The organism is Thermogemmatispora tikiterensis, assembly GCF_003268475.1.
GTDB lineage: Bacteria > Chloroflexota > Ktedonobacteria > Ktedonobacterales > Ktedonobacteraceae > Thermogemmatispora > Thermogemmatispora tikiterensis.
The window spans coordinates 3,179,971-3,235,638 of sequence record NZ_MCIF01000002.1 but is presented as its reverse complement, the minus strand read 5'-3'; the positions used below and the strand labels follow the sequence as shown (position 1 = coordinate 3,235,638).

Here is a 55,668-nt window from a genome sequence, read left to right as displayed (position 1 = left end):
GGGCCGTGTGGGCGCTTCGATGCTGCCTCGCAGACTCTCTTCGTCAAAAGCGCTACCGTACTCAACGCGACGCAGCAAGGCTCGAATCCGCGCCAGCAGCTCCCGACGCCCGAAGGGCTTGGTCACGTAGTCGTCCGCTCCCACTTCCAGGCCGACGACTTTGTCGATCTCGTCTCCTTTAGCGGTGAGCATAATGATGGGGATGGTAGCGGTCTCTGCCTCACGCCGCAGCTGCCGGCAGACTTCCAATCCATCGAGGCCTGGCAGCATGATGTCGAGCAGAATGACGTCAGGGCGCTCGCTACGAGCCGCTTCCAGGGCGCTGTAACCATCTGCCGCTGTGATCACCTGGTAACCGGCCTGCTCCAGGTTGTAGGCGATGGTTTCAACCAGAACCTCCTCATCATCTACGACGAGAATCTTGCGCGCCACGGTTCTTCTCCATCCTCGTCTCTCTGGCTGGCTAAGGTAGGAAGGCATCACTCTGAATCACTTCATTTCATTATACTATACCGTTCATCTCTGACTGCCAGCCAACGCTTGCTATCCCCAGTGTTGTGCGGCTGCTTTGAAAGATGGTAGCATGAGAGAAAGAAAGGAGCGGACAGGACTGACTGCCTAAGCCTGCCTGGCACGACCAACGACCGGAACGATCAGGCTGATCAGTTGTCAGCCTGATCCATTCATGGTCAGTTGCTCGCCTGGCTCCAGCATCCTTCTGCTTGTGGCTCAGCGTCGACTCCTGAGCCTGTTCCTTGAGAAAAGAGCAAAGGAGACCCTGCTTATGACTCATCTCTATCTGATCCGGCATGCCGAGGCTCTCAACGCTGTTCAGCACCGCTTCGGCGACCTGGACCTCACTCCTCGGGGCATCAGGCAGGCCGAACGTCTGCGTGATCGTCTGGCTACGGGCGAGATCGCCGCCGATGTGCTGATCTCCAGTACCTTGCGCCGCGCCTATCAGACCGCTGAGATTATTGCACCAGCTCTGGGCCTCCCTATTATCCCTGATGACGAGGTACAGGAGATGCGCGAGGGACAGGCCGCCGGATTGAGCGAGGAGGAGTTTGTTGCACGTTTTGGATCCCCCAATTTTGAGCAAAATTTGTTCCAGCCAGTCGCACCAGAGGGCGAAAGCTGGCCAGAGTTCATGCTGCGCGTCGGGCGTGCTCTGCAGCGCATCACTCACGAATACGCCGGTAAAACTATCGTGGTGGTCTGCCACGGCGGCGTGATCGATGGCTCGTTTATCTACTTCTTTGGCCTCAGCTCTTTTTCTATCCCTTCTGTGCTCTTCCGTACAGAGAATACCTCTATTACTCATTGGTACTATGGTACGTCATTCTCCAGAAAACATGCCTGCTGGCACCTGCTCTCTTATAACGATACCTATCACCTCCGTGGCATGGAATAAGGCTTGTGCGGGTGGCTGTCTTCACCCCGCCCAGCAGAGGAGTGCATTGTCTACCTGCTGTCTGGCTGGCCCGGTTGATCCTGGCCTGCTATGGGGCTGGAGCTGGGGCCGCTGCTGGCTCAGAAGCGGGCATGATTGGGCGGTTGGCCTGTGTTGTAATGTAATGGAAGAAAGGGAAAAAGGATGCAGCAAACCAAATCAGTCAGGTAGGCGTCCTGCGCCTGCGGGCGGGCCAGTCGAAGCGGTGCTGTGGCTCCCCAGCGCCCTCCTCCAGCGGATTCGAGGGAACAGGCACGGGGAGCAGGCGTAGCGCGTAGCCTCGTTTGTTAACCAGCCTTAAAGCTGACTTAACAAAGCCATAACATTGACGCGCTACGATTCTGCTAGAACTGGTTTGAGTCACGAACATGTCCCTGAAGCAAGGAGACACAACACATATGGTTGATGGCGGAGAGCCATCCCGGATTGTCGCCGTGGACAGTGCTATTGAAGCGCGTAAATCTGTCTTACATGCCCTTGACAACAGTAGCCTGTCGGGCTTCCACTGGAAAGCGATGATCACCTCAGGCATGGGCTTCTTCACAGACGCCTATGACCTGTTTATTATTGGTGTTGTCCTCGCGATCCTGACGCCCCTCTGGCACCTCGGCAATTTTGAGATTTCCCTCGTTGGCAGCACCTCGCTGATCGCCGCGGCCCTCGGCTCAATGATCTTCGGACGCCTTGCTGACTTCGTGGGACGGCGCTCGATCTACGGTTTCACCCTGCTGGTACTGGCGGCAGGGGCCCTGGCTTCAGCGCTGGCGCCCAACGTGGTCTGGCTGATCATCTTTCGCTTCATCCTGGGCCTGGGGATCGGTGGCGATTATCCCCTCAGCGCCACGCTCATGAGCGAGTATGCCAACCGGCGCGATCGCGGTAAGCTGGTGACGATGGTCTTTGCGATGCAGGGGGTCGGTCTGATCCTGGGTCCCCTGGTAGCTATTGCCCTATTGCTGGCCGGGCTGGACCACGACCTGAGCTGGCGCATTATGCTGGCTCTGGGCGCTGTGCCCGCGCTGGCTACCTTCTATCTGCGCCGCCAGATCGCTGAGACGCCCCGCTTTGCGTTGATGATGCAGGGCGATCTGGAGGCCGCTGCGGCAACGATCGGTCAGGTGACGGGCCAGAATGGCCATACACACAACGGCGCTCGCTCCTCATCCTGGACTCAGCCGCAGGCTCGGACCACTCAGCCTGAGCCGGTCAAGAGCACGAAGCGCTCCTGGCTTCCCCTGCTCTGGCGTGCTCCTTACCTGCGCTGGCTGATCGGTACCGCCGGCGCCTGGTTGTTGCTCGATATCGCCTACTATGGCACGACTATCTCCAGCCCGCTGGTCTTGAAGGCCCTCGATGCCCACTCAAGCCTGCTGCTCAACATGGTCTATACGCTGCTGGTCTTCCTGGTGGCCGCTTTCCCCGGCTATATTGTGGCGGCGCTGACCATTGATCACCTGGGTCGCAGGTGGATTCAGTGTGTTGGCTTTGCCATGATGGCCCTGGCCTATGGGCTGCTGGCGGTTTTCCCGGCCTTGACCCAGTTCACGGTGCCGTTCCTGCTCGTCTACGGTGTGAGCTACTTCTTCACCGAGTTCGGCCCCAATGTGACCACCTTCGTCTATCCCGCTGAGATCTTCCCGGTGATGGTCCGCTCCACCGCGCATGGCATTGCGGCTGCTCTGGGTAAGGTAGGCGCCTTCATCGGTGCCTTGATTTTCCCCTTCCTGCTCAGTAGCTTCCATCTGCCGGGCGTGATGACCTTCACGGCCATTATCTCGGTGGCTGGTCTGGTCCTGACCCTGCTCACGCTTCCTGAACCCAGCGGTCGCTCGCTCGAAGAGATCTCTGGAGAGTATAAGCTGGTCGAGAATGAGACGCTTGCCGCCTCCTCCTCTTCTCCTCTGCTGACCGAAAAGGTGGCTGTCGGTGAGCTGCTTTCGCGCTAGGTTCGCCGACCCAACAAGGCGCATGACCGACCAGACGGGCAGCAAGAAAGAGCAGCGCGACCGCGATCAGGCCATCTGGCTCCCTGCCGCGGGATGGCTTCCCGCGGCAGCGAGAGATGTTAGCCAGCAACATGGTAGAGTGTAACGACGGCGTGTACAATAGCTCCTGAAAGCGCGCCGTCTTTTCTTTGCTCGCTGCGGACCTGTCCGGGGAGGCGAGCACAAGGCCAGAAAGCTAGCCGGCGCTGAGGTTGGCTTGACTCGACCTGGGGTCTTCGGCAGCCAGCAGCCCAGCCCGCGATGTCGCGGAGAACCAGGCCGGGTGAGGACAGAAAGGGGAAACCTCTTGCCATGAATATTATCGATTTCTTCCGACGAGAGCAGCGTCGCTTGCACGAATGGATGCGCGCGAGTGTGAGCGATCTCAGCGTAGAGGAGTGGCACTATCAGGGGCCAGGGCGAGTCAATACGATTGCCTTTCTGATCTGGCACTGTGTGCGCACGGAAGATAATATTTTGCGCTTTATTTTGCAGGGCCGGCAACCGCTCTGGAACGAGGAAGAGTGGCATGCGCGTCTGGGCCTGCCGCCGCGTGTGCAGGGTACTGGCATGAGTACTGAGGAAGCGCGGCAGTTTCGGATCGCTGACCCGGCTTTGTTTCTGCAATACGCGGACCGTGTTTGGCAGGAGTTTGAAGACTATCTGGCGTCTGTCGAGGACGGCGGAGCTGAGCTATCTGCGCGCATCGTCAAGGTCAAACCCCTGGGCGAAATGCCGGCCATCCAGGCGATTGGCCAGATCTGCCTGACGCATTGCTTTACCCACCTCGGCGAGATCGCCCACATTCGTGGCGAGCTGGGCAAGCAAGGGATGCCCATCTGAGTTGAGAGAGCAGCCGGCGCGGCCTGGTGGCGAGCGTGGCGCTCGTCTGGCCTTGCTATTCGACGCCGAGGTCCCACGCCTGTTGTAGATCGGCCCGCGAGTAGCATTGAAAGGCCATCAGGGTGTGGGTGCGGCTAATCGTCGGAATGGCTGTCATCTTCCCCGTCACCACTTCGGCCAGATCCTCGTAGCGAGGCAGGCGCAGCAGCGCCACCAGGTCGTAATCGCCGGTAACTGAGTAGACCTCGGCTACGCCAGAAATCTCCAGTAAGCGCTGCGCTGTCTCGTTGATGTGTCCTCGTTCGACGTTCATCAACACCAGGGCCGTGATCATCTCTTTCCCTCCTTCTCCTTGGGGTGAGCCTGCTTGCTCATCATTAGTAGCATACTCCTCAGATTCGAGCGACTCAGACCGTTCAGTGACTCAGGGCAAATTGAGACCGACCCGACAGGTCGATTGCCACCGCCTGCGCAGGCTGAAAGCCAGAAAAGCGCGTGGGGCGGGCGAGACAGACTATTGGCGCTGTCCAGTCTCAGCCCTGTTGCTCACTTGCTGGCTTGATCAGCCTGCGCAAGGCGCTGCCCCATCTCTGACTTAGAGGTAGGGGATCAATTGGGCCTGCTCTTGCTGCTTCCCTATGCCTGAAAGACGGGCGGCGGTGGCACGCTGGGTAGCTCCATGCTCAGCCCAATGCCCTTGAGCTTCTTACGGAGCGACTCAATAGCGTAGCGCGGGGTCTGCCAGGGATCGACGCGGGCCGCCAGGTACTGCGGGATCTCCCGCTCTGGGGGAGTGAGACCGGCCAGAGCGGTTGGCAAATACTTCTGAACGGCAGCGTAGACAATCTGAGCGCGCTCGTGGTCCTGCTGGATCATGTCGCGCAGAAACTTGACGCCGAAGAGCACATGGCGCGACTCGTCGCGGGCCACCGCCGTAAAGCCGGCGCGGAAAGCGGGGAAGAGATTGAATTGCCGGTAGGTCTCCAGAATAGAGCGCTGGCCAGCCAGGGCCATGGTGCCCTCGACGATGATGTGGTAGAGCGTCACCCCTTCGATCAGGTGGGCAAGCTGGCCCGGCTCCTGGCGGATACGCTCGGCGATCTCCGCCAGCGCCTCGATCAGAATGGTGCGCAGATGCTCATTCATATATCCGACGGCCACCTGCAAAGCACCATCGAGGCTCTCCTGTTCGACGCCCAGCACCTCGCGGAAGAAGCGGTCAAAGAAGACCGTATGACGGGCCTCGTCGACGAGCTGGGTCGTCAAGAAGAGCCGCATCTCCTCGTCGGGCATGGCCACCACATAGGGGGCTAGAGTGTTGGTAACGCACTCTTCCCCCTTGAAGAAGGCCGAGAGGCCGTACATGCGTGCCTGCCGCTCCTCGGCGGGCATAGACTGCCACTGCTGCTGGTCATAGCTGAAATCCAGCTCCTGTGCCTGCCACTGCTGGCGCTCCCAGCGATAATACAGCTCGCGGTAGCTGGGCAGGTGCACCAGTCCCTGGTCGATGATGTTGAGCACCGCATCGATCGGCGTCCCCTGCAGCTGGGCGAGGGGGGCAGTCTCTAAGGGGTTGCTATTGCTATGAGGGCTGTTGGACATAACGCCTCCTCAGCTCCTTCTTATCGATCTTGCCCACCAGGTTACGCGGCAGCGAGTCCACAAACTCGATCTCGCTCGGGGTCTTGTAATTGGCCAGGTATTCGCGGCAGAAGGCTTTGAGAGCCTCGGCGTCAACCGGCTCGCGCGTGACCACAAAAGCCTTAACCTCCTCGCCCATACGTTCAGAAGGAATGCCGACCACGGCGGACTCGATGACCGCGGGATGGCGGTTGAGAACCTCCTCGACATCACGCGGGTAGATGTTAAAGCCGCCGCGGATAATCAGATCCTTCTTGCGCTCCACCACGTAGATGTAGCCATCCTCGTCCATGCGTCCCATGTCGCCGGTATGGAGCCAGCCATTGCGCATGGCCGCTGCGGTCTCCTCGGGCAGATTATAGTACTGTTGCATGACATTAGGGCCACGGGCGATAATCTCGCCTACCTCGCCCACTGGCACATCCTGGTCGTTCTCATCGACGATGCGGATCTCGACACCTGGCAGTGGCTTGCCGACCGAGCCTGGCTTGCGCGGCATCTCGCGATTGTGGCCTGTGAGAGCGGCGGTGGCTTCCGAGAGGCCGTAGCCTTCGAGGATGCGGCAACCGAATTTCTGTTCGAAGGCTTCCAGCACGGCCACCGGCAAAGGCGCCGAGCCGCTGACACAGTACTGCAGGCTGCTGGTGTCGTACCTGTCGGCATCGGGACTGTGGAGCAGGGCCACAAACATGGCGGGAACGCCGGCGAAGCCGGAGACGCGGTAGCGTTCAATGGCTGAGAAAACGGCGGTGGTGTCGAAGCGCGGCAGCATGACGATGCGCGCGCCATTCAGGTAAGCCACATTGGAAGCCACCAGACCAAAGGCATGGGCCAGAGGAAGGATGGCCAGATGCGTTTCACCCTGGCTCTCGGCGGCGCTTGGGTCCTCATCGCCTCCAACGCCACGTCCGCTGACGGCATTGGCGACAAGATTGCGGTGGGAGAGCATGACGCCCTTGGGGCGGCCCGTGGTGCCGGAGGTATAGAGGATGACGGCGGTGTCATCGGGGGTCAGGTTGATACCGGGCAGGTCGCTCAGGTAGTAGTCGGCGTACTCTGCACCGCGGGCGAGGACATCCTGGTAAGTGTGGACTTGCGGCCTCCCCTCTGGGAGAGATCCCAGCGGCCCGGCGGTTGCCAGATCACCGACGCAGACGATCTGTTCCAGCGCAGGTACCTGGGCCAGGGTGGTCCCGTGGAGCGGGAGCAGGAGCGGGCTGGTGATCAGCAGGCGGGCTCCCGAGTTTTGGGCAATGTACTGCACCTCGGGTGGCTTAAGGAGAGGGAGAACAGGGATGACGATGGCGCCGGCGCGCGCGATGGCCTGGTAGGAGATAATGACCTCCGGGCAGTTCGGGATCATCACCATCACACGGTCGCCGGTCTCTATGCCGAGCGCGCGCAGGCCGGCGGCCAGTTGCACGGCCTCGCGGGCGATTTCCACGTTGGTATAGCGGCGGGGCTCAGCCAGCTGGGGGTCCTCATAGACCAGGGCCTCATAGGTGCCAAAGCGCTGGCAGTTATAGATCGCCAGGTCGTACTGAAGCCGCAGGTCAGCGATGTCCCTGATGTTCCTGGCTTCGACCATGCGCAAACCTCCTTGTTAGTCGACCGATGCACACTCACTCTCTCAGGCGGATGGCAGAGAGACGACGGCTTCTCCGCTCGTCACTCGCTCGCCGCGCTGGTTCTCGGCCCAACACTCGATGGTGATCCGCTCATGCCCATCAGGCTCGCGGCTGCGCGCTGTGACGCGACCGCGACAGGTCAAGACATCGCCCGGACGCACCATGCTGGCGAAGCGAACCTTCAGGTGGGCGAGCAGGGCCTCGGGATAGGCGGCGATCTGCTGCTCGATAAATTGGCCGAGGAAGGCCATGCTGAGCATCCCATGAGCGATGACCCCATCAAGCCCAACACGGCGGGCGGCCTCGTCGTCCAGGTGAATCGGGTTGTAATCGCCGGAAGCCTCAGCATAGCGGCGGAGCTGTTCACGAGTAACCGGCGGCTTCACCAGTGGGGGAAGTTCTGTGCCGATAGCTGCCTCGACAATGCTACTAGTCATAGCCTGCCTTTCGTTGCTGTGGGGAGCGTGGACTCTCTCCGTCCCACCAGGGTGATCCACTGCGATCGCCCCGGTACTGACTGGGGAGTACTCACTCGTGTACTGACTGATGCGCTTGCGCAAGGATGCACTCTCACGCTCGCAGTTTGACATCACTGAAATGCGGCAGCGGCAGCAACCGCTCTCGATAAAAACTGTAACATGATCAGGCCGCTTAGACAAGGGGCTGCGACAGCGCGCCAGTGAACCTGTCTTTCATAACACCGGAGCGAGCGGCGCAGACAAAGTAAGGCGGGCGTTTGTTGCCAGACTGACTGGTTGGCCGAAAGCTGGCCAGGAGCGCGGCAGGTTTGGTCTGACTCACCAGGGGACGAGCTGGTTGCGCCACTCGCTCGGCGGCTCCTCGATAACCGCCGGCTGCCAGCCTGGCTCGCCGTATAGAATGTCTTCCTTCCAGTTGGGATTCTTACGACAGAAATGATAGCGGATGCGCCAGCGCTGATTGATCCGTTGCTTCTCGTGGTAGGCTGTCTCTACTCCTAGATAAAAGCTGAGTAGGCGGGCATAGTAGGGCTGCAGGCGATACTCCAGCTCGTCGGTGTCGAGGTCATGCTCGGTGAAAGTCAGCTCCAGCGTGAAAACATAAGGATAATTGAGGACTTCTGGTGCTCGATCTTCTTCTTCAAGATAATGAAGTATGACCAGCATGCCTAGCATTTCAAATTGGTAATAGAGCGCGTCGCGGGTCCGCTGCCGCTTGAAAGGAGGCAAGGAAAGGTGCGTGCCTATCTCGCTGGCCAGTTGATGCAGGGATTTCTCTGTTTTGATGAAGACCTGGAAAGACATACAGATACTCCTTACAGGGGCGGAGATCCGAGGACAGTCGCGCCATCTGGGTGACAACAGGTCTGATAGTGCTGTATGCCTCATCTTACTGCTCATGAGAGGGCCTGTCAATGTTTATCAAGCCACTTCTATCTTTGCCTTGACAGCTACGTGAGGCATCGAGTAGAGTTGAAGCAGACTAACAAGCAAGCAAAGCTGAGCCAGACGATCGAGTTGCAGCCAGGGCAGGGAAGGCAGGAGAAGAAGAGGCAACTCAGCCTTGGATTGTCTTTCCTGTGTCAGGCTGGTCCTGCCAGGCGATCTATCCGCATCTCGGGCCTTCTTCTTCCGTTGCCGAGCGCGGCTCGGTGACTTTCTCGTAGCGCCTTGCTTCCAGCCAGAAGGAGGTGACCATGATTAAGCCTGAACCCAGCCCGCAGGACCTGCAGTATCTTGTTGCCCAGGCCGGGCTGGATGCGGACCAGTTATGTCGGGCCTATCGGCAGCTCTGCCTGATTCGCTCCTTCGAAAACCTCATCGCCGACCGCTACTATATCGGCAAAACGCCCGAATTCAACATGGCGGCGGGGCCGATCCGGGGTGAGATGCACCTGGCTGTTGGCCAGGAGGCGGTAGCTGTTGGGGTCTGCTCCCTGCTCGGGGACGGCGACGCTGTCGTCAGTACCCATCGGCCTCACCATCACGCCCTGGCCAAGGGAGTCGAGCCAAAGAAGCTGGCGGCTGAGATCTTCGGCAAAGCCAGCGGCCTCTGCCACGGCAAGGGTGGTCATATGCATCTCTTCGACGCAGGCAGGCACTTCGCCTGCAGTGGCATTGTGGGAGCCTCCTTCCCCCAAGCAGCGGGAGCCGCCTTTGCCTTTCGCAAGCTTGGTCAGCGCACTGTGGCCGTCGCTTTCGCCGGTGAGGGGGCGGCCAATCATGGGACGTTTGCCGAAACGTTGAACGTTGCCGGCCTCTTCCAATTGCCCCTGGTAGTAGTCATCGAGGACAACCTCTACGCGGACTCGACGCCAAAATGGGCCGCTCTCTCCACGGTTCATCACTTTCAGCGAGCCCAGAGCTTCAATATTCCCTCCTACGTTGTCGATGGCATGGACTTCATCGACGTCTACCGCGTGGCGAAGCTGGTCATCGAGCGAGCGCGCAATGGCATGGGGCCAGCCCTCATCGAGGCGGTCTGCTACCGCTACCGCGGTCACTTTGAGGGGGATGCCGAGGAGTACCGGACGCGCGAGGAGGTCGAGCGCTGGCAAGCCCTCGATCCCATTCCTCGTCTGGGGGAGCGCCTCAAGACGCTCGGCTGGGCCGATGAGGCGATGCTGAATCGCCTGCGCGATGAGGCTCAGCAGGAGGCGGAAGCGGCCATCCAGTTTGCAGAGAGCAGTCCATTGCCGGAGCCGCAAGAGGCTCTGATGGGGGTCTTCCAATGAGAAAGCTCAAAGGGTTGGCTTTTGCTATTGCTGAGGCCATTGATCAAGAGATGGCTCACAACGAGCGCCTTGTGGTGCTGGGGGAAGATGTCACCTACTGGGGGGCCGTCTTCGGCTTTACTATGGGCCTCTTCCCGAAGTATGGTCGTGAGCGGGTTGTTGACACGCCGATCACCGAGCAGACCTTTATGGGAATGGCCGTCGGAGCCGCCTCGGTTGGCCTTCACCCGGTGGTCTCTCTGATGTTCGTCGATTTCTGTGGGGCCGGCTTTGACCAGATGTTTAACCACATGGCCAAAAACTACTATATGTCTGGGGGGCAGTTGCCGATGCCCGTGACGGTCATCACCGCAATCGGCGGTGGGTATGGCGATGCCGCCCAGCATTCACAGGTCCTCTATAGTCTCTTTGCGCATCTGCCGGGCTTCAAGATCGTGGTGCCTGCCACGGCTTACGATGCCAAGGGGCTGACGATGCGCGCGCTGGCGGACCCCAACCCGGTGATCATCTTCGGGCACAAGCTGCTCACGGGTCTGCCCTTCTTGCCTTTCGAGGGCGAGGAAGAGGAGGTTCCCGAGGAGCGCTACACTGTCGAATTGGGACAGGCTGCCGTTCGTCGGCAGGGGCAGGACCTGACCATTGTGGCTGCTGGCCTGATGGTTCCTCGCAGTCTGAAAGCTGCCGAACGGCTGGCCCAAGAGGGAATCTCAGCGGAAGTCATTGATCTGCGGACCCTGGTACCGCTAGACGAGGCCACGCTGGTCGCTTCGGCCCGTAAGACTGGCCGGGTGCTGATTGTGGATGAGGATTACATGAGCTACGGGCTGAGCGGTGAAGTGGCCTTCCGCATTCAGGCTGGCGCCCTCCGCTCGCTGAAGGCCCCGATCCAGCGGCTGGCAGTGCCCGATGTGCCAATCCCCTTCTCCGAGCCGTTGGAGCGCGCCGTTATTCCCAGTGTCGAGCGCATCTACGAGGCTGCCCGCAGCCTTGTCGGGGCACAGGCGCTGGCGTGACAGTCTGGTGCATTGCGCCTCTGATCCTTGCTCAGCGAGAGGATACAGGCGGGGCTGGCTGACTGGCCGACTGCCTCAGCCCTGCCTGTTGACGAGGGGAGGGAAACTTGCACCTCGCGGCTCCCCCTGCTATACTGGGCAACAGCCGACGGGCAGGTCTCTCCAGGCAGGAGAACAGCGCCGATCCAGCCTAAGGCGCGATCTGGTGCTGCCCTGCCGGACTCTGCTCCCGGCGTCGGTCGCTCGCTTCCCCGAGGGGCGACGGTGGGTCACCTGCTCTGCTGATGAGAGAGCAGAGGCCCTGAGCGGGCGGACTGATGAGGAGTACACTACAGCAAGTAGAGAGCAACGGAACCGTATGGCTGCGAGACGCAAACCCGGCCTGCCGGCCCTTCCACCTGTGCAGGCCGGTCCTATTCTACATGCCACACCGCTGGTAGAGCGCTGGTTTTGGCACTACTGGCAGCGCTTAGGGCTGCCCGAGAGTGAGTTAGTACTGTTGGCGCTGACCCAGGATCGTCGTGAGTATCAGCGCTGGACAGGCAAGCGGCTCAACTTCATGGTGCTCGGCTGCTATTGCTACGTGCAGCTTGGCGGGAAGGTCAGTTCCTCAGTAGCCGATCGGGCCAGTCGCAAGCCGGGCCAGCTGGAGAGTGGGCGGGCCAGCCCCATGCTGCCGCTGCCGGGTTTTGGCGAAAGGGCGTTGTCTCGCTCGGCCTTCGCTGCGGGCGAGGTGCCGCGCCACCGGCACTGCATTTTCATCGAGCCGGATATGCAGCCGCGCTCTATTGAGGTCACGGTTGCCCATGAGCTGATCCATCTTGCTGACCGGGTGCGCGGGACCCCCCGGCGCCATCGCCATCATGGCTATGATTCCATTGCCGCTGATGAAGCGGCCATTACCGGCTATGATCTGGAAGAGCTGCGGCAGCTACTCTATGCAGAGAGCGCCCGCCGCGAGCAGCTGCGACGGGCGCGAGCGCCTCTACGTTATATCTACGTCTGTCCTAACTGTGGCAAGGAATACCCACGGGCACGTCGTTATAGCCGTCCTGTTTCCTGCAGCCTCTGCGACAAAACCTATAACCCGCGCTATCGGCTCTTGCTGGCCCGTGAACTGCTCTAAGTCCTGTGCGGAGCTGCGTTGAGTAAGTCGGACCGGAGAGTCGTCGGCTTATCTACTTTGCATAGCTATGCAGGCTCGGCACCAGGAAACTCACGCCGTAGTAAGTGAAGAGCGTGGCGGCAAAGCCAATGACCAGCAGCCAGCCGATGCGCTTGCCGCGCCAGCCGCGGATGCCGCGGGCGTGCAAATAAACGGCGTAGATCAGCCAGGTGATCAGCGCTGATGTTTCCTTGGGGTCCCAGCTCCAGAAATGGCCCCAGGCGTAGTTTGCCCAGTAGGCCCCCAGAATCAGATTGAGTGCCAGCAAGGGGAAGCCAATGATCACCGCCTTGTACCCTAGCTCATCGGCGGCCTCCGCTGAGGGCAGCCAGGCGATACGCTGGCCGCTCCCGCCCTGGAGCAAGATGATCAGGCCGGTTCCGAAGGCCACGCTGAACAGGGCGTAAGCAAAGATGGCCATCGAGACATGCAGCGTCAAAATGGGCTGGTCCTGTAGAGCTGGAATCAGCTGAGCTGAACCTGTAATCAGGTTGTAGGTGGTGCCCACATAGATTGCGATGACCAGCGTCACCACCGAGAGCAGGCAGACGTAGAGACCCCAGGCCCGCACGCGCTCGTGAAAACGCGCCTCGAAAATCAGATAGCTGAGCAGCAGGGCCGCAGTAAAGCTGACACTGAACTCGAAGAGATTGCTCCAGGGAGCGTGCCTCGTGACAATCGTGCGCAGCACCTGCGAAAGGATCAGGGTCAGGGTCGCAAACCAGCCTACTGTTGTGCCAATGCGTCCGACGGCAACGAGGCTGCGGTTGAGCGGAATCGGCTTCTCTCCATCGGGCTGTTCATGAAGAATGACCTCGCTGCGCACCAGGGTAGCAACTCCCCCTTCGCCGCCTGCGGAGACAGCTGCGGCCCGTCTCGTTCCTTGCGCTAGCTTGCCTTTGCTCCGTTGACGCTGCTCCTGGCTGGCGACCTGCCTGGCCAGGCGCGCGGTACCGATGGTATACCAGAGGTAGGCCACCGTCATGACGCCGATCATACAGAGGCCAGTAGTAAACAGATACTTGGACAGGGTCGCCAGTCCCTGCAGGGCCGCCGTGTCGCTACTGGCCGTCACCATGAAAAGCTGCATCACTAACCTCATTGATCATGTCATATCAGGACTGCCAGGCTGATTCTATTCGTCTCGCTTTCCACTCCTTCCGCGCCTCTGATGCGCGGAAGGAGGAGAGATCAACGGAAGGTTTGGATCTGGTTATTAGAGATAGTAGCATAGCCAGGAAGGGGCGTCAAATGAAAGAAGGTGGCGCTGAGCGAAGAAACCGTGTCCCGCCAGGCGTAGCCGGTGAGGAAAGACTGATGATGACCAGTCTGGACGCTGAAGAGGGAGCAGCTTCCTATGAAGACGTGCCTACGAGACGGTAGTCATGTTGTAGCTCTTGCAGCCAGGCAATGAGCGCGCGCGTCTGGTGAATGCGGCTGCGCAGGACCACCCGATCGAAGAAGGCCAGGTCCTGGATGGGTGCGAGCTGCTCCTGACCCCCCTGCAATCCTTCGAGGTGGTGCAAGAATTCCTGACAGGCCGAGATCTGGCGCTCAATCAGGGCTGGCATCTCTGCGGGCAGGACATGCCGGATAAAGTAGAGTTTCAGTAAGAACAGGATGCGAATATCACGCGGGCGCTCGACCGGCTCCTTCAACCAGTGTCGAAAGTAGTCTCTGCCGGCGGGAGTCAGATGAAAGACCTTCCGTGGTGGGCGCGAGCCTTGCAGCTCCAGCTGCGCTACAATGTAGTTGAGCCGCTCCAGCTTCTTGAGGAACGCATACATCTGACTCATTTCCAGGTGAACAATCTGACCCAGTGTCCCGCCCTGGAAATGCTGGAACATCTCGTAGCCATGCATGGGGCGCGCCTCCAGCAGCCCCAGAATGGCGTATTCGGCAGGCTCGCTGACGTGCATACACCACTCCTCTCGTACAACAACCCGGCTCCTCGCAGGCGCGGTCTGTGCTCTCATTATAGTCTACTCATGAAGACGCAGCAAGCTATCTCCGTCGCAAAGAATGGCAGCTCACCCAAAAGAATGGCAGCTCACCCAACGGAATGAGCGATCGGAAGACAGGGCAGGACTGCTAAGCAGAGGGGAACGCAGCCAGCCCCCGAGGACGACGTGAGGAAGAGCGCACTCCTCTTCCGGGCCTTATTCATATGAGGAGCCTGAGCGAGGGTCTTCGCTGGGGGCAGGGGGACTCTGATCCTGGCTGAAGAGGGCGACTTTCTTCTGAGGAAAGGGGCGCGGACCTGAGCGCCTGCCTCGGCCTCGCCAACGGTGGCGGCCCAGGCGCCAGGCCATCCACCCGATCGCGATTCCGGCCAGCAGCAAGCCGAAGGCCCAGCCACTTCCCTGGAGTAGCCGACTCAGAAGAGCGTATTCGCTCGCCAGCCAGTAGCCGAGGCCGCAATAGAGCAGACTCCACAGGCCAGCAGCCAGCAGCTCCCAGAGCAAGAAGCGCCAATAGCGCATGGCTGACAAGCCTGCGCTCAGGGCGGTCAGCGAACGCATGTGACCGACTAGATGGGAGAAGAGAATAGCCTTCCCACCATGATGCTGAAGCCAGCGTCGGGCCAGTCGCAGACGGGCGGCCAGTCGCCAGCGTCGATCAAGCCATGCGGGCAGATGGTGGGGCAGGCTTCTGGCAAGTAGCAGGCGTCCGATCAGATAATCGCAGTGGTAGCCGAGCACTGTGCCCAGCCAGACGCAGAGGAAGACACCCACGATATTGAGCTGACCCTCTCGTGCCAGGAAGGCCGCTAGCAGAGCCAGGGAGCCACCCGGCAGCAGCAGGCCCAGGAGGGCCGTATTCTCTGTGAAGGCTCCCAGCAACGCCGCGATATAGCCATACTGCTCGTAGAGCTGCTCTAGTCGGACCAGTGCCTTATCGCTGAGAGCGTTCATCGGACTTGCTCCGCGGCAGGGCCTCATCCCGAGTCGGGCCGCTGGTCGACGGCTGGGATGCTACGGGAGCCCTCGACGGCGAAGGGGAAGAGGAAAGGGAATGTGGCCGGCGAGCGCGCAGGCGCAGCGCGATATCGACGGCCAGCACCAGGCCCAGACAGAAAGCGTAGACCGCGTACTCGCTCCACCAGACCTGCTTCAGAAATGGCCCCAGACGGAGATCTCCCAGGATCATATGGCCTGCCGTCCAGCCGAGCACCAGAGCGGCCACATCAAGGAGCCAGGGCAGGCGTCCAATCAGCTCGGCGACCAGAGCGCTCCCGAAGAGCAGAATAAGCAGGCTTAGCAGAATGCCCGCCGCCAGCAGGAGCAGGTTGCCGTGAGCCAAAGCTCCAACGGCGATGACATTATCCAGGCTCATCGTGGCATCGGCGATGATGATGGTCAGCAGGGCCTGCCACAGCGAGTGTCTGCCTTCCCGCGATATTGCCCCGGCCTGCGCGGAACTGTCAGAGCCAGCTGGCTGGCCACTTTCCGGATGATTGAGGCGGTCCGTCAGCAGGTGTATCGCAATGTAGAGCAGCAGCGCTCCTCCTAGCGCCTGCAGGAGCGGAAAGGTCAGCAACAGCGTCGCGACAATCGCAAAGAGGATGCGCAAGACTACTGCCCCGCCGCCTCCGATCAGAATAGCCAGCCAGCGCTCGCGACGCGGTAGCCGGGCTGCGGCAGCGCCGATGACCAAAGCATTATCACCGCTGAGCACCAGATCGACCAGAACAATGCCGCCGATGGCCCCAAGTAATTCCAGCACCGTCTCTCTTTCCTCTTCTCCTGACTAAAATTGTGCCTCGCAGGCTTGCCTCCTCTGGCCTGTTGTAGAGAAGCTAAGATCGAGGCTGACTCAGCCAGAGTGGTCTCCGTCGCGGGGTTCCTAGTGGAAGTACGAGGGACGCGCGCTATGAGTTGTCAGCAATCCTACTGACAGCGACGCTGAGGCATATGTTACCTGAAAGTAGTGACTCTCTTCCCTTATAATTGAGGGTCTCAACTGGCATTTTTAGCAGGTCTATGGTATGCTCTCTAGTGCTAAGACAAGTGCAGGTAGATGTCAACCTATCGCTGCAGCAGAGCATGCAGTCACTCCTTGCATCCGAACGAAGTGCTGTGTTACAATAGGCACATCTTGGCATCGCAAGATGCGAACAAAAGTTCTAAGGGGCCTGTGCATGGCTAACGGGAGCAGCTACGGACGCAACAGCCGATCAGAAGATCAACCGGTCTTATTCGTTCCCCCGCGACGCAGGGCGACCCGCATCCTGCCCGCGGAGGGAGGAGGAGTGACGGAGGCACCGCGTGTGCGAGGGAGAGCCTCGTTGATACCCGTGACCACGATTGAATTGCCGGAGAGTCGTTCCTCGCCGGTGGGGCTATTCGGAGCAGACAGGCACTGGCTGGGGCCATTTTTGCTATGCCTGGGAGCTGTTGTTCTCGGCCTGCTGGTCATGTTGAGCGCCGCCATTTATGAACGGGGTACGCATCTCGACCTGGTAACCGTGCCTGGCCAGGTCTATCCGGTGCAGATTGGTGGCTCGTTCGACGCCTTCAACACCTGGGAAACCAGCACTGGCCCATTGCCTCCTAAGCAAAGCATCCCATCTCATCCAGGACCCTACTCGGTCCTGGGGAAGCCGACAATCACCGCCGACTTTATTAATAAGGTCCTCGCCGCTTATCACTCGCCGGCGGCTGGCAAAGGGCAGGCGCTCTACGACTATGGCGTGCAGTATGGTATCGATCCAGTCTACGCGCTCGCCTTCTTTATGCATGAAAGTACCTTCGGCACCCAGGGAGTAGCGCGTGAAACGAAGTCGCTCGGCAACATCCGCTGTATTCCCACGCGCCCCTGTACCAGTCCCGACGGGCATGGCTTCGCCGTTATGTACAGCTGGGAAGATGGCTTCCTCCAGTGGTACAAGCTGATCCGCAATCTCTATGTGGCCCAGTGGGGACTGGTGACCATTGAGCAGATCATTCCGAAGTATGCCCCCGCTGCCGATCACAACGACGAGCAAGCTTATATTCAGGCAGTTGAGCATGCCGTCGACACCTGGCGCGCTGGCAGCATCTATGTGACCTGAATGGAGGCCCGGTAGGGTGAGCATCTCGCTGACCTGGCCTGGCTATCGCTACCTCTCTCTGAGACCTGCCCTGTGCTGCGGAGAGGTATGGGGGCAGGCTGAGCAATCTGCTCGACCTGTTTCTTTTCCCAATCCAGGATAAGCGCCGGGACTGAGCACAGCTCAAACTGCTCCCGCAGCGCCGCTTATTATTTCCTCCCCAGCTTGGCCATCACGGCCCGTGTGAGCAGATGGATCTCCTCAACCCGCAGCACGAGAATGCAGGCGAAATAGACTGCGGCGGCCACCCCTCCGGCCACCACCACTGTCAAGAGAGCGCCCAGGGTCGTCGCCGGGGAAAAGAAGGGCAGATGTCTCAGACTCATTTGCAGTACCCAGGCAATAACGCCCATAGCGGCAGCGGCCAGCAGGATCTTGCCCAAAGCTGGCAGGGTCTTGCGCAGGCGCAAAGAGCCGTGTTGTACTCGCCAGATCAGAAGCAAGATTAGGGCGTGCGAAGAATTTTGTACGGTATTGGCAAGGGCCAGGGCGGGCATGCCAATCGTGCTGTAGCCTGGCAGCGCCACTGCCAGATAGCCCAGAATAGTGATGAAGCCCACGGCCACCGGCACGATGGTATTTTTGCGTGCGAAGAAGGCGGCCATCAGGAGCTGGTCGACGGCCACAAAGGGCAGCTGGTAGGCGTAGTTTTGCAGGGCCGTCGCCGCCAGGATAGTATCGTGCTGCGTATAACGCCCGTGGCGATAGATCAGGTCACAGATCGGCTGACGCAGAATGATCAGCCCCAGAGCTGCCGGAATCATCACCAGCAGCCCCAGGCGAATACCGGCCATCAACGTCTCTTTAAACTGCTCCTCCTCGCCAGCGTTGGCCTGGACCGAGAGCAGGGGCAGAATCGAGAAAGCCAGAGCCGAGGCTACCAGCCCGATAGGGAACTGCAGCAGACGGGTGGCATTCTGCAGGGCGGTAACATTGGCCGCGCCGTCGCCGGGTGTCAGCGAGGCCAGGTGCAGATCAAAGTTGGCCAGCAGCACGTTGAGGACAAAATAGCTGACAGCCACCGGGGCATAGAGCTTGAGAATGCGCGGAATGCCTGGATGGCGTAGTTGAAAGGTGAAGAGATAGCCCAGCTTCTGCCGCCGTATCCCCGGTAAAAGCAGGAGAATTTCGCCGACGGCCCCCACTAACACACCGCAGGCGATACCGTACTGCCCAAAATGCTGCTCGCCTACCAGCGCCCCCACAATGACGCCAATAATGATGCCGATGTGAAAAGCGGCAGTCGCAAAAGCTGGCCAGCCGAATTCACGAAGAGTATAGAGGGCCGCTAGAAGGACCGAGAATGGCCCGAGGCCAACCAGGGAGAAAAAGATGATCTGCGAGTAATGCAGCGTCAAAGTTTTCTCTGCCCCTGTATAACCCTGCGCGATGAAATTAACAAAGAAGGGCGCGAGCAAGGCGTAGCCAGTGGCTATCAGGAGCATGAGAAGGGTGACAACGTTCACCAGGGTGAAGACCAGCTGACGGAATTCCTGGCGTTTCTCGGGTGCGACATAGTCGCTAAAGGTTGGGATGAGCGCCTTATCGACCGAGCCGTTAATGACGAAATCATAGAAGGCTTGCATGGAGACGCTGGCGGCTAGAAACGGCCCGGCGACGCTCTTGCCCAGGGCCGCAATGACGATCTGGCGCACCATGCCCATGATGCTGCTGCCCAGGTTACCGAGCATGACCAGTGAGGCCCCGCGCGCAACCTGGCCGTGGGGGCTGGCTGAGCCTGCCGGGGCAGAGGCGGACTCTGCCCTCGTCTCGCCCTTCTCCTCTATCTCGACTGGCAGCGGTAGCTCTCCTTCCGCTGCCGTAGTCCCAACGGTGATCAGCGGCAGCGGACCAGAAGAGTGCTCCCGTGTTGATAATTCCTCCGCTGCTCCTTCTGCCTGAGCTGGATGATGTGTTTCGTAGTCTGCCATAGGTTGGATCGGTCCTATCTCCGTGCGATATGAGGCCTGCCTGGCTATCTGGCGGGCCACCATGCTCGCTACAAGATGATCGGCGCGACTGGCGAGCGTCAGTGTGAACTGAGCATTCCCCTGGCCCGCCTGCTTCCGTCCGGGAGAAGCCCATCTGTAGCAAGAGCAGGCGGGCTGACCATCCAGCCAGGCGGCAAAAGAAAAGTCAGACCAACAGGCTGCGCAGCGATCATGGCAGGCGCTTGATAGCCATGATCAACTCTGTCGTCGAATGATGGGCTAAATATGGGATCAGGCGGACGCTGCCGCCGTAGCTCTGAACGACCTGAGCCTCCGGCAGACGGGCAGGATCGGGCACGCTGTCCCGGGCCGAGGCCGAGAGCGGGGAAGCGGCGTAGTCGCCCCCCTTAACATAGATTGCCGGGCGCAGCAGGGCCACCAGGTCACAGGCTGTTGGCTCGACAAAGATAGTCACATAGTCGACGCAGGCCAGGGCCGCCAGAATCTCGGCTCGCTCCTCCTGGGGGACCAGAGGACGCCCCGGGCCTTTGAGGAGCCGGGTGCTCTCATCGCTATTGAGTCCAACGATCAGAAAGTCGCCCAGGGCACGGGCCTCCTGAAGATAGCGCACGTGGCCCAGGTGGAGCAGGTCGAAGCAGCCATTAGTGAAGACCGCCCGTTCACCGGCCTCCTGTCGTTGGCGCACCAGGGCAGCCAGCTGCTCGCGCTCCATTATCTTGGCGCGTGTTGCCAGCGGTGAGCCGGAGCAGCCCGTTAACGGAGCCGGTCCGGCGGGGCGGGCGTTGTCGTCCTGGATTGTCTGCCTGGATTCTCCTCCATTACTCATGCAGCGCATCCATCAATTCTTCGGGCGTATTGCTGGCGCAGCCGAGGCGGCGTACTACCAGCGCAGCAGCTACATTCGAAAGGAAAGCTGCCTCGGCCATCGTCGCGCCGGCGGTCAGGGCCAGGGTGAAAGTTGCGGCCACTGTATCGCCAGCTCCATTGGTATCGACCACCTCGCTGCTATGGCGGTTCAAGCGGTAGATCGGCAGATGCAGCGGCTCCCTACCGACCTCGAAGAGGCTCATTCCCTCGCTCCCGCGTGTGATCAGCACGCCGCGGGCCTGGCTGCCCTCCAGCAGGCGCCGCCCGGCCTCGTTCAGCTCCTCCTCGTTATGGATCATCATCCCCAGCGTCGCCTCTGCCTCTGGCTGATTAGGAGTCAGCGCTGTGACACCCTGGAAGCGGAAGAGCGAGCCATGCGAATCCACGACGATGATTTTGCCCAGCTCGCGTGCCAGGGGCAGGCAGGCAGCAATGATATCGGGGCTGATGACCCCGTTCTCGTAATCGGCCACCATGACCGCGTCCATCGAAGGGAGCATGCGCTGAATATAGGCGATAATCTGGCTCTTGCAGGGTTCAGCGACCTCCGATGTGTCGACGCGATCCAGGCGCACGATATGCTGGCGCACTACCTGCGGACTGCCAGCCAGGATGCGGGTCTTCGTCGAAGTCGGGCGGCGTGGGTCGGTAAAGAGGCCCTCCTGGTGGATGCCCCAATCGCGAATGGCCTGGCGCAGGCGGGCACCGGGGGCGTCATCGCCAACCACGCCAGCCAGGAAGACCTCTGCGCCCAGCGCGCGTGCGTTAACGGCCACATTGGTAGCGCCACCTGGAATCGTGCGTTCTTCGCTCAGTTCAAGGATCAAGACCGGAGCCTCGCGTGCAATGCGCGTCGGACGCCCGATCAAATACTCATCGGCGACCATATCGCCGATGACTAGCACGCGCTTGCCGGCGAAGGCTGAAATAAGAGTGTGCAGGCGTTCAAGCCTGCTGGCGCCAAGCTCTTCCTGCATCATGCCTCTGAGTGCCTTCCTCGTCCCTTGAAGATTACCACCAGTGCAAAGTGGGGCAATGCCAGCATCCGGCGCCAGCGCCACGGCTCGTGATAAAGGCGATAGAGCCATTCCAGGCCCAGGCGCTGCCAGGCGCGGGGCGCCCGCTTCTTGCGGCCTGAAAGGAAATCGAAGGCGCCGCCAACTCCCATTGCCACGGCCACTGGCAGGCGTGACAGGTTGCGCCAGATCCACAGCTCCTGAGCTGGCGCGCCGTAGGCCACGCAGAGCAGGTCGGCCTGGGCGGCGACCAGACGCTGCAAGATGGCCTCCTCGTCGGCGGGATCGGGCGAACCAGCGTAGGTGCCGGCGATCTGCAAGCCAGGGAAGCGCGCACAGAGGCGAGCGGCGGTGGCCTCGGCCACACCGGGAGCAGCGCCAAGTAAATAAAGGCGATAGCCGTGAGCGGCGCAGCGCTCCGCCAGGGCCGGAATCAAATCGGTGCCTGTGATGCGTTCAGGGGCGGGCTGGCCCAGATAGCGCGTCGCCCAGACCACGCCGATGCCGTCGGGCACATTCAGCGCCGCCTCATTGATAGCCTGGCGAAAGGCCGGGTTGCGGCGCGCCTCCATGACAAACTCAGGATTGACCGTCACAACCTGACTGCAGGGCAGACGATTACCACTGGCGCGCCGGCGGCGAATCTGCTCCTCGATAAAGGTGAGCGCTTCCTCCTGCGTAACGCGATCGATGCGCACGCCGAGCACAGAGACAGAACGAGGGCTTCCCCGACTCTGGCTGGGCGTGCTCTCCACTTGCTCTACTGACATAGTGCCTATCGTAACTACTCAGTCCGGTCGGTCAGGCGAGCCTGGCAGGGGCGGGCATCACCATCACCAGCTCATAATCTCGGTCCTGGCGTCGGTCACGATCACATCGGGGCGTGTCTCTTCGATGAAGCGCCAGACATGATCAAGGACCTCTTCGGCGTGCTGGCTGCTGGTGCTCACGTAAGACAGCCCCAGGTAGGCGATCTGCCAGCGGTCATGCCCATCTACCTCGGCAATCGCTACCTCGAACTGGTTGCGCACGCGCGCCATAATCGATTTCAGAACCTGCCGTTTTGCTTTCAACGAGTGGCACGACGGCAGATGCAATGTGATTTGACAGACTCCCACGACCATGAGGCTAGTATAGCACAGTTGGTCGGCTCTCGTGACCTGCTTGTCTGCACTTCACGTACTTCCAGGTCCCGGACCAGCCTGGCCAGTTCCCCGGCAAGCTCGCTGCCGCTGGAACCAGTTTACTCGCTTGCCACGCGGTTACTCGCCGCGGCTTCCTCGTTCATCCGTTGGTTGGTCTGTGCCAGGGGGTGGCCTGGAGGCCATCCCTGCGGCGGGGCGTAACGAACGCGCAGAGTAGCGCAGGCTAAGTGGCGCAGGGGCTGGCTCCGCCGTGCCAGCTGCCAGTCGCTGAGGAGCTTGCTGGCAGCTGGCGGGCGGGATGGGACACTCTCGACGCCCTCAATTATCTCTGATAGAATGGCATAAAGGCAACCATACAGGCCACTTTTCTTCCGCCACAAGCATGAAGGAGAAGGCAAGATGACAGAAGTTGGTACGCGGAGCGAAGAACAGCCCGTGCTCCCAATGCAGGGAGTGCCACAACCTCGTCGAGAAGAGGTCCTCAATCTACCACGTGTGCATATATCTCGTCACCCTGTAGTGGCGCATAAGATGACAGCCTTGCGCGACAGGCGCACGCCGCCGACCGAATTCTATCGCCTGGTGAAGGAGATCGGGGCCTTGCTGGCCTATGAGGCCACGGCCCACCTCTCGCTAGAGCCGGTCGAGGTGGAGACGCCGCTGCAGAAAACCGTGGGCCAGCGTCTGGCCGGTGGCATCGGCATTACGCCGATTCTGCGCGCTGGTCTGGGGCTGGCGGAGGGGTTCCGCGAGGTCATCCCAGATGCCCAGGTCTGGCATCTGGGTCTGCGGCGCGATGAGCGGACGCTCCAGGCCCAGGAGTACTATAATCGGCTTCCCAGTACTGTCAACCTGCAAGTCTGTTACGCCGTCGATCCAATGCTGGCGACTGGCGGCTCCGCGATCGATGCCATTTCGATCCTGAAGCAGCGGCATATTCCACGCATCTGCTATGTGGGCATCATTGCCGCTCCCTATGGGTTGCTGCGGCTCTCGCAGGTGCATCCAGATATCGACATCTACATTGCTGCTCTTGATGAGAGCCTGAACGATTACGGCTTTATTCTGCCGGGCCTGGGCGATGCCGGCGACCGGCAGTTTGGAACCTTCTGAGGAGGATAACGAAGGGTGCGATGTCGGATGTAAACCATGACCCGGAACAGCTCCATTCAGAGGCAGCTCAGGAGTCAGACGGGCGTGACCAGAGAGACGGGGAGGCCGCTGTCTCTGAAGCGGCTCCCCAGGCCAGTGCCGGGGAGGCAGCGGCCAGCCAGCCCGCGCCAGTAGAGGCAGCCACGCCAGAGTGGGAAACAAACGGTGGTCCACTGGGCTGCTGTCTGGGTGTGACTGTCGGCCTCTTACTGAGCCTCTGCCTGCCTGTGGCCGTGCGCCTCGTTGGCTCGCCGCTCTCCGATTTCTTCAATGGTGCTCTCCTGCGGGTGATGATGGCTCTGGCCGCAGTGGTAGCCGCCATCATCTGCGGCTACTTTGGCTGGAAGGTCGGGCGCCGCCTCTATCGTGAGTATGAGCTGAGTCCCCGCCAGCGGCGCCGTCTGGAAGAGCTGGAGCGCAAATACGCGCAACGTCAACGACGACACCCCTGAGCGAGTGTCAGCAGTGGCAAGCAAGGCTGGATGAATCCTGATCCGTTCTCCTGTTTCCAGAGCAGCGAAGATGGCGAAACCGTAGGAAGATAAGGGCTTTGATTTTTTGCCTTTTGGTCTCCTGATACGTCATATAAGATAGAGAAGGCCAAGATGCTACTGACGGACATCTATAAGCGATTCTACAGTGCTTGAGGGAGAGCTTCCCCTATGCGGATCGTTATCTTTTGCGATATGGAAGGGGTAGCCTGCATTGAGAACTGGGAGCAGGTTACGGCAGGTCGCCCGCTCTATGAAGAGGCGCGCAGGCTCTATACTGACGAGATGAATGCAGCGGTGCGCGGAGCGCGCGCTGCTGGAGCCACAGAAATCATAGTGGTAGACTGTCACGGGGCCGGTGGAGCTTATAACTTCAAAAGTTTTCTCCCGGAGCGTCTGGAGTCTGGTGCTCAATATGTTCTGGGCCACCCCTGGGCGCGCTACGTCGAAGCCTTCGAACGCGGCTGTGACGCCATTCTCTTTGTCGGCGCTCATGCGATGGCCGGCACGCCCGATGGCGTGCTCTGCCATACTGTTTCTTCCGAGGCCTGGTACAATGCCTGGATCAATGAAACGCGCGTTGGCGAGAGTGGCATCCTTGCTGCCATCGCTGGCTGCTGGGATGTTCCTGCTGTCTTTGTCTCCGGTGACGCGGCTACCTGTCGCGAGGTGACGGCCCTGCTCGGCCCACAGGTGGTCACGGCTGAGGTCAAGCGTGGACTGAGCTGCTTTTCCGCCGTCCATATGGCGCCACGCGATGCCTGTTCACTGATCGAGATGGGCGTGGCACGGGCGCTGAGCACGCGCAACTGGCCCAAGCCCTACAAACCGAGCATCAGCCCGGTCACTTTCAAGGTCGAGTTGGCCGAGCCAGGATGGGCGAGTGACTTCAAGGGCCGCCAGGGAGTGGAAATTGTTGGGCCACGGACGGTCATTTCAACAGCCGCAACCTTCTGGCAAGCCTGGGACCAGTTTTGGTATCGCCACGCTTAACTGAGGAGCGCGCCGGTCCAGCTTAACTGGCTCGAAGCGGCCCCGCCCCGGCTCTCCCAGAGCAGCCTGGGGGCTCAGGCTCTGTCGCCTATGGATATTCTGCCTGTCTCCAGGCCACATGGCTCCATCCACCTCCGCCTCCGAGCCGGAAGCGCGCAGAGCACAACAGGCTGGCCGAGCCTCTTCCCCGTCTGGAGAGCAATGCGCTGTGACGCGCCCGCTGCCGAAACAGGCAGTCTGACGCCTTCACAGCTCTTCTTGCACCTTGAACGGTGCCAGGCGCCGGCGCAGGCTCTCGGTCAGACTGACCATTGTATCAACGGCCTGTTTGCTATGCTGCAGGTGCTCGTTGAGTTCCGCGCTCATTCGCGACATTTCCCCTATGGAAGCGACGGCCAGCTGCGAGCTTTTGCTCTGGCGTTCTGTATCGACATGGATCACATCGGCCAGATCGGCGATCTGCTCAGCCACTGTCAGAATGGCATCCAGTTCGATGCCGGTCTGCGTGACCAGGTCGGTCTGCGTGATCACCTGCTGCGTATTGCGCTCCACGCTCTGGGAAATGGCCGTTGTCTCGTGCTGCACCGTACGGATGTGGGTAGCAACCTTGCGCGCCGCTTCGGCGCTGCGCACCGCCAGGGTGCGAATCTCCTGGGCGATCACCGCGAAGCCCTGACCGTACTCGCTGGCACGCACGGCCTCGATAGCCGCGTTGAGTGCCAGCAGATTCATGCTGGCCGTCAGATCAGTAATGGCCGTCACTGTCTCATTAATCTCCTGACCGCTCTCGCTCAGGCGCTTCATGAGGCGGGCAGACTGCATGGTCGCCTCGCGCACCTGCCGGATGCCCTCCACGGCCCGATCCACCGTCTCCTGTCCCTTGGCCGTCACGTCCAGGGCCTCCGAGGTCATCTGCGTTAGCCTGGCGGCGTGTTCACCCAGCTGGCGGATCAGAGTCGTCAGCTGATCGACCTCGTGGGAGAGATGGTAGACCTGGCGCTCCTGTTGATCGGCGTCGCGCACCAGCAGCTCAGCGCTTCGCTGCAGGCCGTGAGTGTAGTCATCGAGCGTGCGCGTGCTTTTCTGGAGGTCGGAGACGATAGCATGGAGCTGCTCGATCAGCGTATTGAGTACCTCCACCACCGGCTCCAGGGAGGCATGACGGGCTTGTAGTCGGACCCGCAGATCGCCGCGACTGAGCGGCTCCAGATCGGCACGCAGAGCGGCAATAGCCTCCTGCAGAGAGCGATGTTCGGCCTCCTGCTGGGCGAAGACCTGAGCGTTGTCGATCGCGATGGCCGCCTGGTTGGCAAAGAGTTCGAGGATCTCGATGCGCTCCAGCGTCGGGATCTGGCCATCCTCCGGCTCGTCGAGGGAGATAAAGCCGACCAGCTGCCTCTTGCGTGGACTGTAGAGCGGCACAATCAGCATATCGAGCGGGTGCCAGCCACCGGGCTGATAGTCGCTGAGTGGCATATTGCCGACCAGGGTGACATCAGCAAACTCATGGATATGCTCGTGCGAAATAAAATAGCTCTGGCTGATGCGGAACTCTGGTCGCATCTGACGCAGCATCTGCTCCACCCGCATTGGATGCTCGATGAGGCGGCGCTGGTCCTCGCTGGAGATACCGGCGAAGGCTACAGCCTTCAGGTACTCGCTATTCTCTTGCAGCAGCTTAATCACTGCGCTGCGGAAGCCAGTGCAGGCGGTGATCGAAGCGGCGATCTGCTGGAGCACCTCCTCCAGGCCCAGCTCAGCGCGCAGCATGTTACCCAGGCGGATCAGCTCCTTGACCTGGCGCGTATAAAGCGCCTGCTCCTGGGTTGTCGCCGGATTGGCCGTACCGGTCGCGCTGGCGGGGCCGGTGGCGGGCACTGCTGCAGGTACGGCGGACTGAGGTCGTGAGGCGAAGCGCTCGCGCTCCGCTGAGGTATTGAGCGGGGGGAAGGTAGTCATAGCAGCCCTACTCCGTGCATGGTTAGTCTCGTGATGGACGCTCCGTTCCTGGCGTGTCGGCTCGTTGCCGCTGCGCAGGCGTACACGCAGGGGAATAAACCAGTTCTGCTGTTTTCTCTCTGCCATGCCAGCATCGTATTCCTTTCCAGTGCGGCCCGCGCGGTCTGGCCTGGCGGCAAAAAGCGAGGCAGCCGGTCTTGCCTCCTGTGCTTCCGGTGGGCGAAAAGGACTCCCATGCCGCGCTAAAAAGTCGCCTCCAGTCTTAGGGTGAGGATAGCATATTCTCATGCAAGAGTACAAGGTGGGTGGGAAGATGGTTTGAAGAAGACTCGTTTTGAGGCATCCGGGCCTGCTGGCAGCCAACGGGCCACCTCAGAGCGGCGCTGGCTCTGCACTGCTCTTGCTCTCAAGATTCGGTAGATGCCAGGGCATCGAGCGGGAGCAGGCCCTCCTCTATAGCTCGACTGAGGGCCTCGGTGCGTCCCGAGACCTGCAGCTTCTGGTAGATATTGGCCAGATGGAAATTCACTGTGCGCTCGCTGACCTGCAGGCGACGGGCGATTTCTTTGTTGCGCAGGCCGCGAGCCAGCAGCAGCAGAACCTGACGTTCGCGAGCTGTCAGCGAGCTGGAGGTAGGGCTGACCTCTCCCTGGCTGAGGCGCGTCAGCAGGCGCGCCGCCAGTTGAGGCTGAACTACGGTCTCTCCCCGGGCCACCGCACGGATAGCCTGGACCAGCTCGTCGGGGGCTACTTCCCTGAGCAGATAGCCGTCGGCTCCGGCCCTTAGCGCGGCTGAAAGGTGCTCGGGACGACTGGAAGCAGAGAGCACAAGAATATGGGTATCGGGGCTCAGCTGCTTCATTTGGCGTAAGGTTTCTACTCCTTGCTCGTCGGGCAAAGGAAGATCGAGCAGTACCACCTGTGGACCCAATTCCAGGGCTTCGCCGCTGGCCTGGATGCCACTGGCGGCCTCGCCGATGACCTGCAGATCGGGGTAGCTCTCTAGCAGACGACGCAGACCGGCGCGCATCACGGGTTGGGCAGCGACCACCAGCAGGCGCAGGCTCTGAGGAGATGTCTCCGCTCCCCCGGTGGGCAAGAGCGGCCCAGGGCTAGAGCCAGGCGGACGCCTGTAGGGCAGGCTGAAACTGATCCGGTGATCCTGGCCTGGCTCGCTGCTGATCGTCAGGCTGCCGCCCAGAGCATGCAGCTGCTGGCTCAGGGCCTCCTGATCAGTGATAGCCGGCGCAAAAGGAGGCGCTGCCACAACCGTGTCCGCCTCGTCAAGGGTGCCGTCGTCGCTCAGGGTTAACTCCAGCCTCTCGCGGCCATAGTGCAGGGTCAGCCGCAGATGGCGGACGGCCCGATGATAGGCCACCATAGCGAGGGCCGCGCGCGTCAGGCGGTAAAGCAGGACTGCTGCCGAGGGGTCCAGCTGCCGCATCTCGCCTGTCACCTGAACCCGGCTGGCGGCCCCCAGGGCTTCGGCGCGCTCCTCCACCAATCGCCCCAGCGCTTCCGCCAGCCTCGCCGTCTGTTGCTCCGGCTCCCCGTCGATCGGGGTCTCGCTGGCGAGGCGCAGCTCGGTCAGCAAGATCGTAACCTCTTCCTCCACCAGAGCCAGGCCCTGAGCCAGGCTGGAAAGCTGCTCAGGGGCAAGAGGCTCGGTCACCAGCGTGCGCAAAGCTCGCAGCTGCAAAGCGATCGTACTGAGCGCCTCAAGCAAACCGTCGTTGCGACCGACGGCGTGGGTGCTATCTACTGGTAGCATCGGTCAGCACTCTCCTGCAAATAAGGGAAGCCAGCCGGCCTCTGAGGCTGGTACTGGCACGTCGATCCGGCTGGCCTCAAGCAAGCAGTGCAGGCAGACAGACAGGCCCTGCTTGCGGTCTGGGTGGCCTCAGACCTGGGCCGCCGCCCGCACTGGCTCGATCACAATCTGGCCATCGCGGGCGTCGATCCGTACCGTATCGCCCTCGCGAATCGTCCCATCCAGCAGCGCACGGGCCAGGCGATTCTCGACCTCGCGCTGGATCACCCGCTTGAGCGGGCGGGCACCGAAATGAGGATCGTATCCCTCGCTTGCCAGCAGCTCACGGGCGGCCTCGCTCAGCTGCAAGCTGATATGGCGCTCGGCCAGGCGCGGGCGCAGGCGATTGATCTGAATATCCACGATCTCCTTAATCCGCTCAGGCGTCAGCGGATGGAAGATCACAATCTCGTCGATCCGGTTGATGAACTCCGGGCGGAAGCCCTCCTCGCGCAGGCGCTGGCGGACCTGCCGCTGGGCCTCCTCCTCATCGAGGCCCTCGAGCTCGGGCAGCCAGGTGGTGCCCACGTTGCTCGTCATAATGATGACCGTGTTCTTGAAGTCCACGGTGCGGCCCTGGCCGTCGGTCAGGCGACCATCGTCGAGCAGCTGCAGCAAGACATTGAAGACATCGGGCGCGGCCTTCTCGATCTCATCGAAGAGCACCACACTGTAAGGATGGCGGCGCACGGCCTCCGTCAACTGGCCGCCCTCCTCATAGCCGACATAGCCCGGCGGAGCACCGATCAGACGCGAGACGCTATGCTTCTCCATGTACTCCGACATGTCGATGCGCACCAGCGCCTGCTCATTATCAAAGAGGAACTCCGCCAGGGCCCGGGCCAGCTCCGTCTTGCCGACGCCAGTCGGACCCAGGAAGAGGAAGCTGGCCAGCGGACGGTTGGGGTCCTGCAGACCGGCACGCGCCCGGCGAATGGCATCCGAGACCGCCCGCAGCGCATGGTCCTGGCCAACCACGCGCTCCCGCAGGCGCTCCTCCATCTTCAGCAGCTTCTGGACCTCGCCCTCCATCAATCGGGCAACCGGGATATGTGTCCACTTCGAGACAATCTCAGCGATATCTTCGGCGTCGACCTCCTCCTTCAGCATCCGCGCTCCCTGAATTTCGCTCAGCTTCCCTTCCATCTCGCGGATGCGGCGCTCCAGCTCTGGAATGATACCGTAGCGCAGGCGGGCCTGCTCCTCCAGGTTATACTCGCGCTCGGCCCGCTCCAGAGCCACCTGAGCCTCTTCTAGCTCCGTCTTCAGACGGCGCAGCGTCTCCACCGGCTCCCGCTCGCGCTCCAGCGAGAGGCGCAGACTATGCAGCTGCTCATTCAGATTGGCAATCTCCTGCTCCACGCGCTCGCGCCGCTCACGGCTGGCCGGGTCGGTCTCCTTTTTCAGGGCCTCATGCTCCACCTGGAGCTGACGGATGCGACGCTCCAGCGCGTCGATCTCGCTTGGCGTGCTATCTAGCTCCACGCGGCGCCGGCTGGCCGCCTCATCGATCAGATCGATGGCCTTATCCGGCAAGAAGCGGTCGCTGATATAGCGCTTCGACAGCACCGCCGCCGCCACCAGAGCGCTATCCTGGATGCGGACGCCGTGATGGACCTCATAGCGCTGCTTCAAGCCGCGCAGGATACTGATCGTATCCTCGACCGACGGCTCCTCGACCATGATTGGCTGGAAGCGGCGCTCAAGGGCCGCGTCTTTCTCGATATATTTACGATACTCGTCGAGCGTCGTTGCGCCGATGCAGTGCAGCTCACCGCGGGCCAGCAGAGGCTTGAGCATATTCGAGGCGTCCATCGCCCCCTCAGCGGCGCCAGCCCCAACCAGCGTATGCAGCTCATCGATAAAGAGAATGATGCGTCCCTCAGAATTCTGGATCTCGCGCAGGACCGCCTTCAGGCGCTCCTCGAACTCGCCGCGGTACTTGGCGCCTGCGATCAGCGCACCCAAATCGAGAGCGATAATCTGTTTATCTTTGAGCGTCTTGGGCACATCTCCGCGCACAATGCGCTGGGCCAGGCCCTCGACAATGGCCGTCTTACCTACGCCAGGATCGCCGATCAGCACCGGATTATTCTTTGTGCGTCGGCTGAGCACCTGGATCACGCGGCGGATCTCCTCATCGCGCCCGATCACCGGATCAAGCTTGCCCTGAGCTGCCAGGGCCGTCAGATTGCGCCCGTATTTCTCCAGGGCCTGATACTTCCCTTCGGGATTCTCATCCGTTACACGCTGCGCACCACGAATCGCGCTCAACGCACGCAGCGTCGTATCGCGCGTCACCCCAGCGGCGCGGAAGGCGCGCTGAATGGCCTCACCACCAACCTCAAACAGCGCCAGCAGCAAATGCTCGACACTCAGATACTCATCCTTGAAACTGCTCATCTGGCGCCAGGCCTCTTCCAGGACCCGCCGCAGCTGCGGCGAAAGACCTGGCTCGCTGCCACCATAGACGCGCGGCATACGCTCCAGCTCGTTGCGCACTACCCGCCGCGCTGCTGCCAGGTCACCCCCGGCCTTCTGAATGACCTCGCTCGTAATGCCCCCTTGCTGCTCTAGCAGGGCATAGAGCAGATGCTCTGGCTCGATCTGGCTATGGTTGTAGCTCCGCGCTAATTCTGAGGCATCCGTAATGGCCTCGCGGGCCTTCTCAGTTAAGCGCTCTAACTTCATGGCTCTTGTAGTCTCCCCCCTGGTTGCAAACGTCTTACCTTGTCTGTTACTATACCACATTGAGTGACTCATTGCAAGAAGATTTGAGTGAATTATTATCAAAGTTTGGGCGGGAGGACCAAAATTGCCGGCTATGCTGGGCGGAAGGGCTATGGTATAATGGCCGCGCCGTCTCTCTCCTCTCAGCGGGAGGGAGGCGAGCGCGGCGCTCAGGTCAGTCAAGTCAGTCAACTAGTCAGCAATCACTCACCCACTATGCGGAGGCAGGACGAGGTGAGCGCGGAGGCGCCGAACGGCACGACAGAAGTGGCGGCACTGCCACAGGCCTTGCAGGGAGATGAGGCGCGCGTCGCCTCGGCGATCGAGAGCCTGCTCTTTGTGGCGGGGCGACCGCTGGAGCAGAACGAGCTGCGCAAGGTCTTGGCTGTCAGCGAGGAAGAGCTGCAGGCAGGCCTGCGGGCGCTGGCCCATATTTTGGAAGAGCAACGACGTGGGCTGCGCTTGCAGCGTCTGGGCACTCAGGTGCAGCTGGTAACGGCACCTGAGAATGCGCGCTATGTGGCGGCACTGCTGGGCCTGCCCTTAACTGCTAAACTGACGCCGGCGGCTCTGGAGACACTGGCAGTGATCTGCTATCGCCAGCCGATTACGCGCGCGCAGATCGAGGCCATTCGCGGCGTGAATAGCGATCGGGCTTTGGCCAGTCTGATCCAACATGGGCTGGTTGCTGAAGTGGGTCGGGCCCCGACGGTGGGCCATCCAGCTCTTTTTGCGACGACGCCGGAATTCCTGCAGCAGTTTGGGCTGACGAGCCTGGAGGAGTTGCCTCATATCGATGGGTTACCTGATGTCCAACGCGCCGTTCAGGCTCTGCAAGAACGGTTGCCCTTGAGCGAAGGCGCCGCCTCACTGGCTGGCCAGGGTGGGCAGACATCCGGGGCGGCAGAGGGCCATCCTGCGCAGGAAGCGGCTCCCTGAGCTTCCTCCTGGCCTGGGAGATTGACCGCCTGGCCCTGCTGACGAGCGGGCGGAGCCAGGTGCCAGACCGGCTCAGGCCGTGCAAGCATGCATGCGGACGTGGAGTAGAGAGCACAATGAGAATAGGGCGACATATGCCGCTCAACGGCAGACCGCTGCGGGCGCTGGAGATTGCCTCTTCCCTGGGCTGTGAGACCATTCAGCTCTTTGCCAGCAACCCCACAGGCTGGAAGCCGCCGACTGGCGGCGAAGAGGCAGCGCTGGAGTTTGCGCAGGCCGCGCGAGCGCGAGGTCTGGCGCCGCTCGTTATCCATGCCCCCTATCTGATCAACCTGGCCTCGCCGCGTGAGGAGGTCTGGCAGCCCTCGATCAGGCTCCTCTCCTGGACGCTGCAGCGGGCGGCTCTGCTCGGAGCCTCCGATGTCGTAGTGCACATTGGCAGCCACCGGGGGGCTGGCATCGAGCTGGGCATTGCCCGCCTGAAGGAAGCCTTGGGCCTGGTCCTGGCTGAGGCCCCCTCTGATGTGCGCCTCCTGCTCGAAAACGACGTCGGAGCTGGCCATACACTGGGGCAGCGCTTCGAGGAGCTGGCCACCGTGCTGGCGCTCCTACCAGAGGAGCAGGAGCGGCTGGGAATCTGTCTGGATACGGCCCATCTGTGGGGCGCTGGCTACGATATCGGCTCACCCGCCGGTGTGGAGGCGGTCCTGCAGCGCTTCAGCGAGCTAGTCGGTCTCTCACGGCTCAAGGTGCTGCATTTCAACGACAGTCGGCAGCCTTTGGGTAGTCATCGCGATGTCCATGCGCGAGTAGGCGAGGGGCAGATTCCTGTGGAGGGACTGCAGGCTCTGCTCAACGATGCCCGCCTGTCCGGGTTGACGGTGGTGCTGGAAACACCCATCAAGCGCGATGAACAGGACCGCGAGGACTGGGAACATGATCGAGCGCATCTACAGTATGTGAAGAGTCTGCGTGCTCTAGACAGCGGCCAGGCTGCTCCACGGCCGGGGCGTGAGCAGGCGAGCGAAGGGGTAGGAGCGTCTCAGTCGGCGGAGTAAAGAGGACAGGAGCGAGGTTCGTGCCAGCGACTCCCTGCGGAGTAGACGCGTGCGGAATCCCGCTTCTGTCCTCCACTGAAGGCTTGGAAATCGGAAAGCCACAGGCGTCACAGCTTGTGGCCGACGCCCGGCTCAGAAGGAGATGTGATCGGCGGCGGTAGTCGGGCGGAAGGTATTGCCATCGTTTAGCAATACAAGGCGCTGCTCGCCGATATGGACGATCAGGTCTGGCCGACCGTCTCCGTTCACATCGCGGACCTCGGCGGTAATCGGGACCAGGTCCTGATTGGGGCCGAAGAGCACCGGACCATTGTAGACGCGCGCGTTGTTGCCATCTCCACCAGGAAATTCAATGATCTCAACATGTCGATTGAGATTGATAAAGACAAAGTGGGTGGGATGGCTTGGGCTATCGTTGTGCCCAACTACGGCGTCCATCTGCCAGGTGCGTGGGCGCCCAAACTGGACATCTTCCTGGTGGAGCTGCCACCAGGAGCCGAGATAAGCCAGGCCCAGGCCGAGCAGGGCGATGAACAGGAGGCCCAGAAGAAAACTGCGCAGGACCCAGGAGCGGCCCGTGCGCCGGGCCTTGATGCGCGTTGGGGCTACTGTGCGCAGACCCTCGGGCACCACGGCCTTGGTGGAGGTCGTGCCATATTCCGGCCTCATCTGGCTACTGGCCCGCCTCCGCTGGATGAAAACCGCCGGCTGCGGACCAGTAATGCCACTCAGCGGACCAGCCACATCCGCGTTGGCGGGTGGCAGGGGCTGATAGCGGCGTGTGCTGCTCGGCAGCCGCGGCGTAAGGTAGATGGCATCATCCTCCTCCTCCCCGGTGATGGCCTGCCTCCTTCTGGTCACCCCGGGCGGCTGACGAAGCTGTATCGTCATGGAGTATTTTCCCCTTTTTCGCCGGCCCATATGGGCCTAGAATGCATGTTCTATATACTAAGGCTATCACCGTTCGTTTGTCAAGTCCCCCGGTAGGAAAATCTTAGATGTTGCCCGGCGTGAAACAGCGTATAACAATGTGAGACAGATGCAGCTGCGTTGCAGCTCCAATGTCTGCTTTGCAGGGATTCAGACTTGACTCTCTTGATTTGTCTATGCTATAGTTGATTGTGTCTCGGGTTGCTTACCAGACGTGAACCTCAACAATTCTTCTGAAGAAGCCAAAGTCCATCCCTGAGCGGAAGTTTCTATCGCGAGCCTTATTAGAACAAGGAAGCATTCAGTGCTCTCAGGGAAGAGCTGGTCCCTGGATGTCGTGTTGTTAGCGCGTCTTGTGCTCATGAGGTGGGACGACGGACCGGCTGAGGGCTTTCCGGCTGTGCTGTTTACATCGGAACCCCTTATCCGCTCCTTTGTTGGTGCTTTAACTACTTCGTCGCTGTAGTGTGCGCCCTTCATGTTATCTGTAAGCTGGCCCAAATGAGTTCGGGCTGAGCTTTCTCCTACCAGGCCGTGCTGCTTGTCTTGTTGCCCTGCTGACTGGCGCTGCGCTTTGCTCTGCCTGTCTGGCAGTCTGCTGAGAAGGCAGGAAGAGAGTGCGCCGTCGGCCCAGGACCGACTGGGTTGAGGTTTCTTCCTCTGTGCTGTTGGCTGTCTGATGGGGGCGCGGAGCAGTGTGATGCGGCGTGATGCGAAAAGAGGGGCTGTATCTTGTGCTCAGATGGGGCAGGGCGGCAGGCGCTGGCCAGGTCCAGGCTCAGGCCAGGTCGATGCTCGTGAGGGTGGGCTGCGCGGATATTTTGTCTGCCGTGCCTGCCAGGAATGGTACGTCAAGTTTTCTCCCTCTCTCTCCCTGGTGGTGCCGTGCGCTTGCTCTGGTATCCAGGCGGGGAGGCTCGCGATTTGGGGTGGCTCGCTATTCTCAATATAGAGGTGCTGGAGGAGAGGAGAGGAGTAACTCAAAGGGGTAGTTTGTTAGGTTGAGCAAGGAAGCCCGGGATGCGCTGCATCTAGCGGCAGCGAAGGCATCGTGTGCGTGTGTCTATGTTGTTTGTCTGCGTGCCAGTTAGTTCATCAGGCAGTGAGTGACTGGCCTGGCTGAGGGCAAGCACTGGCGCGCTCTTGTTGAAGGAGGCACCGCTATGACCAGGACGCGCGTGGAGGCGGTCCACATCGTCTGGATCACCGCGGGCCTGGGCTGTGATGGCGACTCGGTCTCGATTACGGCGGCCAGTCAGCCAAGCCTGGAAGATGTGATCCTGGGAGCGATTCCGGGACTTCCCCGCGTCTATTTGCACAATCCTGTCCTCGCCTATGAGCTGGGCGGCGACAGCTTTATGACCTGGTGGTACCAGGCCGAACGCGGCGAGCTTGATCCCTTTGTGCTGGTGGTGGAAGGCTCGATCCCCAACGAGCGCATTAAGCGTGAAGGCTATTGGGCGGCGCTGGGAACCGATCCGGCGACTGGACAGCCGATCACGACCTGTGAGTGGATCGATCGCCTGGCGCCGAAAGCCTGGGCGGTGGTGGCCATCGGAACCTGCGCCACCTACGGCGGCATCCATGCCATGCAGGGCAACCCCACCGGGGCGATGGGCCTGGCCGACTATCTGGGCCACGGCTGGAAGTCATGGGCTGGCATCCCCATTGTCAATGTCCCTGGCTGCCCTGTGCAGCCGGACAATTTCATGGAGACGCTCCTCTACTTGCTCTACCAGGCGGCGGGTCTGGCCCCAATGATCCCCCTCGACGACCTCGGGCGCCCTACCTGGCTCTTCGGCAGAACCGTGCATGAGGGCTGCGATCGCGGTAGCTACTACGAACAAGGCGATTTCGCCACGGAGTATGGCGCTCCCCAGTGCCTGGTGAAACTCGGCTGCTGGGGCCCGGTGGTACAGTGCAATGTGCCGAAGCGGGGATGGATGGCCGGCATTGGTGGCTGCCCCAATGTGGGCGGGATCTGTATCGGTTGTACGATGCCCGGCTTCCCCGATAAGTTTATGCCCTTCATGGATGAGCCGCCTGGGGCCAAGCTGTCTACCGGGATTGCCGGCGCCTACGGTGGGGCGATTCGGGCGCTGCGCAGTATTACGAAGTCAACACTCAATAAAGAGCCTTCGTGGCGCCGTAAGGGCCGCGAGCTGGCGACCGGCTATCAACCGCGCTGGTAGAGGAGGGAACGACTACCCACCGCCCCTGACGGGTGACGGCGCCCGAGCCTTGTTCCGCTCAGGTTGCTGTGTGCGGGTATGCACAGGCCCCTTTGTCTTGTTTTGCTCGTCTGGACGTTTGCTTATGGCGGTGGTGACGGAAGATCAGCAGCTGTTCCCGCTCTCTTGCTGGCTGGTGCCTGTTCGGCAAAGGAGAGAGCAAGATGACCACTGAGGTGCGACGTCAGGCTGCCCCGGCTGAACCTGGCCAGCTCATTGAAATGGCCTGGGACCCGATTACGCGCATTGTGGGCAGTCTGGGAATCTATACCAAGATCGATTTTAAGAAGCGGCAGGTGGTGGAGTGCTACAGCACGTCGTCGATCTTCCGCGGCTATAGCATTTTCCTGAAGGGCAAAGACCCGCGCGATGCCCATTTTATCACCAGCCGCATCTGTGGGATTTGCGGGGATAATCACGCCACCTGCTCGGTCTATGCCCAGAATATGGCCTACGGGGTGAAGCCGCCAGCCCTCGGCGAGTGGATTCTCAACCTGGGCGAGGCGGCGGAGTATATGTTTGACCACAACATCTTTCAGGAGAACCTGGTCGGGGTCGATTTCTGCGAGCAGATGGTGCGGGAGACCAATCCTGGGGTCTGGGAGCTGGCTCAGAAGACCGAGGCCCCACATGCCAGGGACCACGGCTATCGCACGATCGCCGATATTATGCGGGCGCTCAATCCCTTCACGGGCGAGTTCTATCGCGAGGCGCTGCAGATGAGCCGCCTGACGCGCGAGAAGTTTTGCTTGATGGAGGGGCGCCATGTGCATCCGTCGACGCTCTATCCCGGCGGGGTGGGCACGGTGGCGACGGTCCAGCTCTTCACCGATTATCTGGTGCGCCTGATGAAGTATGTGGAGTTTATGAAGAAGGTCGTGCCGCTGCATGACGACCTCTTCGATTTCTTCTATCAGGCCCTGCCCGGCTATGAAAAGGTAGGCCAGCGGCGTGTGTTGCTCGGCTGCTGGGGGTCGTTCCAGGACCCTGATGTCTGTGACTACGATTATCGCACGATGGATAAGTGGGGCCGGGCGATGTTCGTGACGCCGGGCGTGGTGGTCGATGGCGAGCTGGTGACGACGAGCCTGGTCGATATCAATCTGGGCATTCGCATCCTGCTGGGGAGTTCTTACTACGAGGACTGGGAGAACGAGCGGACCTTTGTGGATCGTGATCCGCTGGGCAATCCGGTCGATCAGCGCCATCCCTGGAACCAGACGACGATTCCGAAGCCGCAGAAGCGCGACTTCAAGGGGAAATATAGCTGGGTGATGTCGCCGCGCTGGTACGATAAGCGCACGGGGCAGTATCTGGCGCTGGATACTGGCGGGGGGCCGCTGGCGCGCCTGTGGGTGACGGCCCTGGCCGGCCTGGTCGATCTGGGCGGCTACATCAAGGCGACCGGGCACAGCGTCAAGATCCGCTTGCCGAAGACGGCCCTCAAGCCCGAGGTCGAGTTTGAGTGGAAGATCCCCAAGTGGAGCAATGCCCTGGAGCGTGATCGGGCCCGCTCGTACTTCCAGGCGTATGCGGCAGCGGTGGCGCTCTACTGCGTGGAGAAGGCGCTGGCGGAGATCCGCGCGGGCCGTACGAAGACGTGGAGCGATTTTACGGTGCCCAAGGAGGCGATCGGCTGCGGCTTCCATGAGGCGGTGCGTGGGGTGCTCTCGCATCACCTGGTGATTGAGAACGGCAAGATTGCCAACTATCACCCCTATCCGCCGACGCCCTGGAATGCCAGCGTGCGCGATATCTACGGGACGCCAGGCCCCTACGAAGATGCGGTGCAAAATACGCCGATCTTCGAGGAGAACGGTCCTGACAAGTTTAAGGGCATCGATATCATGCGGGCGGTGCGCAGCTTCGATCCGTGTCTGCCCTGTGGGGTGCATATGTATCTGGGGGACGGCAAAGAGCTGGAGATTGTGCATTCGCCGACCTTCGGGCGCGTGTCGTAGCGTCAGTCCGTGGAGAGGGGCTGGGAGGCCCCTGCGGGCAGCCTTGCGCCGCCCGCCCCGACGCGGGCGGCGTTCATTCAGGAGGAGAAGGTCATGAGCAGCGATGCGCAGGCGCGTCAAGGGCGGCAGCCGGCTCAGGAGATCGAGCGTTTGCTGGCCGAGATCGAGCAGCTGCCCGATCCCCAGATGCGGGCCTTGGCGGAGGAGCTGGTCCGGGCGCTGGTGGCGCTCTATGGCGAGGGCTTGCGGCGGATCGTGGAGCGGCTAACGGCGGCGGAGGGCACGCGCACGCTGTTCCCTGCTGCCGGGCCGCGCTTGCTCGAGCTGCTGGCGAGCGATGAGCTGGTCGCTGGTCTCTTGCTCTTACATGATCTGCATCCTGTCCCGCTCCAGGAGCGGGTGGAGCGGGCGCTGGAGGAGCTGCGGCCTGTGGTGCGCGGACATGGGGGGGAGCTGGTGCTCCTGCGCGTGGCGGAAGGGGTCGTCTGGCTCCGCCTGACTGGGAGCGGTAGCGGCTGTGCCGCCTCGCTTCAGTATCTGCGGCAGAGGATCGAAGAGGCGGTCTATCGTGCGGCTCCCGATCTATGTGGGTTGGAGATTGAGGAGGGTGATGAGGTGGCTGGGATGCCGGCGCGGGGCGGGACACCGGTCCCGGTGGTCTTTGTCCCGCGCCGGCGCGGTGGATCTCTGGCAGCGATGGCGACGCCCCAAACCGAGACCAGTCTGAGAGGGGAGTGAGCGGTGACGGAAATGAGGCGCGAGGAGGCGGGCCGCCCGGGTGAGCAGCAGCAGCAGACAGGTCAGGCCCCTGTGGCGCTCCCTTTGGGCGCGCTGCGGCGCTTCGTGTCGCGCGAAGGCCAGCCGCAGCGCCGCCCCCTGGAGCGCTGCGAGCTGTGCAGCACCCTCCTGTTGCCGACCCATCGCCATCTGTTCGCCCCCGAGCGGCGTCAGGTGCTCTGTGTTTGTGAGCCGTGTGCACTGCTCTTCCGCGCGGGGAGCCAGGCGGGCCAGGGTCAGTATCGATTGATCCCCGAGCGCTATCGCTGGCTGCGCGATCTGGGGCTGACTGACGCCGAGTGGGAGGCGCTGGGCTTGCCGGTGAACCTGGTCTATCTCTTCTACAGCAGCCCAGCCGGGCGTATGCTTGCCTTCTATCCCGGGCCAGCGGGCGCGACGGAGTCCTTGCTGAGCCTGAACGGCTGGCAGGGGCTGGTCGCCCGCTACCCGCGGCTGGGGGCGCTGCTGCCCGATGTCGAGGCTCTGCTGATCAATCGCGTCCGCGGGGCGCGCGAGGCCTATCTGGTGCCGATTGATGCCTGCTATCGCTTGACGGGTCTGATCCGCGCCAACTGGCGGGGCCTGAGCGGCGGCCTGGAGGTGGAGCAGGCGCTGCGGACCTTTTTCGAGGAGCTGCAGGCGCGGGCCGAGATCGTGACGGCTGCGGCTGGACGAGCGGCGCCGGCCCTGGGGGAAGGGGAAGATGATACCGGATCTTGACTTTGCCATCGTGGACGCCGCCGTGCCCGCTGCGGCAGCTGTGCCGCTCTTGCTCTTCCGGCTACAGGTGAGCAATCGGGTGCCCACGCAGCCGGTGCAGAGCGTGGTCGTACGGGCCCAGATCCAGATCGAGGCCCCGCGCCGGCGCTACAGCCCGACGGCTCAAGCGCGCCTGCTGGAGGTCTTCGGCGAGCCATCGCGCTGGGGCGAAACCCTGCGCTCCCTGCTCTGGACCCATGCCGGGACAGTGGTGCCGGCCTTTGAGGAGCGGGCCGAGGTCGAGCTGCCAGTGCCCTGCACCTACGATTTCGAGGTGGTCAGCACCAAGTATTTTGCGGCCCTGGAGGACGAGGAGGGAGTGATCCCCCTGCGCTTCCTCTTCAGCGGCACGATCTTCTACGAGGGCGAAGGGGGACGTCTCCAAATTGCCCCGATTCCCTGGTCAAAAGAGGCGACCTTTGCACTGCCGCTGTCGTGCTGGCGTGAGCTGATCGCCCGCTTCTATCCCGGGAGCGCCTGGCTTCGGCTGCAGCGCCAGGTCTTCGACCGGCTCTCTGCCTACAAGCTGGCCCAGGGCCTGCCAACCTGGGAGGAGACCATACTGCGCCTGCTGGAGGCGGGAGAACAGGAGGGAAGGGAGTCATGAAGCTGGAGGAGATCCAGGCCATTGCCGAGGCGGTGCTCTATGAGGGCTATTTGCTCTATCCGTACCGTCACTCGGCTCTCAAGAACCGGCAGCGCTGGACCTATGGGGTGCTCTATCCGCGCGCTTACAGCGAGGCGGGCGGCGAGGTGGAACCCTGGCGCATGCAGACCGAGTGCCTGCTGGAGGCCGATGGGGGGACTGAGCCGCAGCTCTCCATCGCCGTACGCTTTCTCCAGCTGATGCGCTGCAGGCGCGAGGATGAGCAGCGCCCAGGAGGGCAGGCGATCGAACGGTCCCGAGAAGGGGTGCCCCGCTGGGCGGAGGCGCCCTTGGAAGGCGTCTGGGAGGAGGGAGTCGAGCGCAGTGTGAGCGCGACGGCCCTCGCGCAGCGGGAGCTGCTTCAGGCCGAGCGGCGCCTGCCCTTTGCCTTTCCGGCACGGTACCTGGAGGAAGAGGAGCCGCATGGAGGAAGAACGAGCGAAACGAGACGCATTGTGCGTGAGGGGCGCACCCTGAGTGGTGCGGTGTCGATCGCCGCTGAGCCGGTGCCCGAGCGAGCGCATCTCTACAAGCTGCGTGTCACCGTTACGAATACGACCCCTGTAGAGAAGCCAGCGGAACTACGGGCGCAAGAGGCCCTGCTGTCAGCCTGTGTTTCAACGCATACCATCCTCCAGGTGGAAGGAGGCGCCTTTGTCTCCCTGATAGAGCCGCCAGAGGAGCTGCGTCAGGTGGCAGCTTCCTGCTGCAACAGCGGCACCTGGCCGGTGCTGGTGGGCGAGCCAGGTGAGCGCGACAGCCTGCTCTCCTCACCGATCATCCTCTACGACTATCCGCAGATCGCCCCGGAAAGTCCAGCTCCGCTCTTCGACGGCACCGAGATCGATGAGTTGCTGGCACTGCGTATCCTGACCCTGACCGACGAGGAGAAAGAGCAGATTCGCCGTGGCGATGCCCGCGGACGGGCGGTGCTGGAACAGATCGAGCGTCTGACGCCGGAGCAGTTCTTGCAGCTGCACGGCACCATTCGCGGGCTGCGCGCGCTGGGGGAGGCTGAGCCATGAGCCTGGCGAACGGCAACGACTGGGTCTTTCCAGGAGAGGACTACCCGCCGCCGGAGATGATTACGATCGCGGGGCGCCAGGTGAGGGCGGGCACGCGCGTGCGCCTCTGCCCGGGGCGAGCGCGTCAGGGGCGCCTGGCCGATGCCTTTGATCTGCTGCTGGAAGGGCGCATCGGGCGCGTCGAGGTCATCCAGCAAGACTTCGAGAACCGCCTCTATCTGGTGGTCACGCTCGATGATGATCCCGGCAGAGAGCAATGGGACGAGCGCGTCTTACCGGGTCATCGCTTCTTCTTCTTCCCGGAGGAAGTGGAACCGCTCGGGGAGGAGGAATGAGGTGGACATGGAGACAGACGAGGAACAGAAGCTACGACAGGCGCTAGCAGCTGCTTTTGAGCAGGCAGCCCACGGAGGGCTGCGTCGCCTGCTGGTAGCTGGCGTTGGCAATATCTTCCTGGGCGACGACGGCTTCGGCTGCGCGGTGGCTCAGCGGGCGCATGGGCGCTATCCACCGGGAGTTGAGGTCATGGACTTTGGCATTCGGGGTCTGGAGCTGGCCTATGCGCTCCTCGACGGCTACGATGCGCTGATCCTCATCGATGCCGTGCCGCGTGGTGGCAGTCCGGGCACGCTCTATCTGCTCAAGCCGCTGCTTCCTCCGGCAGATCAGGTCGCCGATCTGGCTACTGGCAAGCTCGGTCTGGAGGCGCATAGCCTTGATCCTGTGCGCGTCCTGACCTATGCCCGGGCCCTGGGGGCGCCGCCCATTCCGACCTTGCTCATCGGCTGCGAGCCAACCCCTTGGGAAGCGGATGCCGCCGAGGAGGAGCTGCAGATGGGCCTCAGCCCCCCTGTGCAGGCGGCGGTCGAACGCGCCCTGCATATCCTCGATACGGTGGTCAGGCAGCTCTATCAAGGCTCAGATTCGATTGAGACTGCATAGTTCTCATTTCGCTAACGAGCTTTGCTCTCACTGACTGAAAGGAGGCATGTACTAATGGTCAAGTGGATCACAAGCGCCATTGTGCTGGTGCTCTTGCTCCTGGTTCTCAGACAGCAACTTCCCGATATTCAGCGTTATTTGCGTATTCGCTCGATGTAAAGAGAGAGGAAGGAGACTGTGCGTGGCGCCGGGCGTGAACAGGCCCCGTTCGGTCGAGGGCGAAAGGTGGGGGGAGCGATGCATGAGCTAGCGCTTGCTCAGAGCATCATCGAAGTAGTGGAAGCCAGGGCGGAGGAGTGCGCGGTGCGACAGGTGCGAACCGTGCATCTACGCGTGGGCGAAGCCAGCGGTGTCCTGGTGGAGGCCCTGCAAACGGCCTTTACCATGCTGGCTTCGCTCTCGCCCGTCCTGGCTGAGGCCCGGCTGGCGATCGAGGTCAGCCCGCATCGGGCCTGGTGCGAGCCATGTGCCAGCTCCTTTGCCGTCGAGGACTTCATTGCGCGCTGTCCCGCCTGTGGCACCTGGTCCACGCGTATCCTCTCGGGCACCGAGTTGCAGATCCTCGACATGGAGGTAGGGGCTGATCCCCAGCAGGGAGGCCAGGAGCAGGCGAAGAACGGCTGAGGAGCGGTAGCTATGCCCAGAGTGACCATTGCCCGAAACATCCTGGCGGCCAATGAGGAGGTGGCGGCAGCGGTACGGCGCCGGCTGGCGGCGGCTGGGGTGCGCTGCATCAACCTGATGAGCGGTCCAGGAGCGGGGAAGACCACCCTGCTCGAGCGCAGCGTCGCCCGGCTGCGTGGGCGGCTGGCCATAGGGGTGATCGAAGGGGATATCGAGACCAGCCTGGACGCCGAGCGCATGGAGGCCGCTGGGGCACAGGTGGTGCAGATCAACACGCGCGGGGCCTGCCATCTGGAGGCGCATATGGTGCGTGATGCGCTGGAGGCCCTCGATCTGCAGCGGCTCGATCTGCTCTTCATCGAGAACATCGGCAACCTGGTCTGTCCGGCGGCCTGGGATCTGGGCGAGGACCTGCGGGTTGTGGTGGTCTGCACGACCGAGGGAGATGAGAAGCCCGCCAAGTATCCGCAGATCTTTGCCGCCGCCCAGGTCCTGGTGATCAACAAGCTGGATCTGCTTCCCTACGTGGACTATGATCCCGAGCGGGTGCGTGCTCAAGCGCTGGCAGTCAACCCGGGGCTGCAGATCTTCTCACTGAGCTGCCGCAGTGGCGAAGGGCTGGAGACCTGGTGTGAGTGGCTCTGGCATGTCGGGCGCGTGCCTGGGCGATCCTTGCCCGCCGACCGTGAAGGGCCAGTCATCCCGAAAGAAGGAGCGGCCTCATGAGCGAACATCTTGCCGGAGTCCCGGTCACGATGGCGACGCGTCAGCGACAGCGGCTGACGGTGACAGGCATGGTGCAGGGGGTAGGTTTTCGCCCCTTTGTCTACAGCCTGGCTCAGCGTCTGGGGCTGGCCGGCTTCGTGCGCAACGACAGCCGCGGGGTAGCCATCGAGGTAGAGGGACCAGCGGAGGCGCTGGCCCGCTTTCGGGAGCGGCTTCAGGCTGAGGCGCCGCCGTTGGCGCGCATCGAGCGCGTCTCGGTTGAGGAACTGCCCCCTCGGCAGGAGACGGCTTTTGTGATTGCGCCGAGCCAGGAGAGCAGCGAGCGGACCACGCTGGTCTCACCCGATGTGGCCACCTGCGCCGAGTGCCTGCGCGAGCTGTTTGACCCCACCGATCGTCGCTATCGCTATCCCTTCATTAATTGTACGAACTGCGGGCCGCGTTTCACCATCATCCAGGATGTCCCCTACGATCGTGAGCAGACGACCATGCGCGTCTTCGCCATGTGTCCCGCCTGCCGTGCCGAGTATGACAATCCTGCCGATCGGCGCTTTCACGCGCAGCCCAATGCCTGCCCGCGATGTGGGCCGCAGGTTCGTCTGGAGCTATGGACCGCGGAGGAGCCGGGACTCTCGGCCTGTGGCGCAGCGGAGGCGACTCCTATCGAGCAGGTGGCTCAGCTGCTTGCTCAGGGAGCTATTGTGGCCATCAAGGGCCTGGGGGGCTATCATCTGGCCTGCGATGCGCTCAACGCGGTGGCAGTCCAACGGCTACGGCGGCGCAAGCATCGCGAAGCCAAGCCGTTTGCCCTCATGGTGCCCGACCTGGAGACAGCACGGCGCCTCTGCTTCGTCAGCGAGGGCGAGGCCGCCCTGCTGCAATCGCCGCGTCGGCCCATTGTGCTGCTCGAGCAGCGGCCCGCCGCTCCCATCGCGCCCGACGTGGCCCCAGGCTACCGGACCCTGGGCCTGATGCTGCCCTACACACCGCTTCATCATCTCCTGCTGCGCGCCTTTGCCCAGGTCATGCCTGCCGAGCGCCCGCCGGTGCTGGTGATGACCAGCGGCAACCGCAGCGAGGAGCCGATCGCCTACCGCGACGACGATGCCCGTCAGCGTCTGGCCGGCATCGCTGATGGCATGCTCAGCCACAATCGCCTGATTCACATGCGCTGCGACGACTCGGTCACCCGCCTGGCCGCCGGCGGTGAGCAGCTCTTCCGCCGCTCGCGTGGCTATGTCCCCGAGCCAATCCCCCTGGCTTTTGACCTGCCGCGTCCGTTGCTGGCCTGTGGGGGCCATCTCAAGAATACCTTTTGTCTGGGCAAAGGGCGCCAGGCCTTTGTCGGGCAGCACATCGGTGATCTGGAGAACCTGGAGACCCTGGCCTCCTTCCGCGAGGGCATCCGGCACTTCCAGCGTCTCTTTGACATCGTCCCCGAGGCCGTGGCCTATGATCTGCATCCCGACTACCTGGCGACCAGGTACGCGCTGGACAGTGACATCGAGCAACGCATCGGCGTCCAACACCATCATGCCCACATTGCCAGCGTGCTGGCTGAGCATGGCCTGAGCGGGCCGATCATTGGCATCGCTGCCGACGGCACGGGCTACGGTACCGATGGGGCCATCTGGGGGGGTGAGATCCTGCTGGCCGACCTGTGGGGCTTTGAACGCCTGGCCCATCTGGCCTATGTCCCCCTCCCGGGCGGAGAGCAGGCCGTTCGCCAACCGTGGCGCATGGCCGCCGTCTATCTGGCCCGGGCGTACGGCGAGCGCTTTTTGACCCTGAACATCCCCTTCACGCGGCGTCTCGATCGCAGCACCTGGCGGATACTCACGCAGATGATCGAGCGCGGCCTCAACTCGCCGCTGACCTCCAGCCTTGGGCGCCTCTTCGATGCGGTCGCGGCCATCCTCGGCCTGCGCGATGAGGTGCTCTATGAGGGCCAGGCGGCCATTGAGCTGGAAATGCTGGCCAGCAGCCTTCCACCCGACGAGCAGCCGCCCTATCCCTACGCCCTGCTCCGCTCGGGTCAGGGGCCGCTCCAGATCGATGTCTCCCCGTTGCTCTCAGCCCTGGTCGAGGACCTCCAGCGCGGTGGGGAGGTGGCGCGTCTGGCGCGTCGCTTCCACCGCTCGCTGGTGGCCATATTCGTCGACCTCTGTCAGCGCATCAGGGAGGTCTGCGGCCTCTCCCAGGTCGCCCTCAGCGGCGGCGTCTTTCAGAATCGCCTGCTGCTGGAAAGCCTTGTCGCTGAGCTAGAGGCCAGCGGCTTCGCGGTCTATCTCAATCGCCGTGTGCCTCCGAACGATGGTGGCCTCAGCCTGGGGCAACTGGCCGTCGCGGCGGCCCGCCTGGCAGCAGAGAGTGGCAGCAGCACTGTGCCTGCAAGGTGAACCGAGGTGAGAGCCGGCCCGGCCTTTGACAGGTGCCATCAGCCGATCAGCGCAGGATGCTCAGGGGCGCGACGTCCTGGTTGCCACAATCCAAGAGAGGAGCCAATGCGATGTGTCTGGGAATACCTGGTCAAGTGCTTGAAATGGTAGACGATGCCAACTCGATTGCGCGCGTTGACGTCTCGGGCGTCAAGCGCAACGTCAGCGTTGCCCTGGTGCGCTCGGAAGGCATTGCCCCTGGCGACTGGGTGCTCATCCACGTTGGTTTTGCCATGAGCAAGATCGATGAGGCGGAGGCGCGCGAGACCCTCAAGGCGCTCCAGCTGATGGGCGATGTCTACACCGATGAGCTGAAGCTGCTGCACTCCAGCCAGATCGACTAGTGAGAGAAAGGAAGGGGAGGAGGTGGTTATCTCATGCCTCAAGCTGTGCCTGAAGCGCTGGAGGCCGCGCTAGAGCAGCGCTTTGCGCTCAGCACCAGTCTGCCAGCGCGCTTCTTTGAGCGCGAGGCGCCGCGCATTGCCGAAGCCTGCTGGGCGATGGCCCGCCGCTTTCATCAGGGGGGGCGCCTGCTGGCCTTTGGCAATGGGGCCTGGGCTACCGATGCGCAACATGTCTCAGTCGAATTCGTCCATCCGGTCATCGTGGGCAAGCGCGCTTTGCCGGCCCTGGCCCTGACCAACGACAGTGCCACGCTCAGCGGTCTGATGGCGGGCGGACGGCCTGAGATGCCTTTCGGCGAACAGCTGCGCGTGCTGGCGCGCCCCCAGGACATCGCCCTCGGCTTCTCGCCCGACGGACGCTGTGTCAACGTCCTGGCCGCCCTGGCGCAGGCGCGGCAGTTGGGCCTGCTCACGCTGGCCATGCTAGGCGGCGATGGGGGCCTGCTCAGTGAGGAGGCTGTCGACTATCGCTTTGTGGTGCCTGCTGATGACCCCTTTATCGTGCAAGAGGTCCATGAAACGCTCTATCACGTCTTGTGGGAGCTGGTCCATGTCTTTTTTGAACACGAGGGATTGCTGCAATGAACCCGGAATCTGAGCCTCTCTCCCGCCAACTGGGGATGTCGTTGCGACCGCTGTGTCAGCCAGATCCTGAAGGGTACTGTCCCACCTGCGCGGATGAGGCCGTGGTGGCGACGGTGCTGAGCGTGGAGGCGGAGGCTGGCATGGCCTGCGTCAGTCTGGGCCTGGGCGAGGCGATGATCGACGTCACCTTACTCGGCGAGGTCCGCCCGGGCGACCGTCTGCTCGTGCACGGTGGCGTCGCCCTGGAACGTCTCGACGAGTCGGTACCGCCTGCCAGGGAGTGAGCAGAACGGTCCCTTCGCCTGAGCTATGCGGCCAGGTCGGGGTCACGAGGAAAGGGAGCGAGCCATGAGCGCTGACCGTGAGACCAACGATCAAGCCCAGGGATCGGAGTACGATCGCCTGTTTTATCCCTATCTCTTTGCGGGCGGAAAGGTCCGTCTTGAGGAAGTGCTCAGTCAGGTCCAGCACTCCACCCTGGAGAAGTGCCGCGACGTCATCGCCCTGCGTCAGGCGACGCTGGCCACCGCGCGCGCGTCGCTGCTGGCGGCGGCCCAGGCCATGGCGCGGGCCTTCGCGGCGGGGGCCACGCTGCTGGCCTTTGGCAATGGGGGCAGCACGACCGACGCCCAGGACCTGGTGACCGATCTGCTCCAGCCGCCAGTGGCTCACTGGCGTCCCTTGCCGGCCATTGCCCTCACCAACGACATCGCCGTCGTCACGGCGGTGGGCAACGACGTCGGGTTTGAGAATATCTTTACGCGCCAGATCATCGCCTTTGGCCGCCCGGGCGACATTGCCGTGGGCATCTCCACCAGCGGCAACTCGCTCAATGTCCTGCAGGCCTTCGAGCAGGCCAAAAAGCAGGGCCTGCTCACGGTGGGCCTGGCTGGCTACGATGGCGGCAAAACCCGGCGCTCCCCAGCAGTCGACTTCTGCATTGTCTCGCCGGGCGATCACATTCCGCGCATCCAGGAGGCGCAGGCCACCGTCTACCATGCGCTCATTGAACTCGTGCAAACCTGCTTAGCGGCAGAGAAAGGGAGTGCTGACAGCGATGAAGTTCGTCGATGAATATCGTGATCCCGAGCTGGCCAAACGCATCGCCGCCGAGATCGCGCGCCTCAGCGAGGGGCGCCCGCTCAAGTTCATGGAGGTCTGTGGCGGTCACACCCATACCATCTACAAGCATGGCATCGAGGATGTGCTGCCGCGCAGCATCGACCTGGTGCATGGTCCCGGCTGCCCGGTCTGTGTGCTGCCGATGGGGCGCATCGATGATGCCATCGCCATCGCCCGCACGGAAGGCGTCATCTTCACGACTTTCGGCGACATGATGCGCGTCCCAGGGTCGAAAGGCAGCCTGCTCGATGCCAAGGCCGAAGGGGCCGATGTGCGCTTCGTCTACTCGCCACTGGACGCCCTCAAGCTGGCGCGCCAGCATCCTGATCGCCAGGTGGTGTTCTTCGCCATCGGTTTCGAGACCACCGCGCCCTCGACGGCGGTGACCCTGTTGCGGGCCAGGGCCGAGGGGATCAAGAATTTCTCCGTTTTCTGCAATCATGTAACGATTATCCCGGCCATCAAAGCCATTCTCGACTCGCCCGATCTGCGTCTGGATGGCTTCATTGGTCCTGGCCACGTCAGTATGGTCATCGGCATGCGTCCCTACACCTTCATCGCCCGCGACCACCACAAGCCGGTGGTCATCGCCGGCTTTGAACCGCTCGACATCATCCAGGCCATCTACCTGCTGGTCAGGCAGATCAGCGAGGGGCGGGCGGAGGTCGAGAATCAGTACACGCGCGTCGTGCGGCCCGAGGGCAACGTGCGGGCTTTGGAGGCGATGGCCCGTACAATGGAGCTGCGGCCCTTCTTCGAATGGCGCGGGCTTGGGTTCATCACCCACAGTGCCCTCAAGCTGCGGCCCGAGTTCGCCGACTGGGATGCCGAGCTGCGCTACCAAGTGCCGGGCCTGCGCGTGGCCGATCCCAAAGCCTGCCAGTGTGGCGAGGTGCTCAAGGGGGTCATCAAGCCCTGGGAGTGCAAGGTCTTCGGCACGGCCTGCACCCCTGAGACCCCCATCGGGACCTGCATGGTCTCACCCGAAGGGGCCTGCGCGGCCTACTACAACTATGGCCGCTTCTCGATGGCCGCTGAGCGTGACCACCTGCGCAGCCTCTCGCAGACCCCATAAGTAGAGGCGAGGGCCAGACAGGACAGGTGGGTAAGAGGAACGGAGAGGACAGGCAACTCAAGCGAGCAAGACAAGAAAGGAAGGGAGAGAGAAATGGAAGGCAGGCCCAGCCCAGAGCAAGAGGCGACAGCGGCACGACTAGACACAGTATTGCAGAAGATGGAGCGTGTCCGGCAGGCGCGCCGACACAAGTTCTATTTGCGCGACGAGCGTATCACGCTCAGTCACGGCAGCGGCGGCAAGGCCACCCATAATCTGATTGAAGGCGTGTTTGCCCCGGCCTTCTCCAATCCTCTCCTCGATGCGCTGGACGATGCGGCGGTCTTCTCGCTCGATGGGAGCGAGCTGCAGCTGGCCTTTACGACCGATACCTATGTGGTGAGTCCGCTCTTCTTCGCTGGCGGCGACATTGGTAAACTGGCCGTGCATGGCACTATCAACGATCTGGCGATGGCCGGAGCCCAGCCGCTCTATCTCTCGGCGAGCTTCATCCTGGAAGAGGGCTTTCCCATTGCGGAACTGCGCCGCATCGTCGCCTCCATGCAGGAGGCGGCCAGTCAGGCCGGGGTGGCCATCGTCACCGGCGACACGAAGGTCGTGCAGCGCGGCAAAGGGGATGGGGTCTTCATCAATACCGCCGGCGTCGGACTGCGACGTGTGCACTGGCCGCTGGGGCAGACCTGTCTGCAGCCTGGGGACGTCGTGCTGCTGAGCGGCAGCGCTGGCGACCACGGCATTGCCATCATGCTGGCGCGCGAGGCCCTCGACATTGAGACGGAGATCCAGAGCGATACGGCGCCGCTGCATACGCTGGTGGCGGCCTTGGTAGAGACCATCGGGGAGCGCCTGCATTGCCTCAAAGATCCCACGCGTGGCGGCGTGGCCACGGCCCTCAACGAGATGGCCCTGGCCTCAGAGGTGGCCATCGGCCTCGACGAGCAGGCGATCCCCGTGCATGCGGGGGTACGCGGCGCCTGTGAGATCCTGGGACTCGATCCGCTCACCATTGCCAACGAGGGCAAGCTACTGGCCGTGGTTGCGGCTGAAGCCGCCGAAGAAGCCCTGGCCGTCATGCGTGCGCATCCCCTGGGACGAGAGGCGGCCATCATCGGCAGCGTACAGGCGGACCCCCCGGGCCTGGTCTTCCTGCGCACCGAGATCGGTGGCATGCGCGTCCTCGATATGCTCGTCGGCGATCCGCTCCCTCGCATCTGTTAGGTTGCTGCACCGTCTAGCCCCCTCGCACACTACTGGCGCTCACCTGTCACATTCAGGCGAGCGCTATGTTTATGCCTGGAGCCTCTCCAGATGTGAAATGACTCTTTTTCTTATATTATAGATCAATATAAATTGATGAGTTACTTCTATTGATGAGTGAGGCATAGTAATAACTATACAGAATTCAAGGAGAATTACCAGCAGGGAGGCCATACCGGGGCGGCGCTAGCGGCCATCCGTTTGCTGGAGGAGAGCCTGAGCGGGACCTCATTGTTTGAAGCATCGTCAGGTAGCGCCAATCAAGGCTTTGATTGGACACTGGTGGCCTGGCCTGGCCTGGCTTGGCTTGGCTTGGCTGTTTCTGTATCTCTGTTGTCGTCATTTTCTTCTTGGCCGTTGGGGCTGCTGCCAATGCGGATGCAGCTCAGCGGCATAGGGGTTATCGGGTAGGTGAATCCAGCACTGGTTTTCGGGGAAGCAGCTATGGAGGGAGTTTCAGCGACAGCGGTGGGGGAGCAGGTGGCAGCTTTTAGCGACTGCGCTTCACTATGGTCTGGGGCCGACTCTGCAATCAACTTTCTCTGTCAACCCAGCCATCGGCCCATCCGTATAAATAGCGTGGCATGGAGTAACAGAGTGCGGCATGATAGGGCAAAAAGAGGAGGGGAACACGTTCATGAGTCTCATACGAGCGCGTTCTGCCAGGCGGAAGACTCAGGAGAGCCCTGAGCCTTCTGCTCGACATGCTCATATTATCAGATCAAAGCGATGGAAGCCAGCTCTAGCCCTTTTGCTTAGTGGTTTGCTGCTAATGCTGACCAGTGTAGCTGCGCTGGCTGATAGCGTCACCATCAGTGACGGGGCTGGTGTCCTCGATAAAGCTCGCGTCCAGAGCGAAGCGGCAAAACTGCCCTACCCCATCGCTATCTATACGACCAACTCTTTCACTGGCAGCCAGGCCGACTTTGAGGCGCGCACACAAAGCCATGTCACCAACTCGCGTCTCATTGTTATCGCTATCGATACCGTCCATCACTGGATGTACATCAAGTCTGGATCGCAAGTGCCGCTTTCCAATAGTGCTGCCCAGGACGCCTACAATGCCTTCAAGGACAATTACAATAACGGCGACTATACCGGGGCCACCCTGGCGGCCATTCGCTCGCTGGAGGATTCGCTGGCGGCTGCCAGGAGCGGTGAAGGCAGCTCCCCGGCCAATTCTGGAGCTGGCGGCCTCCTGTCAAGTGGTCTTGGCACACTCTGCTGCATCGGTCTGCTAGTACTGCTCATTGGAGGAATCCTCTTCGCAGTTGTGCGTCGCCGCTCTGGCCAGGGCTGGGGTTGGGGCTGGGGTCGCAGCAACGTACCCTATGAACCAACTCCTCCGGGTGGCTATCCCTACCAGGGTCCGTATCAAGGAGGCTATCCTCCTAACTATTATCCACCCAATCAGGGTGGAGGCATGAATCCCTGGGCTGCTGGTGGCCTTGGTGCCCTGGGTGGCGGCCTGATTGGTTACGAGCTTGGCAAGATGGCGGGTGAAGAAGAGGCCCACCATCAAGAGGCTGGCTTTGCCGGTGATCCTGGCATGGGAGGAGGGGGTGACTTTGGTGGAGGAGCTGGTGGTGACTTTGGTGGTGGCGGCGACTTTGGTGGTGGAGGAGCTGGTGGTGACTTTGGTGGTGGCGGCGACTTTGGTGGTGGCGATGGCGGCAGCTTCTAAGCCCTCTCATGGCGGCCCCATCCCATGAGGCCGCAGTGATCAACGATCAGCGAACAAGCCAGGGTCAGCAGAACAACAACGAAGGAGAACGCCAGCCAATGGCGTTCTCCTTTTCCTTAAGGACAAGGTCCTTGCCTATGAGCGAGCGACTTCGCTGGTACCAGACCGTGAAGGGCCAGCGCTCCTCAGCGGAAGAGGGCTACTCTTCCTCTGTACTCTGGCGAATACGCCGGGTATGGCGGCGACGTGCCAGCTCTGCCACGCGCAGACGGCTCACCGCTCGCTCCAAAGTCGCCTGGAGCTCAGCACGCTCGGCATCCGTCTGCGCCTGCTCCAAGCGCTCCAGGGCGCGGCGGCGCGCCTCCTGAGCGCGGGCCTCATCGATCTCCTCGGCGTGCTCAGCGGCATCGGCCAGGACCGTGACCTGATCCTCGAAGACCTCCAAGAAGCCACCGGAGACAAAGATCGGCTCCTCAGCGTCTCCCAGGCGGATCAGCAGCTCGCCCGGTGCCAGCACTGCCAACAGCGGCGCATGGCGCGGCAGAATGCCCAGGCGACCCTCCGTGCCCGGAGCGTTCACCTGGTCCGCCTCGCCGCTGTAGAGCGCCCGCTCGGCGGTCACCACCTCGACATGCAGTTTTCCAGCCATCTTAGAGTGACCTCTGCTCGCGCTCGTGACGCTCGATCACCTCATCGATCGTACCCGCCATGTAGAAATGCTCCTCGCGGATATGATCGTACTTCCCCTCGAGGATGCCCTTGAAGCCGCGCACCGTCTCCTTGAGAGGCACATACTTCCCGGGGCGGCCCGTGAAGACCTCAGCCACAAACATCGGCTGCGAGCAGAAGCGCTGAATCTTGCGTGCGCGCGAGACGATCAGCTTATCTTCCTCTGACAGCTCGTCGACGCCCATGATAGCGATGATATCCTGCAGATCCTTATAGCGCTGCAGCACGCGCTGCACGCCGCGAGCCGTATCGTAGTGCTCCTGACCCACGAATTGCGGATCAAGCACGCGGCTGGTCGAAGCCAGAGGATCAACCGCCGGGAAAATGGCCTGCTCGAAGATCGCGCGGTCAAGCACGATCGTCGAATCCAGGTGAGCGAAGGTCGTCGCCGGAGCCGGATCGGTATAGTCGTCCGCCGGCACGTAGACCGCCTGCATCGACGTAATCGAACCGCGCGTCGTCGAAGTGATACGCTCCTGCAGCTCACCCATCTCCTCCGCCAGGTTCGGCTGATAGCCCACCGCCGAAGGCATACGCCCAAGCAGCGCTGACACCTCAGAACCAGCCTGCGTGAAGCGGAAGATATTATCGATGAAGAGCAGCACGTCTTTGCCTTCCTCATCGCGGAAATACTCCGCGATAGTCAGGCCGGTCAGCGCCACACGCAGGCGCGCCCCTGGCGGCTCATTCATCTGGCCGAAGACCATCGCCAGGCGGTCGATCACGCCGGCTTCCTGCATCTCATGGTAGAGATCGTTCCCCTCACGCGTGCGCTCGCCGACGCCAGCGAAGACGCTATAACCGCCGTGGGCCTTGGCCACGTTATTGATCAGCTCCTGGATGATCACCGTCTTGCCCACACCCGCACCACCGAAGGCGCCAACCTTACCGCCGCGCATGAAAGGACAGATCAGATCGATCACCTTCAGGCCAGTCTCGAAGACCTGCACCTCCTTGGCCTGCTCCTCCAGGCTCGGAGGGGGACGATGGATCGGCAGACGCGGCACATCAACCACTGGTGGCTTATTATCAATTGGCTGACCAAGCACATTGAAGATGCGCCCCAGCGTCTTGGGGCCAACTGGGACCGAGATAGGCTGGCCACGATCGATGACCTCTAGGCCGCGCTGCAGACCATCGGTCGGTCCCATTGCCACGCAGCGCACCCAGTTATTGCCCAGGTGCTGCTCCACCTCCAGCGACAGCTCCTGATCGGAGCCCTCGGGGCGGACTACCAGCTCATTATAGATAGGAGGCAGCTGCTCGGGGGGAAACTCCACATCGACCACGGCCCCGAGCACCTGGACCACTCTCCCCTTGGCAAGTGTCTTTGTCGTCATGTATCTCTTTGCCTCCTGCGGAAGCTTCGACAGCGCAGCCGCTCACTGCCTGCAAGGCCAGCCTGCCGGCCTGCATCCATCTCGCTTCCGTTCAGCGTTCGTTTCGTTACAGACTGTTACGTGGGACTGACAGGAACGCGTAATGAACTGTCGCCCACGGCAATGGACTCGCACCGGCTGGTGAAGGCGGCTACAGCTCGCCGGCGCCGGCCACCACCTCAAGAATCTGAGTCGTAATGCTCGCCTGGCGGGCCTTGTTATAGGCCAGCGTCAGATCATCGACCAGCTCGTTCGCATTATCGGTAGCGTTCTTCATCGCCACCATACGCGCCGACTCCTCACTGGCCCGTGCCTCAAGCAGCGCCAGATACACCTGGACGTCCACATAGCGCGGCAGCAAAGCCTCGAAGATGGCCCGCGGGTCCGGCTCGTAGATATAGTCAATGCGCTGACGCTCGCTGCTGCCTGCGCTCTGCGGCGGCTGCACTGGCAGCAACTGGATCGCTACCGGCTGCTGGGAGGTGGTGCTCACAAAGCGAGCGTAGACCAGATAGACTACATCCACCTCGCCGCTCAGGAAAGCATCCATGGCCACCTGAGCCACTGCCGATGCGTCGTTCATTGAAGGATTATCGCTCAGCTGCGTAAACTCGGCCAGCAAGTGCTGCTGTGTCCGCACAACGAAGTCGCGTCCCTTGCGACCAATGGCCACAAACGAGACGGCGGGACGCTGCCCCTCGGCCCGCTGCACCTCTTCCTGGATCTCAA

General features: G+C 61.9%; 53 protein-coding genes (2 of these 53 cut by a window edge). 31 read left to right on the top strand and 22 right to left on the bottom strand.

Annotated elements, in window-relative coordinates; all coding sequences use genetic code 11:
* On the bottom strand, positions 1–432 hold the 5' portion of the coding sequence (locus A4R35_RS13065; RefSeq protein WP_223258322.1) for a response regulator transcription factor. The gene continues 303 nt to the left of window position 1, outside the view; 432 of the gene's 735 nt are visible here — the first part of the coding sequence; it begins with the start codon at positions 430–432; its stop codon lies beyond the left edge, outside the window.
* Positions 433–784: 352 nt separating this feature from the next.
* Between A4R35_RS13065 and A4R35_RS13060 the strand changes: the two genes are divergently transcribed.
* The 3 genes from A4R35_RS13060 to A4R35_RS13050 all read left to right on the top strand — a co-directional run bounded on the left by A4R35_RS13060 (position 785) and on the right by A4R35_RS13050 (position 4,281).
* Entirely contained in the window at positions 785–1,414 is a 630-nt protein-coding gene (locus A4R35_RS13060) for a histidine phosphatase family protein (protein WP_112430037.1), read from the top strand.
* A 437-nt stretch (positions 1,415–1,851) separates the two neighbouring features.
* The gene (locus tag A4R35_RS13055) at positions 1,852–3,399 is read left to right on the top strand and encodes an MFS transporter (RefSeq protein ID WP_112430035.1); all 1,548 of its coding nucleotides are present in this window, start codon (positions 1,852–1,854) and stop codon (positions 3,397–3,399) included.
* A gap of 351 nt (positions 3,400–3,750) precedes the next feature.
* Entirely contained in the window at positions 3,751–4,281 is a 531-nt protein-coding gene (locus tag A4R35_RS13050; RefSeq protein ID WP_189361764.1) for a DinB family protein, read from the top strand.
* A 55-nt stretch (positions 4,282–4,336) separates the two neighbouring features.
* On the opposite strand, the gene A4R35_RS13045 is transcribed toward A4R35_RS13050, so the two are convergent.
* From A4R35_RS13045 to A4R35_RS13025, 5 genes are all read right to left on the bottom strand, one after another.
* Positions 4,337–4,615: an Lrp/AsnC family transcriptional regulator gene (locus A4R35_RS13045; protein WP_112430031.1), complete on the bottom strand. Its 279-nt coding sequence runs from the start codon at positions 4,613–4,615 to the stop codon at positions 4,337–4,339.
* A gap of 302 nt (positions 4,616–4,917) precedes the next feature.
* Complete coding sequence (locus A4R35_RS13040) at positions 4,918–5,883, bottom strand: ribonucleotide-diphosphate reductase subunit beta (RefSeq protein WP_112430029.1); 966 nt, start codon at positions 5,881–5,883, stop codon at positions 4,918–4,920.
* Entirely contained in the window at positions 5,864–7,510 is a 1,647-nt protein-coding gene (locus tag A4R35_RS13035) for a long-chain-fatty-acid--CoA ligase (protein WP_112430027.1), read from the bottom strand. The genes A4R35_RS13040 and A4R35_RS13035 overlap by 20 nt, the downstream gene beginning before the upstream one ends.
* A gap of 42 nt (positions 7,511–7,552) precedes the next feature.
* Positions 7,553–7,987 (bottom strand): MaoC/PaaZ C-terminal domain-containing protein, encoded by a 435-nt coding sequence (locus A4R35_RS13030; RefSeq protein ID WP_112430025.1) that lies wholly within the window; start codon positions 7,985–7,987, stop codon positions 7,553–7,555.
* A 360-nt stretch (positions 7,988–8,347) separates the two neighbouring features.
* Positions 8,348–8,833 carry a hypothetical protein gene (locus tag A4R35_RS13025; RefSeq protein ID WP_112430023.1) on the bottom strand — a complete coding sequence of 162 codons (486 nt, stop codon included), beginning with the start codon at positions 8,831–8,833 and terminating at the stop codon, positions 8,348–8,350.
* Between the two features lie 392 nt (positions 8,834–9,225).
* On the opposite strand from A4R35_RS13025, the gene A4R35_RS13020 reads away from it, so the two are divergent.
* From A4R35_RS13020 to A4R35_RS24325, 3 genes are all read left to right on the top strand, one after another.
* On the top strand, positions 9,226–10,263 hold the full coding sequence (locus A4R35_RS13020) for a thiamine pyrophosphate-dependent dehydrogenase E1 component subunit alpha (protein ID WP_112430021.1): 1,038 nt from the start codon (positions 9,226–9,228) through the stop codon (positions 10,261–10,263).
* Positions 10,260–11,276 (top strand): alpha-ketoacid dehydrogenase subunit beta, encoded by a 1,017-nt coding sequence (locus A4R35_RS13015; RefSeq protein ID WP_112430019.1) that lies wholly within the window; start codon positions 10,260–10,262, stop codon positions 11,274–11,276. Before A4R35_RS13020 ends, A4R35_RS13015 begins: the two co-directional genes overlap by 4 nt.
* Before the next feature lie 358 nt (positions 11,277–11,634).
* On the top strand, positions 11,635–12,402 hold the full coding sequence (locus A4R35_RS24325; RefSeq protein WP_189361762.1) for a hypothetical protein: 768 nt from the start codon (positions 11,635–11,637) through the stop codon (positions 12,400–12,402).
* Positions 12,403–12,454: 52 nt separating this feature from the next.
* On the opposite strand, the gene ccsB is transcribed toward A4R35_RS24325, so the two are convergent.
* The 4 genes from ccsB to A4R35_RS12990 all read right to left on the bottom strand — a co-directional run bounded on the left by ccsB (position 12,455) and on the right by A4R35_RS12990 (position 16,167).
* Positions 12,455–13,531 (bottom strand): c-type cytochrome biogenesis protein CcsB, encoded by a 1,077-nt coding sequence (gene ccsB, locus A4R35_RS13005; protein WP_189361760.1) that lies wholly within the window; start codon positions 13,529–13,531, stop codon positions 12,455–12,457.
* A gap of 265 nt (positions 13,532–13,796) precedes the next feature.
* Positions 13,797–14,360 carry a PadR family transcriptional regulator gene (locus tag A4R35_RS13000; protein WP_189361758.1) on the bottom strand — a complete coding sequence of 188 codons (564 nt, stop codon included), beginning with the start codon at positions 14,358–14,360 and terminating at the stop codon, positions 13,797–13,799.
* A 240-nt stretch (positions 14,361–14,600) separates the two neighbouring features.
* Positions 14,601–15,356, bottom strand: a complete 756-nt coding sequence (locus A4R35_RS12995; protein ID WP_189361756.1) for a DedA family protein — start codon at positions 15,354–15,356, stop codon at positions 14,601–14,603.
* A complete protein-coding gene (locus A4R35_RS12990) occupies positions 15,337–16,167 on the bottom strand; it encodes a YjbE family putative metal transport protein (protein ID WP_112430009.1) in 831 nt (276 codons plus the stop codon). Before A4R35_RS12990 ends, A4R35_RS12995 begins: the two co-directional genes overlap by 20 nt.
* A 415-nt stretch (positions 16,168–16,582) precedes the next feature.
* On the opposite strand from A4R35_RS12990, the gene A4R35_RS12985 reads away from it, so the two are divergent.
* Positions 16,583–17,494, top strand: coding sequence for a glucosaminidase domain-containing protein (locus A4R35_RS12985; RefSeq protein WP_189361753.1), 912 nt, complete (start codon positions 16,583–16,585; stop codon positions 17,492–17,494).
* 188 nt (positions 17,495–17,682) lie between these two features.
* Here the strand turns inward: A4R35_RS12985 and murJ are convergent, their stop codons facing one another.
* The 5 genes from murJ to A4R35_RS12960 all read right to left on the bottom strand — a co-directional run bounded on the left by murJ (position 17,683) and on the right by A4R35_RS12960 (position 22,492).
* Positions 17,683–19,464, bottom strand: a complete 1,782-nt coding sequence (gene murJ / locus A4R35_RS12980; RefSeq protein WP_189361751.1) for a murein biosynthesis integral membrane protein MurJ — start codon at positions 19,462–19,464, stop codon at positions 17,683–17,685.
* Positions 19,465–19,693: 229 nt separating this feature from the next.
* Positions 19,694–20,311, bottom strand: a complete 618-nt coding sequence (locus A4R35_RS12975) for an adenylyltransferase/cytidyltransferase family protein (RefSeq protein WP_223258321.1) — start codon at positions 20,309–20,311, stop codon at positions 19,694–19,696.
* Positions 20,304–21,332 (bottom strand): bifunctional heptose 7-phosphate kinase/heptose 1-phosphate adenyltransferase, encoded by a 1,029-nt coding sequence (locus tag A4R35_RS12970; protein WP_189361749.1) that lies wholly within the window; start codon positions 21,330–21,332, stop codon positions 20,304–20,306. Before A4R35_RS12970 ends, A4R35_RS12975 begins: the two co-directional genes overlap by 8 nt.
* Complete coding sequence (locus A4R35_RS12965; protein WP_112429999.1) at positions 21,329–22,138, bottom strand: WecB/TagA/CpsF family glycosyltransferase; 810 nt, start codon at positions 22,136–22,138, stop codon at positions 21,329–21,331. Before A4R35_RS12965 ends, A4R35_RS12970 begins: the two co-directional genes overlap by 4 nt.
* A 63-nt stretch (positions 22,139–22,201) precedes the next feature.
* A complete protein-coding gene (locus A4R35_RS12960; RefSeq protein ID WP_069804186.1) occupies positions 22,202–22,492 on the bottom strand; it encodes a DUF503 domain-containing protein in 291 nt (96 codons plus the stop codon).
* Between the two features lie 465 nt (positions 22,493–22,957).
* Between A4R35_RS12960 and upp the strand changes: the two genes are divergently transcribed.
* From upp to A4R35_RS12945, 3 genes are all read left to right on the top strand, one after another.
* The gene (gene upp / locus A4R35_RS12955) at positions 22,958–23,626 is read left to right on the top strand and encodes a uracil phosphoribosyltransferase (protein ID WP_112434176.1); all 669 of its coding nucleotides are present in this window, start codon (positions 22,958–22,960) and stop codon (positions 23,624–23,626) included.
* Positions 23,627–23,646: 20 nt separating this feature from the next.
* Entirely contained in the window at positions 23,647–24,117 is a 471-nt protein-coding gene (locus A4R35_RS12950; protein WP_112429997.1) for a hypothetical protein, read from the top strand.
* A gap of 210 nt (positions 24,118–24,327) precedes the next feature.
* On the top strand, positions 24,328–25,149 hold the full coding sequence (locus A4R35_RS12945; RefSeq protein ID WP_112429995.1) for a M55 family metallopeptidase: 822 nt from the start codon (positions 24,328–24,330) through the stop codon (positions 25,147–25,149).
* A 246-nt stretch (positions 25,150–25,395) separates the two neighbouring features.
* On the opposite strand, the gene A4R35_RS12940 is transcribed toward A4R35_RS12945, so the two are convergent.
* The 3 genes from A4R35_RS12940 to clpB all read right to left on the bottom strand — a co-directional run bounded on the left by A4R35_RS12940 (position 25,396) and on the right by clpB (position 31,609).
* Positions 25,396–27,234 carry a methyl-accepting chemotaxis protein gene (locus A4R35_RS12940; protein WP_189361748.1) on the bottom strand — a complete coding sequence of 613 codons (1,839 nt, stop codon included), beginning with the start codon at positions 27,232–27,234 and terminating at the stop codon, positions 25,396–25,398.
* Positions 27,235–27,514: 280 nt separating this feature from the next.
* The gene (locus A4R35_RS12935; protein ID WP_112429990.1) at positions 27,515–28,879 is read right to left on the bottom strand and encodes a helix-turn-helix transcriptional regulator; all 1,365 of its coding nucleotides are present in this window, start codon (positions 28,877–28,879) and stop codon (positions 27,515–27,517) included.
* A 129-nt stretch (positions 28,880–29,008) separates the two neighbouring features.
* The gene (clpB, locus tag A4R35_RS12930; protein WP_112429988.1) at positions 29,009–31,609 is read right to left on the bottom strand and encodes an ATP-dependent chaperone ClpB; all 2,601 of its coding nucleotides are present in this window, start codon (positions 31,607–31,609) and stop codon (positions 29,009–29,011) included.
* An 87-nt stretch (positions 31,610–31,696) separates the two neighbouring features.
* Between clpB and scpB the strand changes: the two genes are divergently transcribed.
* Positions 31,697–32,587: an SMC-Scp complex subunit ScpB gene (gene scpB / locus A4R35_RS12925; RefSeq protein WP_223258320.1), complete on the top strand. Its 891-nt coding sequence runs from the start codon at positions 31,697–31,699 to the stop codon at positions 32,585–32,587.
* A gap of 116 nt (positions 32,588–32,703) precedes the next feature.
* Positions 32,704–33,645 carry a deoxyribonuclease IV gene (locus A4R35_RS12920; RefSeq protein ID WP_112429986.1) on the top strand — a complete coding sequence of 314 codons (942 nt, stop codon included), beginning with the start codon at positions 32,704–32,706 and terminating at the stop codon, positions 33,643–33,645.
* 132 nt (positions 33,646–33,777) lie between these two features.
* Here the strand turns inward: A4R35_RS12920 and A4R35_RS12915 are convergent, their stop codons facing one another.
* Positions 33,778–34,536, bottom strand: a complete 759-nt coding sequence (locus A4R35_RS12915) for an FG-GAP repeat domain-containing protein (protein WP_112429984.1) — start codon at positions 34,534–34,536, stop codon at positions 33,778–33,780.
* Positions 34,537–35,738: 1,202 nt separating this feature from the next.
* Between A4R35_RS12915 and A4R35_RS12910 the strand changes: the two genes are divergently transcribed.
* The 19 genes from A4R35_RS12910 (at position 35,739) to A4R35_RS12825 (ending at position 52,831) form a co-directional block, all read left to right on the top strand.
* The gene (locus A4R35_RS12910; protein ID WP_112429982.1) at positions 35,739–36,767 is read left to right on the top strand and encodes an NADH-quinone oxidoreductase subunit B family protein; all 1,029 of its coding nucleotides are present in this window, start codon (positions 35,739–35,741) and stop codon (positions 36,765–36,767) included.
* A 203-nt stretch (positions 36,768–36,970) separates the two neighbouring features.
* On the top strand, positions 36,971–38,767 hold the full coding sequence (locus tag A4R35_RS12905; protein ID WP_112429980.1) for a nickel-dependent hydrogenase large subunit: 1,797 nt from the start codon (positions 36,971–36,973) through the stop codon (positions 38,765–38,767).
* 93 nt (positions 38,768–38,860) lie between these two features.
* Positions 38,861–39,505 (top strand): NifU family protein, encoded by a 645-nt coding sequence (locus A4R35_RS12900; protein ID WP_112429978.1) that lies wholly within the window; start codon positions 38,861–38,863, stop codon positions 39,503–39,505.
* Positions 39,506–39,517: 12 nt separating this feature from the next.
* Positions 39,518–40,264: a DUF5947 family protein gene (locus tag A4R35_RS12895; RefSeq protein WP_223258504.1), complete on the top strand. Its 747-nt coding sequence runs from the start codon at positions 39,518–39,520 to the stop codon at positions 40,262–40,264.
* A complete protein-coding gene (locus A4R35_RS12890) occupies positions 40,248–40,910 on the top strand; it encodes a DUF6084 family protein (protein WP_223258319.1) in 663 nt (220 codons plus the stop codon). Before A4R35_RS12895 ends, A4R35_RS12890 begins: the two co-directional genes overlap by 17 nt.
* Positions 40,907–41,974: a hypothetical protein gene (locus A4R35_RS12885; RefSeq protein ID WP_112429976.1), complete on the top strand. Its 1,068-nt coding sequence runs from the start codon at positions 40,907–40,909 to the stop codon at positions 41,972–41,974. Before A4R35_RS12890 ends, A4R35_RS12885 begins: the two co-directional genes overlap by 4 nt.
* Positions 41,971–42,309, top strand: coding sequence for a hypothetical protein (locus tag A4R35_RS12880; RefSeq protein ID WP_112429974.1), 339 nt, complete (start codon positions 41,971–41,973; stop codon positions 42,307–42,309). Before A4R35_RS12885 ends, A4R35_RS12880 begins: the two co-directional genes overlap by 4 nt.
* A 7-nt stretch (positions 42,310–42,316) precedes the next feature.
* On the top strand, positions 42,317–42,916 hold the full coding sequence (locus A4R35_RS12875; RefSeq protein WP_223258318.1) for a hydrogenase maturation protease: 600 nt from the start codon (positions 42,317–42,319) through the stop codon (positions 42,914–42,916).
* Positions 42,917–42,970: 54 nt separating this feature from the next.
* Positions 42,971–43,075 carry a DUF6893 family small protein gene (locus tag A4R35_RS25315; RefSeq protein WP_399357317.1) on the top strand — a complete coding sequence of 35 codons (105 nt, stop codon included), beginning with the start codon at positions 42,971–42,973 and terminating at the stop codon, positions 43,073–43,075.
* A 78-nt stretch (positions 43,076–43,153) separates the two neighbouring features.
* The gene (locus A4R35_RS12870) at positions 43,154–43,540 is read left to right on the top strand and encodes a hydrogenase maturation nickel metallochaperone HypA/HybF (RefSeq protein WP_112429972.1); all 387 of its coding nucleotides are present in this window, start codon (positions 43,154–43,156) and stop codon (positions 43,538–43,540) included.
* Between the two features lie 12 nt (positions 43,541–43,552).
* The gene (gene hypB, locus A4R35_RS12865; protein ID WP_112429970.1) at positions 43,553–44,266 is read left to right on the top strand and encodes a hydrogenase nickel incorporation protein HypB; all 714 of its coding nucleotides are present in this window, start codon (positions 43,553–43,555) and stop codon (positions 44,264–44,266) included.
* Positions 44,263–46,665 carry a carbamoyltransferase HypF gene (gene hypF, locus A4R35_RS12860; protein ID WP_223258317.1) on the top strand — a complete coding sequence of 801 codons (2,403 nt, stop codon included), beginning with the start codon at positions 44,263–44,265 and terminating at the stop codon, positions 46,663–46,665. Before hypB ends, hypF begins: the two co-directional genes overlap by 4 nt.
* Positions 46,666–46,775: 110 nt before the next feature.
* Positions 46,776–47,048: a HypC/HybG/HupF family hydrogenase formation chaperone gene (locus tag A4R35_RS12855; protein ID WP_112429968.1), complete on the top strand. Its 273-nt coding sequence runs from the start codon at positions 46,776–46,778 to the stop codon at positions 47,046–47,048.
* A gap of 33 nt (positions 47,049–47,081) precedes the next feature.
* Positions 47,082–47,693: a D-sedoheptulose-7-phosphate isomerase gene (locus tag A4R35_RS12850; protein ID WP_112429966.1), complete on the top strand. Its 612-nt coding sequence runs from the start codon at positions 47,082–47,084 to the stop codon at positions 47,691–47,693.
* On the top strand, positions 47,690–47,977 hold the full coding sequence (locus tag A4R35_RS12845; RefSeq protein ID WP_112429964.1) for a HypC/HybG/HupF family hydrogenase formation chaperone: 288 nt from the start codon (positions 47,690–47,692) through the stop codon (positions 47,975–47,977). Before A4R35_RS12850 ends, A4R35_RS12845 begins: the two co-directional genes overlap by 4 nt.
* 64 nt (positions 47,978–48,041) lie before the next feature.
* A complete protein-coding gene (locus A4R35_RS12840; protein ID WP_112429962.1) occupies positions 48,042–48,767 on the top strand; it encodes a D-sedoheptulose-7-phosphate isomerase in 726 nt (241 codons plus the stop codon).
* Complete coding sequence (hypD, locus tag A4R35_RS12835) at positions 48,751–49,890, top strand: hydrogenase formation protein HypD (RefSeq protein WP_112429960.1); 1,140 nt, start codon at positions 48,751–48,753, stop codon at positions 49,888–49,890. Before A4R35_RS12840 ends, hypD begins: the two co-directional genes overlap by 17 nt.
* Before the next feature lie 93 nt (positions 49,891–49,983).
* Entirely contained in the window at positions 49,984–51,108 is a 1,125-nt protein-coding gene (hypE, locus tag A4R35_RS12830; RefSeq protein WP_112429958.1) for a hydrogenase expression/formation protein HypE, read from the top strand.
* 811 nt (positions 51,109–51,919) lie between these two features.
* Positions 51,920–52,831: a hypothetical protein gene (locus tag A4R35_RS12825; RefSeq protein WP_146747211.1), complete on the top strand. Its 912-nt coding sequence runs from the start codon at positions 51,920–51,922 to the stop codon at positions 52,829–52,831.
* A gap of 199 nt (positions 52,832–53,030) precedes the next feature.
* Here the strand turns inward: A4R35_RS12825 and A4R35_RS12820 are convergent, their stop codons facing one another.
* The 3 genes from A4R35_RS12820 to atpG all read right to left on the bottom strand — a co-directional run.
* Positions 53,031–53,480: a F0F1 ATP synthase subunit epsilon gene (locus A4R35_RS12820; RefSeq protein ID WP_112429954.1), complete on the bottom strand. Its 450-nt coding sequence runs from the start codon at positions 53,478–53,480 to the stop codon at positions 53,031–53,033.
* Position 53,481: 1 nt separating this feature from the next.
* Positions 53,482–54,900, bottom strand: coding sequence for a F0F1 ATP synthase subunit beta (gene atpD, locus A4R35_RS12815; RefSeq protein WP_112429952.1), 1,419 nt, complete (start codon positions 54,898–54,900; stop codon positions 53,482–53,484).
* 190 nt (positions 54,901–55,090) lie between these two features.
* On the bottom strand, positions 55,091–55,668 hold the 3' portion of the coding sequence (atpG, locus tag A4R35_RS12810; protein ID WP_112429950.1) for an ATP synthase F1 subunit gamma. 319 nt of this gene lie beyond the right edge of the window; the window shows 578 of its 897 coding nt (coding positions 320–897); its start codon lies beyond the right edge, outside the window; it ends in the stop codon at positions 55,091–55,093.

Bases quoted from the DNA above. Each gene is read 5' to 3' on its own strand.
- A4R35_RS13060 (WP_112430037.1), top strand. From the start codon at position 785: ATGACTCATCTCTATCTGATCCGGCATGCCGAGGCTCTCAACGCTGTT.
- A4R35_RS13055 (WP_112430035.1), top strand. From the start codon at position 1,852: ATGGTTGATGGCGGAGAGCCATCCCGGATTGTCGCCGTGGACAGTGCT.
- A4R35_RS13050 (WP_189361764.1), top strand. From the start codon at position 3,751: ATGAATATTATCGATTTCTTCCGACGAGAGCAGCGTCGCTTGCACGAA.
- A4R35_RS13045 (WP_112430031.1), bottom strand. From the start codon at position 4,615: ATGATCACGGCCCTGGTGTTGATGAACGTCGAACGAGGACACATCAAC.
- A4R35_RS13040 (WP_112430029.1), bottom strand. From the start codon at position 5,883: ATGTCCAACAGCCCTCATAGCAATAGCAACCCCTTAGAGACTGCCCCC.
- A4R35_RS13035 (WP_112430027.1), bottom strand. From the start codon at position 7,510: ATGGTCGAAGCCAGGAACATCAGGGACATCGCTGACCTGCGGCTTCAG.
- A4R35_RS13030 (WP_112430025.1), bottom strand. From the start codon at position 7,987: ATGACTAGTAGCATTGTCGAGGCAGCTATCGGCACAGAACTTCCCCCA.
- A4R35_RS13025 (WP_112430023.1), bottom strand. From the start codon at position 8,833: ATGTCTTTCCAGGTCTTCATCAAAACAGAGAAATCCCTGCATCAACTG.
- A4R35_RS13020 (WP_112430021.1), top strand. From the start codon at position 9,226: ATGATTAAGCCTGAACCCAGCCCGCAGGACCTGCAGTATCTTGTTGCC.
- A4R35_RS13015 (WP_112430019.1), top strand. From the start codon at position 10,260: ATGAGAAAGCTCAAAGGGTTGGCTTTTGCTATTGCTGAGGCCATTGAT.
- A4R35_RS24325 (WP_189361762.1), top strand. From the start codon at position 11,635: ATGGCTGCGAGACGCAAACCCGGCCTGCCGGCCCTTCCACCTGTGCAG.
- ccsB (WP_189361760.1), bottom strand. From the start codon at position 13,531: ATGCAGCTTTTCATGGTGACGGCCAGTAGCGACACGGCGGCCCTGCAG.
- A4R35_RS13000 (WP_189361758.1), bottom strand. From the start codon at position 14,360: ATGCACGTCAGCGAGCCTGCCGAATACGCCATTCTGGGGCTGCTGGAG.
- A4R35_RS12995 (WP_189361756.1), bottom strand. From the start codon at position 15,356: ATGAACGCTCTCAGCGATAAGGCACTGGTCCGACTAGAGCAGCTCTAC.
- A4R35_RS12985 (WP_189361753.1), top strand. From the start codon at position 16,583: ATGGCTAACGGGAGCAGCTACGGACGCAACAGCCGATCAGAAGATCAA.
- murJ (WP_189361751.1), bottom strand. From the start codon at position 19,464: ATGGCAGACTACGAAACACATCATCCAGCTCAGGCAGAAGGAGCAGCG.
- A4R35_RS12975 (WP_223258321.1), bottom strand. From the start codon at position 20,311: ATGAGTAATGGAGGAGAATCCAGGCAGACAATCCAGGACGACAACGCC.
- A4R35_RS12970 (WP_189361749.1), bottom strand. From the start codon at position 21,332: ATGATGCAGGAAGAGCTTGGCGCCAGCAGGCTTGAACGCCTGCACACT.
- A4R35_RS12965 (WP_112429999.1), bottom strand. From the start codon at position 22,138: ATGTCAGTAGAGCAAGTGGAGAGCACGCCCAGCCAGAGTCGGGGAAGC.
- A4R35_RS12960 (WP_069804186.1), bottom strand. From the start codon at position 22,492: ATGGTCGTGGGAGTCTGTCAAATCACATTGCATCTGCCGTCGTGCCAC.
- upp (WP_112434176.1), top strand. From the start codon at position 22,958: ATGCAGGGAGTGCCACAACCTCGTCGAGAAGAGGTCCTCAATCTACCA.
- A4R35_RS12950 (WP_112429997.1), top strand. From the start codon at position 23,647: ATGTCGGATGTAAACCATGACCCGGAACAGCTCCATTCAGAGGCAGCT.
- A4R35_RS12945 (WP_112429995.1), top strand. From the start codon at position 24,328: ATGCGGATCGTTATCTTTTGCGATATGGAAGGGGTAGCCTGCATTGAG.
- A4R35_RS12940 (WP_189361748.1), bottom strand. From the start codon at position 27,234: ATGGCAGAGAGAAAACAGCAGAACTGGTTTATTCCCCTGCGTGTACGC.
- A4R35_RS12935 (WP_112429990.1), bottom strand. From the start codon at position 28,879: ATGCTACCAGTAGATAGCACCCACGCCGTCGGTCGCAACGACGGTTTG.
- clpB (WP_112429988.1), bottom strand. From the start codon at position 31,609: ATGAAGTTAGAGCGCTTAACTGAGAAGGCCCGCGAGGCCATTACGGAT.
- A4R35_RS12920 (WP_112429986.1), top strand. From the start codon at position 32,704: ATGAGAATAGGGCGACATATGCCGCTCAACGGCAGACCGCTGCGGGCG.
- A4R35_RS12915 (WP_112429984.1), bottom strand. From the start codon at position 34,536: ATGACGATACAGCTTCGTCAGCCGCCCGGGGTGACCAGAAGGAGGCAG.
- A4R35_RS12910 (WP_112429982.1), top strand. From the start codon at position 35,739: ATGACCAGGACGCGCGTGGAGGCGGTCCACATCGTCTGGATCACCGCG.
- A4R35_RS12905 (WP_112429980.1), top strand. From the start codon at position 36,971: ATGACCACTGAGGTGCGACGTCAGGCTGCCCCGGCTGAACCTGGCCAG.
- A4R35_RS12900 (WP_112429978.1), top strand. From the start codon at position 38,861: ATGAGCAGCGATGCGCAGGCGCGTCAAGGGCGGCAGCCGGCTCAGGAG.
- A4R35_RS12895 (WP_223258504.1), top strand. From the start codon at position 39,518: ATGAGGCGCGAGGAGGCGGGCCGCCCGGGTGAGCAGCAGCAGCAGACA.
- A4R35_RS12890 (WP_223258319.1), top strand. From the start codon at position 40,248: ATGATACCGGATCTTGACTTTGCCATCGTGGACGCCGCCGTGCCCGCT.
- A4R35_RS12885 (WP_112429976.1), top strand. From the start codon at position 40,907: ATGAAGCTGGAGGAGATCCAGGCCATTGCCGAGGCGGTGCTCTATGAG.
- A4R35_RS12880 (WP_112429974.1), top strand. From the start codon at position 41,971: ATGAGCCTGGCGAACGGCAACGACTGGGTCTTTCCAGGAGAGGACTAC.
- A4R35_RS12875 (WP_223258318.1), top strand. From the start codon at position 42,317: ATGGAGACAGACGAGGAACAGAAGCTACGACAGGCGCTAGCAGCTGCT.
- A4R35_RS25315 (WP_399357317.1), top strand. From the start codon at position 42,971: ATGGTCAAGTGGATCACAAGCGCCATTGTGCTGGTGCTCTTGCTCCTG.
- A4R35_RS12870 (WP_112429972.1), top strand. From the start codon at position 43,154: ATGCATGAGCTAGCGCTTGCTCAGAGCATCATCGAAGTAGTGGAAGCC.
- hypB (WP_112429970.1), top strand. From the start codon at position 43,553: ATGCCCAGAGTGACCATTGCCCGAAACATCCTGGCGGCCAATGAGGAG.
- hypF (WP_223258317.1), top strand. From the start codon at position 44,263: ATGAGCGAACATCTTGCCGGAGTCCCGGTCACGATGGCGACGCGTCAG.
- A4R35_RS12855 (WP_112429968.1), top strand. From the start codon at position 46,776: ATGTGTCTGGGAATACCTGGTCAAGTGCTTGAAATGGTAGACGATGCC.
- A4R35_RS12850 (WP_112429966.1), top strand. From the start codon at position 47,082: ATGCCTCAAGCTGTGCCTGAAGCGCTGGAGGCCGCGCTAGAGCAGCGC.
- A4R35_RS12845 (WP_112429964.1), top strand. From the start codon at position 47,690: ATGAACCCGGAATCTGAGCCTCTCTCCCGCCAACTGGGGATGTCGTTG.
- A4R35_RS12840 (WP_112429962.1), top strand. From the start codon at position 48,042: ATGAGCGCTGACCGTGAGACCAACGATCAAGCCCAGGGATCGGAGTAC.
- hypD (WP_112429960.1), top strand. From the start codon at position 48,751: ATGAAGTTCGTCGATGAATATCGTGATCCCGAGCTGGCCAAACGCATC.
- hypE (WP_112429958.1), top strand. From the start codon at position 49,984: ATGGAAGGCAGGCCCAGCCCAGAGCAAGAGGCGACAGCGGCACGACTA.
- A4R35_RS12825 (WP_146747211.1), top strand. From the start codon at position 51,920: ATGCTGACCAGTGTAGCTGCGCTGGCTGATAGCGTCACCATCAGTGAC.
- A4R35_RS12820 (WP_112429954.1), bottom strand. From the start codon at position 53,480: ATGGCTGGAAAACTGCATGTCGAGGTGGTGACCGCCGAGCGGGCGCTC.
- atpD (WP_112429952.1), bottom strand. From the start codon at position 54,900: ATGACGACAAAGACACTTGCCAAGGGGAGAGTGGTCCAGGTGCTCGGG.